We start from the raw sequence: 40,675 nt of genomic DNA, 5'->3' as shown, positions 1-40,675 counted from the left end.
CTCCACGAGCCGGCCGCGGTGCATGACGGCGACGCGGTCGGCGAGCTCGTCCACGACGGCCAGGTCGTGGCTGATGAACAGGCACGCGAACCGCAGCCGCTGCTGGATCGACCGGAACAGCTCCAGCACCGTGGCCTGCACGGAGACGTCCAGGGCCGAGGTCGGCTCGTCGGCGATGAGCAGCTCCGGGTCGAGCGAGACGGCGCGCGCGATGGACACCCGCTGCCGCTGGCCGCCGGACAGCTCGTGCGGGTACCGGGACGCCCAGGCGGCGGGCAGCTCGACGCTCTCGAGCAGCTCGGCGACGCGTGCGTCGAGGGCCGGCCCCCGCAGCCCCGCGTGCACGCGCAGCGGCTCCGCGACGGACTCCCCGACGGTGTACCGGGGGTTGAGCGACGCGGCCGGGTTCTGGAACACGACGCCGATGCGGGTGCGCGCGGCCCGCACGGCGCGCGGGGTGTCCGTCCCGAGGCGGGTGCCGACCACCTCGACCGTCCCGGAGGTGAGCGGCGCCAGGCCGAGCGCGCACCGGCCGAGCGTGGACTTGCCGGATCCGGACTCGCCGACCAGCGCCACCATCTCCCCGGGCTGCACCCGCAGCGTCACGTCGTCGACGGCCCGCACGACGCGCCCGCGGCGGTTGCGGTACTCCACGACGAGCCGCTCGACGTTGAGGGCCGGGCGCTCGCGGTCGTCGGCGGCGCTGTCCCGGGCGGGCGCGCCGATGCGCGGCACCGCGGCCAGCAGCGTGCGGGTGTACGCGGCGGCAGGTGCGGCGAACAGGGCGGCGACCTCGGCCGTCTCGACCACCTCGCCGTCGCGCATGACGACGACCCGGTCGGCCAGGTCGGCCACCACGCCCATGTCGTGCGTGATGAGGACGATCGCGGCGGACGTGCGCTCCCGCAGCCGGCGCAGCACGTCCAGCACCTCCTGCTGCACGGTGACGTCCAGCGCGGTGGTCGGCTCGTCGGCGACGAGGATCTCCGGGTCGCAGGCCAGGGCCATCGCGATCATCACGCGCTGCGCCTGCCCGCCCGAGAGCTGGTGCGGGTAGAACCGCAGCCGCTCCTCGGGGTCGGGCAGCTCGACCATGCGCAGCAGCTCGACCGCGCGGGCGGTGCGCTGCGCGCGCGTCAGGCCGGGGACGTGCCGGCGCAGCATCTCGCGGAGCTGGTAGCCGACCGTGAACACCGGGTCCAGCGCGTTGCCCGGGTCCTGGAAGATCATCGCGATCCGCCGGCCGCGCACCTCGGACAGCGCGCGGCGGTCGAGGCCCACGAGCTCCTGGTCGCCCAGGCGGGCGCTGCCGCTGACGCGGGCGGTGCCGGGCAGCAGGCCGAGCAGCGCGAGGGACGACACGGACTTGCCGGAGCCGGACTCGCCGACCACCGCGAGGACCTCGCCCGGCAGCAGGTCGTACGACACGCCGCGCACCGCGTGGACGTCCGGGGAGCGCCCGCCGTCGACGCGGAACGTCACGGTCAGGTCGCGCACCCGCAGCACGGGCTCGGTGGTGGCGCTCACGGTGCTCCTGGGGTCTCGGGAGGGGTGGGGGCGGGAGGGGCGGCGGCGGTGTCGGCGGCGGCCAGGGCGTCGCGGTGGGCCTCCCAGTCCGCGAGCATCTGGCGGTGGTAGCCGGCGAGCCACTCGAAGTAGTTGCGGGCGTTGAGCAGGCGCCGTCGCGGGCCGGGGTCGGTCTCCGAGACGGCCATCAGCCCGGAGTCGATGACCCGCTGGAGCCGCGGCAGGTACGTGCGCTCGCTCGCGAGCCACGAGCCCCAGATGTCGTCCTCGGCGCGGAAGTAGTGGTTCCGGTCGCCGGGGATGGAGTGCCGCAGGATGAAGCCGATCTCGACGAGGTGCCGCGTGGCGGTCGACACGGCGCCGGCCGACGCCTGCAGCAGCGTGGCGATCTGCTGGGACGACAGGTAGGGCCGGTCGATGATCATGAGCAGGCCGACGACGCGGCCCTCCATGCGCGAGCTGTTCGCGTTGTCCCACGTGGAGGCGAACTGCTCGATCCACTCGAGGGCGTCGTCGTCGAGGGTGGGCTCGGCGGGGTCCGGGGCGGTCGTCATGCGCTCACCGTAGGGGCGGGCAGGGCGCCGGCACGCCGGACCGTCATCGCGGTCCGGCGTGCCCGGAACTCGGCCAGCGGCCAGGACGTCATCGCGGCACGGACGCTGGTCACGGTGCCGTCGGCGTCGCGCTCGTAGGTGAGCCGCTCGCCGACGGTCCCGAACCCGGGGCCGCGGTGGATCTGCAGCGCGTCCGGCCCGGCGACGGTGAGCTCCTCGTAGGCGGCGACCGGGTCCGGGGCGGAGGGCCGCAGCAGCACCAGCCGGTCCCCGAGCTCGGCGACGTCCATGACGCCCCACAGGTTCGCGAACCGGCCGGTGTAGTCGGCGAGCGGGCGTGCGCCCGCCGCGGCCTCCCCACCCGGCCCGGGCGCCTCGGGCGCCTTCAGGGCCAGGTCGACCAGCTTGATCAGCCCGACGGCGATCGGGTCGGCGGGGCCGTCCACCGCGTTGGTGAGCACGCTGACGACGAGGCCGTCCTCCGGGTCGACGTAGGTGCGCGTGATGTGCCCGGGGTAGCCGCCGGAGTGCCCGACCACCTCCCGGTCGCCGATGGTGTGCCGGTCCATGCCGACGCCGTACCGGCCGACCTCGGTGCCGTAGGCGGTGACGATCGACTCGAGCCGCTGCATGAGGCGCTTGGACGCGTCGGTGAGCAGCCGCTCGTCGCCGAGCACGTGCGCGGAGCCGTAGGCGGACAGCTCGGCCGCGGTCGAGTAGAAGCCGGTCGCCGCCGCCATCGCGCGGGTGTCGACGTGCTCGATGCGCTCGCGGCGGTCGTCGGCGTCCAGCAGCCCGGTGTGCCCGGCGGCGTACTCGGACGCGCGCGCGGGGTCGTACTCGGCGCCGGTGCGCGTGAGCCCGAGCGGCTCGACGACGGCGCGGTGCAGGTGCTGCGCGTAGGGCAGCCCCGTGACCTCCTCGATGACGAGGCCGAGCAGCGAGTAGCCGACGTTCGAGTACTTGAAGTGCTCGTTCGGGCCGTACACCTCGCCGTGCGCGAGGACGTCGGCCAGCAGCGCCTCCCGGTCGGGGAACGGCCCGTCGAGCTGCCAGAAGTCCGCGCGGTCGCCGTCGCGGACCACCCCCGCCTGGTGCCCGAGCACCTCGCGGAGCGTCCGCGACGCCAGCGGCGAGGCGGCGAGCTCCGGGACGTACGTGCCGAGCGTGTCGTCCAGCCGCAGCCGGCCCTGCTCCACGAGCTGCATCACGGCCGTCGCGGTGAACGTCTTGGAGTGCGACGCGATCCGGAACAGGTGCCCGGTGGTGAGCGGCTCCCCGGTCGTCACGTCGGCCACGCCCCACGCCGCGTCCAGCAGCAGCTCGCCGTCCACCCGCACGGCCACCTGGACGCCGGTCGCGCGGCGGTACGCGGCCTGCTGCTCCACCCACGACCACAGGTAGGGGGCGGCGGATCGGACGGTCTGGGCGGTGCGGTCGGACATCGGGTGGTGCCTCTCGGTCGGCGGGCCCGCGGTCGGCGGGCCGGGTCGGTCGGGTCGGGTGGGCCCCGGTCGCGCGGTCAGCGCGACCTCGGGTCCAGGGTGTCGCGCAGCACGTCACCCAGGGTGATCATCGCGAGGACGGTCACGGTCAGGAACAGGCTCGGGAACACGAGCATGTGCGGGGAGGTCTGGAAGTACGCCTGCGCGCTGGAGAGCTGCAGGCCCCAGGAGATCGACGGCGCGCGCAGCCCGAGCCCGAGGAACGTCAGCGTGGACTCCGAGACGATGACGCCGCCGACCATCGTGGTCGCGACGGCCAGCACCGGCCCGATGGAGTTCGGCAGCACGTACCGCGCGATGATCCGCCGGTCCCGCAGGCCCATCGCCCGTGCCGCCTCCACGTAGGGGGCGTCCCGCACCGCGCGCACGGACGACCGCACGAGGCGCGCCATCGTCGGCCAGGAGAACAGCGCGAGCACCAGGGCGACCGTGACGGCGGAGCGGGTGCCGATGGACGTCAGCACCACGACGGCCCCGAGCAGGAACGGGAAGCCGAGGAACACGTCGGTGAGCCGGGCGATCAGCCGGTCCGCGAACCCGCCGTAGAACCCGGCGGCCGTCCCCAGGACGAGCGCGACGAGCAGCGCGATGACGGTGCACAGCACCCCGACCGTGAGGGAGGCGCGGGTGCCGTACACGACGTTCGCGAACACGTCGCAGCCCTGCACGTCGGTGCCGAACACGTGGTCGCCGCCGGGCGGGCGGGCGCTCGCGGACAGGTCGCACACGCGCGGGTCCGGCTGGCCGAACAGCCCGGCGAACGCCTGCGGGGCGACGGCGACGAGGGCGAGCAGCGCGAGGACGACGGCGCAGACCCAGAACAGGGGCCGGCGCCGCAGCGTGCGCCACACCCCGCGGGGCGTGGCCGGCCCGGCGGCGGGGGCGCCCTGCGCCGGGTCGAGCGCGGTCGCGGCGATCGTCTCACTCATGGCGGATCCTCGGGTCGAGCACGGACGACAGCAGGTCCACGACGAGGTTGGTCAGCAGGAACACGATGATCAGCGCCGTGGAGACGCCCACCACCGTCGGGCCCTCGTGGGTGCGGATCGCCTGGAACAGCAGGTTCCCGACGCCCGGCAGGTTGAACACGCCCTCGACGACGACGGTGCCGCCGAGCAGGTAGCCGAGGTCGATCGCCAGAAACGTCAGCACCGGGATGGCGGAGTTGCGCATCACGTGGACGCCGACCACCTCGCGGCGCCGCAGGCCCTTGGCCCACAGCGTCCGCACGAAGTCGGACTGCAGGGTGTCGACCACGCTGCCGCGCATGAGGCGCGTGACGGACGCGAGCCCGAACACCGCGATGACGAGGGCGGGCAGCAGGTACGAGGTCGGCCAGCCCGCCGTGGTGCCGGCGACCGGGAACCAGCCGAGCCGCACGCCGAACAGCAGCTGGGCGGACACCGCCACCACGAACACCGGGATGCTGGTCGCGAGGATCGTCCCGGCCAGCACCAGCCGGTCCGCGGTGCGCCCGCGCCGCAGGCCCGCGAACAGGCCGAGGAGCACGCCGAGCACCACCTCGATGCCCCACGCCGTGAGCGCGAGCGTGATGGTGACCGGCCAGCGCAGCGACATGCGCTCGCCGACCGACTGGCCCGTGAAGTTGGTCCCCAGGTCGCCCTGCACCAGGCCGCCGAGGTAGCGGGCGTACTGCTGGAGCACCGGCTCGTCCAGGTGGTAGCGGTCGCGCAGCTCCGCCACGACGTTCGGGGGCAGCGGCCGGTCGCCGCCGAGCGCCTGGATCGGGTCGCCCGGCAGGGCGAAGACCATGAGGTAGATGATGAGCGTGACGCCGAGGAACACCAGGACGAGCTCGGCGACGCGGCGGACGAGGTAGCGGCTCACCGGCCACCGCCCGCCCGGTCCGCCAGGCACCGCACGGTCGCCAGCGCCGCGCCGTACTGCACGCCGACGAGCTTCTCGACCGGCAGCACCTGCACGCCGGTCACGCCCTCGGCCTCCGCGACCCACTCCTCGTACAGCGCGCGCCCGCGGTCCAGCACCCGGCGGACGCGCGCGGTGGCGATGCCCGCGGCCACCTCGGCGTCGAGCGCGCGCAGCAGCATCCCGCCGAACCGCAGCCGGAAGCACCGCACCACGTCCTCGGTGCTGAACACCTCGGCTGCGGTGGCCGGGCGGGACGTCCCGGGCCGGGCGGCCCGCGCGATCTCCGTGCGGCCGGACACCGACATCATCGGGACGAACGCCTCGCTGGCCCGCAGGAACGGCGTGCGCACGGACAGGTCCGGCCGGGCCTCGTCGAGCAGGCCGGCGAGCGCGCCGCCCAGCTCGAGCAGCGCCTCGCCCTTCGCCCGCACGACGTCCGCGTAGTCCGCCGAGGTCGGCGTGTCGTCCTCGGCCAGCGGGTGCGACCAGTAGGGCAGCTCCGCGACCAGGCTGACCGTGCCGTACCGGGCGGCGTAGGCCGCGGAGGACTCGCCCCCGACCATCGACGCGGCGTCCAGGCCGAGGGAGTCGAGGTACTCGTACTCGTCGCGGGTCGACATCGCCCAGTACACGGCCGGGGCCATGCGCCGCAGCGAGGGCGACTCGGGCTCGCCGGTGTCGAGCGGCAGGCCCAGCGCCCGCGGCACCGCGTGCAGGGCGGGCACGACGCCGGGCACGTCCTCGCTCACGTAGTAGTAGACGCCGCCCATCTCGGCGTTGTGCAGCGACATCATCAGCTCGGGCCGCACGTCGTCGATGAGCCGCATCAGCGCCTGCGTCTCGGGGATCACCGCGTCGAACCAGGCGTCCCGGTGCGCGAACGGGAACGACCACTCCACCTGCTCGTCCGGGGCCGGGCGGTAGAACCGGCGCGCGTACGCGGTGCGGTCGGTCGGGTCCGCGAACCAGCCCTCGTTGAGGCGGGTGCCGTCCGGGTCGATGCACGGCACGAGGTGCCAGGTCGACGCGCTCGCCTCCCGCAGCTCCTCGTCGGCGACCAGCTCGGCGGCCAGGTGCTGCAGCGTGCGGAACCCGATCGGCTCGTTGGGGTGGACCCCGGCGAACAGGAGCTGGGGGCGCGGCCCGTGGCCGACGGCGTACGACCACAGCGGCTCGCCGAGCCGGGAGGTCCCGATGCGCCGGCGCCGCACCAGCCCGGGGTGGTCGCCGGCCAGGGCGTCGAACCAGGCGAGCAGCGCGTCGACGCCCGGGAAGTCGTGCAGGGGAGGCACGCGGCGGACCCGCTCGAGGACGTCCTCGAGCGAGCCCGCCGCGCCGGTGGTGCGCCGGCTCATGCGCCCTCGGCCAGCGTCACGGCGGCGTACGTCGGGTTGCCGACCGCCGAGGTCGGCAGGTCCGCGACGCGCTCCGACGTCACGTAGGAGTAGGTCTCGAAGAACAGCGGCGGCGCCGGGAAGTCCTCCATGATCCGCTCCTGCACCGCGGCGTAGGCGTCGGCCGCGTCCGCGGCGTCCACCTGGGCGTCGGCGGTGGCGATGAGCTCGGCGACCTCCGGCTCGTAGTACGGGATGCAGTTGGCGCAGCCGCCGCCGTCCACGTAGAACGCCCGCAGCGTGTTCTGCTGGCTGGGGTACAGCGCGCCCCAGCGGGAGAAGAACGGCCCGTCGACGTCCCCGTTCAGCCGGGTCTCGTAGAACTCGGCCCAGTCCGTGCTGGGGGTGGCGACCGACTCGACGCCGAGGTTCTGCCGGAGCTGGTTGGCGATGGCGGTGTAGAGCTCGTCCAGGCCGATGCCGCCGGGGTAGTAGATGTCGATGGTGCCGTCGAACCCGCCGGCCTCGTCGAGCAGGGCCTTGGCGGCGTCGGGGTCGTACTCGCACAGCTCGCCGCAGATGCCCTCGGGCGTGCCGGCCTCGACCGCCGGGGTGAGCGCGGTGGCGGGCGTGAAGGTGCCGCCGTAGATGACCTCGTCGATGGTCTCCCGGTCGATCGCCATGGAGATCGCCTGGCGCACCCGGACGTCGGAGTAGCGCTCGTCCCACAGCGGCAGGCCGAGGTAGGAGATGCCGGGCGCCTCGAAGGAGTACAGCCGGTCGCCGAAGTCCGCGGGCGCCTGCTGGAGGCGGGAGGCCGGGACGCCGACGACGTCGAGGTTGCCGGCCTGCACGTCGGTGTAGGCGGTCGTGGTGTCCGCGTACGGCACGAAGCTGATCCGGTCCACCGACGGCGCCGGGCCCTGGTAGTCCGCGTAGCGCTCGACCACCAGCGGCTCGTTCTCGACGTAGTCGTCCGTGAGCGCGAACGGGCCGTTGCCGACCGGGTGCCGGTTGTACGCGTCGAAGTCGTCGGCGGCGGTGGCGGGCATCGGGTACATCGCCGTCTGGCCCTGGCTGAGCTGGAGGGGGAACTGCCCGTCGGGGCCGGTCAGCTCGACGGTGAACGTCAGGTCGTCCACCACCGTCAGGCCGGACATCTCGGTGGTGGTGGGCTCGCCCTCGGCGGGGTTGAGGTCGGCGTAGCCCACGACGTTCGCGAGCTGGCCGGTGTTCTCGAACGCGTTCGGGCCGTACGCCACCGCGTTCCAGGAGTCGACGTAGTCCTGGGCGGTCACCGGGGTGCCGTCGTGGAACGTCCAGCCGTCCTTGAGCGTGATGGTCCAGGTCGTCGCGTCGTCGGACTCGACCGACTCGGCGGCCAGCATCGTCAGGTCGCCGGCGTCGTCCGCCCAGGTCAGCGAGGACCACACGGCCATGCTGAAGTCGTAGGCGACGGTCTGGCGGCCGGGGATGATCTGGGCCGGGTCGGTGACGCCCACGCTGATCGCGCCGCCGCCGGTCGCGGTGGAGGCGGCGTCGTCGGACCCGCCGCCGCCGCTGCACGCGGCGAGGGTCAGGGAGAGCGCGAGGGCTCCGGCCAGCAGCCGGGGTCGCGTCGAGTTCATGGGGAGCCTCCACATCCGGGGGTGCCTCGGGGGTGGCTCAGTCGACCGTGGGCAGCGACGACCCGTCAATAGGGTGAGTGCTGAAAGTTCAGTAGGAAATGAATCTTTAACGTGTCCGACACGCGCGGGTGCTGCCGCCCGGGCCCGTCGCGGTGGTTGCATGGGGCACGTGATCCACACCGAGGACTACGTGCTCACCGACGAGGCGCGCGTGCGGGACCTCGTGCGGGAGCACGGCTGGGCGACGCTCGTGTCGGCGACCGCCGACGGGCCGGTCGCGTCGCACGTGCCGATCCTGCTGGAGGAGGGGGCTCCGGGGGAAGACCCGGCCGCGCGGCCGGGCGCCGCGCCCGGACCGGACGGCCCCGCCGACCCGCTGCCCGCCGCCCCGCGCCGGCCCGGGCGGCACGCGCGCGCCCTGCCGGACCGGTTCACCGTCCCCGCGGCGCCCCTGAGCGTGCTGAGCCACCTCGGCCGGCCGGACGAGCTGCTGCACGACGTCGACGGCACCCGGGAGCACCTGCTCGTGGTCGAGGGGCCGTACGGCTACGTCTCGCCGGGCTGGTACGGCTACGCGCCCGCCGTGCCGACCTGGAACTACGTGGCCGTGCACCTGTACGGGACGCTCGAGCTGCTCGGCCCCGAGGAGTCGTACGCCGTCATGGGCGCGACCGTCGACCGGTACGAGGCCCCGATGCCCGACCCGGTCCGGATGCCCGACGTCGAGGGCTACGCCCGCCGCATCGCGCCCGGCGCCGTGGGGTTCCGGATGCGCGTCACGCGCTGGCAGGGCAAGGCCAAGCTCAGCCAGGACAAGCCCCGCGAGGTCGCCGAGCGCGTCGCCACCGCCCTCGAGGACGACCCGCACTACGCCAACCCGGGGCTCGCCGCGGCGATGCGTGCCGAGCTCGCCCGCCGACCCGACCAGGGTTGACGCCCCGCGGGCGCCCGCCCGCCGCACCGAACGGAGTCCCATGTCCCGACCGCTCGTCCTCACCCGCGCGCGCCTGCTGGGCGCCGCCCGCACCGTCGACGTGCTGCTGCGCGACGGGCGGGTGCACGCCGTGGGGCCGGACCTCGCCCGCACGGCCGGAGCCGGCGTCGAGCAGGTCGACCTGGACGGGCGCACCGTCGTCCCGGGGCTCTGGGACCAGCACACCCACCTGACGCAGTGGGCGCTCGCGCGCCAGCGGCTCGACGTCTCGGGCGCCACGTCGGCGGCGCACGCGGTCCGCCTGGTCACCGAGCGCCTCGCCGCGACCGTCATGCTGCCCGGCACCGCGCTGGTGGGCTACGGGTTCCGCGACGGGCTGTGGCCGGACGAGCCGACGTCCGCGCTGCTCGACGCCGCCGTGGGGGAGACGCCCGTCGTCCTGGTGTCGGGTGACCTGCACTGCGCGTGGTTCAGCACGGCCGGGCTGCGGTACGCGGGCGTGCCGGCGCACCCCACGGGCCTGCTGCGCGAGACGGAGTGGCTGCCGCTGACCGCCGTCGTCGACCAGGTGCCCGACGAGGTGGCGGACGCCTGGGTCGCGGACGCGGCGCGCGCGGCCGCCCGGCGGGGCGTGGTCGGGGTGGTCGACTACGAGATCACCGAGAACCTCGGCCCGTGGCGGCGGCGCACGGCGGCGGGGTTCGACTCCCTGCGCGTCCGCGCCGGCGTCTGGGAGCCGTTCCTCGACCGGGTGCTCGCCGAGGAGCTGCGCACGGGCGACGTCGTCGTCGGCACCGGCGGCCTGCTGCAGCAGGGGCCGCTCAAGGTCGTCACCGACGGCTCGCTCAACACCCGCACCGCCTACTGCCACGACCCGTACCCCGGCCTGAGCGGCCCGGACGCCCACGGCGTGCTGTCCGTGCCGCCCGAGCACCTCGTGCCGCTCATGACGCACGCCCACCGCAAGGGCCTCACGTGCGCGATCCACGCGATCGGGGACCACGCCAACACGCTCGCCCTCGACGCGTTCGAGGCGTCCGGCGCGCGCGGCTCGGTGGAGCACGCCCAGCTGCTCGTCGACGCGGACGTCGCCCGGTTCGCGGCGCTCGACGTCGTCGCCTCCGTGCAGCCCGAGCACGCCGTGGACGACCGGGACGTCGCCGACCGCCACTGGGCGGGCCGCACGCACCGCGCGTTCCCGTTCGCCACCCTGGCCGCCGCGGGGGTGCGGCTCGCGCTCGGCTCGGACGCGCCCGTCGCGCCGCTCGACCCGTGGATCGCCGTGGCGGCCGCGGTGGAGCGCACCCGCGACGGACGCGAGCCCTGGCACCCGGAGCAGCGGCTCGACCTGCTGACGGCCCTGCGCGCCTCCACCGACGGGCAGCCGCTGACGCTCGCCGTCGGGGCGCCCGCCGACCTGGCGGTGCTCGACGCCGACCCGCTGTCGGCGTCGACCGCGCTGCGGGAGCTGCCGGTCGCCGGGACGCTGCTCGCGGGGCGCTGGACGCACCGGGAGCTGTGAGGGCGGGTCAGGCCGCCGGGCGCTCCGCCGCCGCGAGCACGTCCGCCGTCGCGACCACGCGCGCGAACCCGCCGCCGTGCAGGTTCGTGACGGTCGCGCGGGCGAGGTCCTCGGCGCGGAGCACCGTCCCGTCCGGCCCCGCCAGGTCGAAGGTGTGCGTGGCGTCGACCGGCAGCACGACGTCGTACCCGAGGTTGCCGGCCATCCGCGCGGTCGTCTCGACGCACATGTTGGTCTGGATCCCGCAGAGCACGAGCTGCCGCACGCCCGCGGCACCCAGCCAGGCGTGCAGGTCGGGCGTGCCGTAGAACGCGGAGTTCACCGTCTTGCGCACCAGCAGCGCCGGCTCCACCCCCGCGACCACCGGCTTCAGCGCGTGCCCGGGCGCGTCCGCCGCCAGCGGCCTGCCCGGCGCCGACACGTGCTGCACGACCACGACCGGGCGACCCGTGCGCCGCCAGGCGGCGAGCAGCGCGCCGATGTTCCCCTCGGCGTCCGGGTTGTCGCGGCGGCCCCAGAACCCGGCGTCGTCGAAGCCCTGCTGCACGTCGATGACGAGGAGGGCGGCGTCCGTGGCGATGTCCATGCCGTCATCGTGGCGCGTCGACCCGGGCCCCCGGGAGGGCCTCCTCCGCCGTCGTGCGTCGATCTCCTGCCGACGGGTGGCAGCACCCAGACGGCCCGGTGCGCCGTCCGGGACCCCGACGTAGCGTCGAGGGCGATGCCTCCCCGCCACCCCGTCTGCCAGGCCCGCGGCGTCGCCGCGCGCACCGCCCTCGGGCTCCACCCGCGCGACGGCCGGCCGGTCGCGTGCTGGGTGGTGCACCCCGCCGACGATGACCCCGCCGCGCGCGCCCCGGTGACGCGGCTCGTCGCGGCGCTCGGCCTCGGCACCCCCGACGACCCGCGCCTGGCGGAGGTCGACGGGCACCGGGCGTCGCTCACCGCGGCCGGCGGCTGGGCCACCCTGTGGGTCGGGGACGGCGACGAGCTGGTGGCCGAGCACGACGACGCCTGGCGCGACGCGCTGCTCGACCGGGGCTGGGCCGTCGTGGTGGTCGGCTACTCGCCGGAGCTGGGCGACGGTCGCACCAGCACCGTCTGGGAGTACCTCACCGGCGGGGCCGAGGCGCACGTGGGCGTGGTGCGGGCGGCCTGACCGCCGGGCGCCGCCGCCGCGTGCGGGACGGACCGCGCCCGCCTGCCGACCGCGCGGACCGGAGCGCCCCCGGCGGTCGGTAGGCTGGGCCCCACCCCCACCGCCGCGAACCAGGGAGCTCACCCGTGGGACGAGTCGTCGTCGATGTGATGCCCAAGCCGGAGATCCTCGACCCGCAGGGCAAGGCCGTCGCCGGGGCGCTGCCGCGGCTCGGGTTCGGCCAGTTCACCTCCGTCCGGCAGGGCAAGCGCTTCGAGCTCGAGGTCGACGGCCCCGTCACCCCCGAGGTGCTCGCGGCCGCGGCCGCCGCCGCCGAGCAGGTGCTGTCCAACCCGGTGATCGAGGACGTCGTGCGGGTCGCCGACTCCGAGGCCGACGCCGCCGCGACCGTCGCCTCGGAGGGTCTGGCCTGATGACCCGCATCGGCGTCGTCACCTTCCCGGGGACGCTCGACGACCGGGACGCCGCGCGGGCCGTGCGGCTCGCGGGCGCCGAGCCGGTCGCGCTCTGGCACGCGGACGCCGACCTGCACGGCGTCGACGCCGTCGTGCTGCCCGGCGGGTTCTCCTACGGCGACTACCTGCGCGCCGGGGCGATCAGCCGCTTCGCGCCCGTCATGGGCGAGGTCGTCGAGGCCGCCGGCAAGGGCATGCCCGTGCTCGGCATCTGCAACGGGTTCCAGGTCCTCACCGAGGCGCACCTGCTGCCCGGCTCGATGATCAAGAACGACCACCTGCACTTCGTCTGCCGCGAGCAGGTGCTGTCGGTGCAGTCCACGGACACGGCCTGGACGCGCGAGTACCGCCAGGGCGAGCGCATCACGATCCCCCTGAAGAACCAGGACGGCCAGTACGTCGCCGACGAGCGCACGCTCGACGAGCTCGAGGGCGAGGGACGCGTGGTCTTCCGCTACGAGGACCACAACCCCAACGGGTCCCGCCGCGGCATCGCCGGCATCAGCAACGCCCGCGGCAACGTCGTCGGCCTCATGCCGCACCCCGAGCACGCGGTCGAGGCGGGCTTCGGGCCGGACGGCGCGCGCGGCCCCCGCAGCGGCACGGACGGGCTGCGGTTCTTCACCTCGGTGATGCGGGCGCTCGTCTCCTGACGGCCGCCGTTCACCGGTGCCCGCCATGTGGACGCGCCGTGGTCCCGCCCCGCGGGGCCGGGCTACGGTGCGTGCGTGTTCCTGAGCCGGGTGTGTTGTCGCTGAGCTGACGACCCCGCGCGCCCGCGGCCGGACGGCCCTCGTCGCGCACCCCGCCTCACCCTTCGAGGACACCCCCATGGCTCAGCACGTGCTGCACCGCGCGCCCGCGGTCGCCACCCGTCTTCCCGTCGCCGCCACCGCTCCCGGCCGCCACCACGTCGCCCTTCCCGCCGGGTTCCCGGCCCCGGGGCCCCGTCGCGTCGACGGGGCCGAGCCGGTCGCCGCCGTGCCGGCCGTGCCCGCACCCGCCGCCGCCGCGACCGTCCGGTCCGCAGCTCCGGCCGCCGCCGGCCCCGACATCCACGTCGGCAGCCCCGACTACGGCGTCCGCACCGTCGAGCTCCGCCCCGGCTCCGAGACCGCGATCGCGCTCGCCGCCGCCCGCGCCGACGTCATCCGCCTCGAGTTCTCCGTGGCCGTGCCGACGGTCGGGGCGCTCGCCCGGGTGGTCGCGCTCGTCGAGGAGGCCGTGGCCGACGCCGGCCGCGACCGCGCCGAGGTGCGGGTGGTGCTGGACCTCGAGGTCGTGCTCGCGTCGGACGAGCGCACCGCCCGCCGCAAGCGCTCGCACCTCGAGTACCTCGACGCCCTGTCCGGCCTGGGCTGGTCGCCCGCCGCGACCCGGGTCGTCACCACGCCGGCCCTGCTGGCCGCCGAGGTGCGCGAGCTCGCGCGCCGCGCCGGTGTCGACGGCGTGGTCCTGCTCCCGCTCGCGGGCGGCCCGGCGGCCGAGGACGAGCTCCGCGCCCTCGTCGCCTGACCCTGCCCCCACCCGCCCCGGCACCCGCGCCTCCCCGCCCCCTCGCCCCCTCGCCCCCTCCCTCTTCCGCCGTTCGGATCCGTTCGTGCGGACTCGCCGGGCGCGTCGGTGCGAACGGATCCGAACCGCGGGATGCGGGGACGGCTCCGTGCGGCGGGCGGGTCGGTGCGTGGCCCCGGGTGTCAGGCCGGGAGCGTGTCGAGGGCCTGGGCGAGGTCGTCGCGGAGGTCCTCGACGTCCTCGAGGCCCACGGACAGCCGCACCGTGGACTCCGCGATGCCGACCGCGGCGCGCCCGGCCGGACCGAGCTTGCGGTGCGTGGTCGTCGCCGGGTGCGTGACGAGGGACTTCGCGTCGCCCAGGTTGTTCGAGATGTCGATGACCCGCAGCGCGTCGAGCACGGCGAACGTCGCGCGCTTCGCCTCGTCCGGCCCCGCGTCCTCCGGCACCCGCAGCCCGAACGTCACGACCGTCCCGCCGCCGTCCTGCTGCGCCCGCGCGAGGGCGTGCTGCGGGTGGGACGGCAGGTACGGGTAGCGCACGCCGGACACGGCGGGGTGCTCCTCCAGCCAGCCGGCCAGCGCGAAGGCGGACGCGGTCTGGTGGCGGACCCGCAGCGACAGCGTCTCCAGGCCCTTGAGCAGCACCCACGCGTTGAACGCGGACAGCGACGGCCCGGTGTTGCGGATCAGCGTCTGCACCGGTCCGTGCACGTACGCGTCGGTGCCGAGGATCGCCCCGCCGAGCACCCGCCCCTGCCCGTCGATGTGCTTGGTCGCCGAGTAGACGACCACGTCCGCGCCGAGCTCCAGGGGCCGCGACAGCACCGGGGTGGCGAACACGTTGTCGACGACGACGACCGCCCCGGCGGCGTGCGCGAGCCGGCTCACGGCGGCGATGTCGACGAGGTCCTGCATCGGGTTCGACGGGGTCTCGAAGAACACCACGTCGGCGGGGGTCGCGAGCGCCGCCTCCCACTGCTCCGGGACGTGCCCGTCCACGTAGTCGGTGCGCACGCCCCAGCCCGCGAGGATCTCGTCGAAGATCACCACGGAGGACCCGAACAGCGCCCGGGCGGCGACGACGCGCGACCCGGAGCGGACCAGGGCGGCGAGCGCCGTGAACACCGCGGACATGCCCGACGCGGTGGCGTAGCAGGCCTCGGCGCCCTCGAGCAGCCGCAGCCGCTCCTCGAACGTCGACACCGTCGGGTTGCCGTAGCGGGAGTACAGGAACCGGTCGGCCTCACCCGCGAACGCCGCCTCGGCGTCGGCGGCACGCTCGTACACGTAGCCCTGCGTGAGGAACAGCGCCTCGGACGTCTCCTGGAACCCGGACCGGACGGTGCCGCCGCGCACGGCGAGCGTGTCGGGGCGCAGCGACTCCCGGGGGAGCCGCTCGTCGCGCCAGTCGCCGGGTCCGGGGGCGGGCCTCACGCGTCCCGCCACGGCAGGCCGGCGGCGCGCCAGCCGGTGTGCCCGCGGCGCCCGTCGGGGCCGACGTCGCCCTCGAAGCCGGTCAGCACGTTGTACGCCGGGCCGAGGCCCGCGGCGGTCGCCGTCGTCGCGGCGGCCACCGACCGGACGCCCGAACGGCACAGGAACACCACCGGGCGCGGCTCGCCCGCGACGATCCCCGCGGCCGCGAGCCCGTCGAGGAACGCCGGGTTGGGGCGGCCGGTCCCGTCGGTCCACTCGACGAACGCGGTCCGCTCGTCGCCGTCGGCGAGCTCCGCGGTGTCCGGGACGCCGATCGTCTGCCACTCGCCCTCGGTGCGGACGTCCACGAGGACGGCGCGCGGGTCGGACGCGAGCAGGTCCCAGGCCTCCTGCGGGGTGAGGTCACCCGCGTACGGGGCGGTCACAGCGGCCGGACCTCGGCGCGCGCCGCCTCGGGCAGCACCACCGCCTGGGCGACCACCACCCGCTGGCCGTCGAAGGTCGCGGCGGGGCTGCCGTGCAGCACGTAGCCCTCGTCGAGGGCGGCGCTCACCCGCTCGCAGAACGTGCGGTCGTCCGGCCCGGTCAGCAGCCGGTAGCGCAGGCGGTCGTCGGTCGTCGTCATGCTCTCCTCCATCGGACCTGGCGGAAGCACCCTCGGCCGGCCCGTGCTCGTGGGAGCCCCGGGCCGCGGGTTGCTGCGGCGTCGACGAGCCAGATCTCTCGGCCGCTCTGGATGGTGCGGCGATGCTACGCCATGCCCCGGGCCCCCGGGGCGGGTGAGGCCGCACTGTGGACGACGGTTGACACCCGCGCGGACCGCGCCGCATCCTCGAGCGTAGGTCATGAGCGCCAGCGCGAAGCCCCGGCTCGCTGGCCGGCAACCCTCCCACCGCGGCGGGGTGCCCCGGGTGACGACCTGGCCGTCCACCGACCGGTGGCCGGCAAGCGCGGGGTCGCCCGGTCGGTGACCGGGCCCCCACCGAGATCCACCGGGGGTCCTCCCATGTCCGTCAGCACCCTGTCCTGCGCCACCGCCCTGCTGCCCGTGGTCGGGGGTGACACGCCCGTCCCGCTGGTCGACGGCCGGTCGGTGCCGTACGCCAACCTCGACTACGCCGCGTCCGCGCCCGCTCTGGAGGCGGTGGCCACCCGCGTCGTCGAGGTGCTGCCGCTGTACGCGTCGGTGCACCGCGGCGCCGGGTACCTGTCCCAGGTGTCGACCGCCCTGTACGAGGCGTCCCGCGCGGCGGTCGCCCGGTTCGCCGGCGCCCGGCCCGACGACGTCGCCGTCATCACCCGCAACACCACCGACGCGCTGAACCTGCTGGCCGGCTGCGTCCCGGAGGGCGGGCGCGTGCTCGTGCTGGACGTCGAGCACCACGCGAACCTGCTGCCCTGGGTGCGGTCCGTGCGCGGGTCGGGCCGGGTCGCGACGATCCTGCCGGTGGCGGCGACCGTCGCGGAGACGCTCGCGTCGCTCCGCGCGGAGCTCGCCCGGCAGCCGTACGCGCTCGTCACCGTGACCGGGGCCTCCAACGTGACCGGCGAGTCGCTGCCGCTGGCGTCCGTCGTCGCGCTCGCGCAGGAGGGCGGGGCGCGGGTCGCGGTCGACGGGGCGCAGCTCCTGCCGCACCGGGCGTTCTCGCTGGCGGAGTCGGGGGTCGACTACGTGGCGTTCTCCGGGCACAAGACGTACGCGCCGTTCGGCGCCGGCGCGCTCGTCGGCCGGCGCGACTGGCTGGACGCCGGCACGCCGTACCTCGCGGGCGGCGGCGCCGTCCGGGACGTGCGCACCGACCGCACGCTGTGGCAGCCGGCGCCCGCCCGGCACGAGGGCGGCTCCCCGAACGTGCTGGGCGCGGTGGCGCTCGCGGAGGCGTGCGACGCCCTGTCCGCCCTGCCCGAGGGCGCGCTGGCGGCGCACGAGTCGGCGCTGCGCGACCGGCTGCTCGACGGCCTCGCGGCGGTCCCCGGCGTGCGGGTGCTGCGGCTGTGGCCGGACTCCGCGGACCCGGTCGGCGTCGTGTCGTTCACCGTGGGGGAGCACGACCCGGGCCTCGTCGCCGCGTACCTCTCGGCCGAGCACGGGGTGGGCGTCCGCGACGGCCGGTTCTGCGCGCACCCGCTGCTGGCGCGCGTCGGCGTGACGGGCGGTGCGGTCCGGGCGTCGGTCGGGGTCGGGACGACGGCCGAGGTCGTGGACCGGCTGCTCGACGGCCTGCGCGCCTTCGTCGAGCACGGCCCGCGCGCCCGCTACGAGGTCGTCGACGGCTGCTGGGCGGTGGCCGACGACCCGCGTCCGCGGCCGGCGGTCACGGGCATCGAGTCCATCGCGGCGACGGCGGCGGCCGCGTGCGGCCCGGCCGTGGAGGACTGAGCCCCGTCAGTCCACCGTCACGCCGAGGTGCGCGGCGAGCACCTCGGACAGGTCCACGAGCTGCTCGCGGCTGATCGTCGTGCCCCGCAGGCCCGCGATCCCGTCGACGCCGGCGAGCTCGGCGCCCCGCAGGTCGGTGTCGCGGAGCTGGGCGCGGGTGACGTCGAGCCGGCCGACGCGGCAGTCCGCGAGCGTCACGCGGGCGGCGCGCACGCCCGCGAGGTCCAGGTCCCCGATCGTGCAGCCGGTGAACCGCAGGTCCTGCACCCGGGAGTCGCGCAGGTTGAGGTAGTCGATCTTGCCGCCCTCGACCGTCACCCGGTCCCAGGTGCCGCCGAACGCCTCGACGGCGCCGAACCGGCACCCCCGCAGCGCGACGTCCCGCCACGAGCCCCCGCGCGCCCGCACGGCGCCCGCCCGGCAGTCCGCGAGCGTGGTGTCGACGAGGCGCGCGTGGTCGAGGGTCGCGCCCTCCAGGTCGCAGCCCCGCAGCAGGCACTCGACGAGCCGGGCGCCCTCGCCGTCGGCACCGGAGAGGTCGAGGCCGTCGAGCAGCAGGCGGTCGTAGTCGCCCTCCGGCTCCCAGGTCCCGGTCCAGGGCTCCAGCACGTCCTCGCGGGGGGTGGTCATGCGCCCACCCTCCCACCCGCCACCCACAGCCCCACGCGCCCGCCCGCCCGCCCACTCGCCCGCCCGCCCCCTCCCGCGCACCCCCTCACGCCGAGATGCCAGGACACGCCCGGGATCCGGGCCGCAGCGCCCGCGTGTCCTGGACTCTCGACGCAGCACTCGCGCCCGCGCACGGAGCGCCCGCGCGCTCACGCCCAAGCCCGCGCTCAGCCGCTCACGTTCAGGCCCGCGCTCAGCCGCTCACGTTCAGGCCCGCGCTCAGCCGCTCACGCTCTGGCCCGCGCTCAGCCGCTCTTGCTCTGGCCCTCACGCCGAGATGCCAGGACACGCCCGGGATCCGGGCGGCAGCGCCCGCGTGTCCTGGACTTTCGGCGCGGCGCCCGCGCACGCGAGGGAGCGCCCGCGCGCTCACGCCCAAGCCCGCGCGCAGCCGCTCTTGCTCTGGCCCTCACGCCGCGATGCCAGGACACGCCCGGGATTCGGGCGGCGACGCCCGCGTGTCCTGGACTTTCGGCGCGGCGCCCGCGCACGGGAGGGAGCGCCCGCGCGCCCAGGCCCGCGCGCTCATGCTCAGGCCCGTGCGCTCACGCTCAGGCCTGCGATCAACCCTCCCCCTCTCGCCCTCATGCCGAGACGCCAGGACACGCCCGGGATTCGGGCGGCGACGCCCCCGTGTCCGGGACTTTCGGCGCGGCGCCCGCGCACGCGAGGGAGCGCCCGCGCGCACGGGAGGGAGCGCCCGCGCGCCCAGGCCCGCGCGCTCATGCTCAGGCCCGTGCGCTCACGCTCAGGCCTGCGATCAACCCTCCCCCTCTGGCCCTCATGCCGAGACGCCAGGACACGCCCGGGATTCCAGACGCGGCGTCCGCGTGTCCTGGACTCTCGGCGCGGTGCTCGCGCACGCGGGGGTCGGCGCGGGGCACGCGCACGGGAGGCAGCACGCACGCGCGCGGCCTGGCGTGCGGTCCCGTCAGCGCAGGGGGCGGACGTGCGAGACGAGGTGCAGCTTGCCTCGCTTCGCGTCCCAGGCGGTGACCGTCCAGCCCTCATCGGTCGGGGCGGTCCGCACCGACGGGGACGACGGCAGCAGCACCGGCGCGGCGAACTCGACGTCCCACGCGTACGCCGGCCCCCGCCGCGCCCCGACCGCGGCGAGCGCCCGGGCGGCGGTGTCCATGCCGTGGGCGATCGCCCGGGGGAACCCGAGCGCCCGCGCGGTGAGCGGGGACAGGTGGATGGGGTTCGCGTCGCCGGACACGGCGGCGTAGCGGCGGCCGGTGTCCGCGGCGAGCGCCCACCGGCCCGTGGGGACGGGGGGCTCGAACGGCGGTCGCGGCTCCTCCTCCGGGGCCTCGCCGGCGGCCCGGGACCCGACGGCGAGGTAGGTGGACACGCCGCGCCACGCGGGCGGGTCGACGTCCGGCCCGCCCGCCGGCCGGACCTCGGTCACCAGGTCGACCTGCGCGCCGCGGCGGTGCGGCCGCAGGTCCTGCGCCCACGCCCGGATGTGGAGCGCGTCCCCGACGTGCAGCGGCGCGCGCTGCACGACGCGGTTCGCCAGGTGGACCATGCCGAGCGCGGGCAGCGGGAACTCCGGCCGCACGACGAGGGCGATGGCCACGGGGAACGCGAGCACGTGCGCGTACCCGGCGGGCAGCTCGTCCGTCGCGGGCTCGCCCACGTGGTGCTGGTACGCCGTCAGGTGGTCGACGTCCGGCCGGACGCCGCGCAGCAGGTGCTCGACGGCGGGCAGCGCGGCGACGCCCCCCGACGCGCCTCCGCCCCCCGACGCGCGCCCGCCCCCGGACGCGCCCCCGCCGAGCCGCCCCCGCACCGCCGACGCCCCGGCCCGGGCGTACAGCGCCCCCAGCCGGGGCACGGTGCCGAGCTCGACCGGGCGTCGCGCGCCGGCGGTGGTGGCCGCCGTCACCGGCCCACCATGCTCTGCCCGCACACCCGCAGCACCTGCCCGACGACGCCGCCGGCCGGCGGGGACGCGAGGAACGCGACCGCCTCGGCGACGTCGACCGGCAGCCCGCCCTGCTGCAGCGAGGACAGCCGCCGCGCGACCTGCCGGGTGAGGGCGGGCATCCGGGCGGTCATGTCGGTCTCGATGAACCCGGGCGCGACCGCGTTCGCCGTGCCGCCGAACGCCGCGAGCAGGGGCGCGGTGGCCTGGACCATGCCGATCACGCCGCCCTTGGACGCGGCGTAGTTGGTCTGGCCGCGGTTGCCGGCGATGCCGGAGGTGGACGCGAGCGACACGATCCGGGGGGCGTCGGCGAAGTCGCCGGAGGTCAGCAGCGCCTCGTTGATGCGGAGCTGGGCCGCGACGTTCACGGCGATGACGGACTCCCAGCGGTCGGGCGTCATGTTGGCGAGCAGCTTGTCCCGCGTGATCCCGGCGTTGTGCACGACGACGTCGAGCCGGCCGTGCCGGGCCAGCGCGTGCTCGAGGATCCGCGCCCCGGCGTCCTCGGCGGTGACGTCGAGCTGCAGCGCGGTCCCGCGCACGCGGTTGGCGACGGCCGCCAGCGCCTCGCCGGCGGCGGGGACGTCCACCGCCACGACGGTCGCGCCGTCCCGGGCGAGCGTCGTGGTGATGGCCTCGCCGATGCCGCGGGCGGCGCCGGTGACGACGGCGACGCGCCCGGCGAGCGGCTGGTCCCAGTCGGCGGGCAGCGTGCCGGCGTCGGAGTCGACCGCGAGGAGCTGGCCGTCGACGTACGCCGACCGCGCGGACAGCAGGAACCGCAGCGCGCCGAGGGCGGCCGGGGCGGTGACGGGCACACCGTCCGCGACGACCACGCCGTTGGCGGTCGCGCCGGCGCGCAGCTCCTTGGCCACGGAGCGCAGCGCACCGTCCACGCCCTGCCGGGCGGCGGCGACCGCCGGTGCCTGGTCGGGGGTGGCGGGCCGGGAGACCGTCACGACGCGGCCGTGCGGGGTGAGCGTCCGCAGCACGGGCGCGAGGGCGAGCAGCGGGCCGGCGAGCGCCTCGGGGTGCGTGACCTCGCTGAGCGCGAGCACGACCGCCGCGAACCGGGTGCCCTCGGTGGCGTGCCGCCGGACGTCGAGGTCCCAGCCCTTGTGGTCGGCCGACGTCCCGGCGAGCAGGCGGGCGAGCGCGTCGGCGTCCGGCCCCTCGCCGAGCACGAGCACCGGCCCGTCGACGAGCGGGGCCCCGGCGCGGTACCGGTGCAGGCGCGCGGGACGCGGCAGGCCGAGCTGCTTCGCGATCTTCGCGGTGAGCCCGTCGTTGACGAGGTCGAGGTAGCGGTCGGTCGTCATCACACCGCCTCCAGGATCGCGGCGACGCCGAGGCCGCCGGCGGCGCACACGGACACCAGGGCCCGCACCGGCCGGTCCTCGCCGGCGGCCAGCAGCTCGGCGCGACGGCGGTGGAGCTGCTGGGCGGTCGTCGCGACGATCCGCCCGCCGGTGGCGGCGAACGGGTGCCCGGCCGCGAGCGAGGACCCGTGCACGTTGAGCCGGTCGCGGTCGACGGAGCCCAGCGCGTCGTCCAGCCCGAGGCGCGTGAGGCAGAACTCCTTGTCCTCCCACGCGGCGAGGGTGCTGAGCACCGTGGCGGCGAAGGCCTCGTGGATCTCCACGTAGTCGAGGTCGGCGAGCGTCAGCCCCTGCCGGGCGAGCAGCCGCGGCACCGCGAACACCGGCGCCATGAGCAGCCCGTCCTCGCCGTGCACGAAGTCGACGGCGGCGGTCTCGGCGTCGACGACGGCGGCGAGCGGGGTCAGTCCGCGCTCGCGGGCCCAGTCCTCGGAGGCCAGCAGCACGGTGGACGCGCCGTCGGTGAGCGGCGTGGAGTTGCCGGCGGTCATCGTCGCCGGGGTGTCGAGCCGGGTGCCGAACACCGGCTTGAGCGAACCGAGCTTCTCGAGCGAGGTGTCGGGCCGCAGGTTCTGGTCGCGGACCAGCCCGCGGTACGGCGTCACGAGGTCGTCGAAGAACCCGGCGTCGTAGGCCGCCGCGAGCCGCTGGTGGCTGGCGAGCGCGAGCTCGTCCTGCGCGGCGCGGGTGATGCCCCACTGCGCCGTCGTGAGCGCCTGGTGCTCGCCCATCGACAGGCCGGTGCGCGGCTCGTCGGTGCGCGGGGTGACGGGCTTGAGGTCCCCGGGGCGCAGCGCGGCGGCGGCCTTGAGCCGCTGGGGGACGGACCGCGCCCGGGCGAGCGTCAGCAGCGTGCGGCGCAGCCCCTCGCTGACGGTGATCGGGACGTCGGACGCGGTGTCGACGCCGCCCGCGATGCCGGACTCGACCTGCCCGAGCCGGATCTTGTTCGCCACCGACACGACGGCCTCGAGGCCGGTCGCGCAGGCCTGCTGCAGGTCGTAGGCGGGCGTGCGCGCCGACAGCGGTGACCCGAGCACGGCCTCGCGGGTGAGGTTGAAGTCGCGGCTGTGCTTGAGGACGGCGCCGGCCACCACCTCCCCGAGCACCTCGTCCTGGAGGCCGTAGCGCGCGACGAGCCCGTCGAGCGCCGCGGTGAGCATGTCGAGGTTGCCGACCCGCGCGTACCGCCCGCCGGAGCGGGCGAACGGGATCCGGTTGCCGCCGACCACCACGGCGCGGCGCGTGGCCGGCGTCGGGGTCGTGCTGGGCGTGGCTGCCATGTGGGGGTCCTCCCGCATCGTCGTCGATGTCGTGCTGCCGGAAACGCCGTCGGATCGGGACTTCCGTCCCTTGCGTCGTGCCCGAAACCCACAGTACCTGATACCGTCGGTTCTGTGAGCCCCATCACACGGGACCCGTCGACGCCGACGGGCACGCGGCCCGCCGCCGACCGGTCCGGCACCGACGCCGGGCCCGCCCCCGCGCGCACCGACGACGGCCGCTCCACCCGCTGGGAGGACCACCGCGAGGCCCGGCGCGCCGAGCTCGTGCGGGTCGCCCGCCGGGTCGTCCACCACACCGGGCCGGACGTCTCGATGGAGGACATCGCGTCGGCTGCCGGGACGTCCAAGTCGATCGTGTACCGGTACTTCACCGACAAGGACGGCCTGCAGCTCGCCGTCGCCGCGGCCGTGGTCGCCGACATCCGCGCCGCCCTCGACGCCGTGGCCGCCGACGCGTCCACGCCCCGCGACGCCCTGCGGGGCATGGTCGACACCTACCTCGCGATGATCGAGGGCTCGCCGCACGTGTACGCGTTCGTCACCCGCGGCGGGTCGGTCGGGGCGTTCCTCGACTCGGTGACCGAGCTCGTGGCGGCCCCGTTCGTGCGGGCCCTCGGCGGCGACGACGGACCTGCCGCGCCCGACGCCGCGTGGGCCCGGCTGTGGGCGTCCGGGGCCGTCGGGTTCGTGCGGGGAGCGGGGGAGAGCTGGCTCGCGTCCCGCGGGGCCGCGGGTGCGGCCGACGCCGCGCCCGACGACCGCCAGGAGGTCGCCGCCCGCGTCGCCGCGTGGCTGTGGGCCGGCCCGGTCGGCGTCCTGACCCGCACCGCCCGCGCCGCCGGTGCCGCACCCGGCACCGCCGACCCGTCCCGCGTCGACGACGACGCACCGACACCAGGGGAGCACCGATGACCACCACCGCGCCCCGGCCCTCCGCCGGACCCGCGACCCGCCCCACCGCCACCGTGCGCCCGTCCGGCGCCGGCCACGCGCCGACCCCGGACGGCAGCGACGCGCACGTGGACGTCGCCGCGCTCACCGACGTGCTGCTCGGCCGCTACGCCGACCTGCGCCGCGGCGCCCGGGCGGTGGTCGCCGACCCGCGGTTCCAGCGGGTGGAGGGGCTGCCCGTCGCCGACCACCGCACCCGCGTGCTCGAGCAGCTCCGGCTGCTGGCCTCGGAGGGTGACGTGCTGCGGGCGTTCCCGACGGCGCTCGGGGGAGCGGACGACCACGGCGGCTCGCTCGCCCGGTTCGAGGAGCTCGTCGCGGCCGACCCGTCGCTGCAGATCAAGGCCGGCGTGCAGTGGGGGCTGTACGCGTCCGCGATCCTGCACCTCGGCACGCAGCGCCACCACGAGCGGCTGCTGCCCGGGGCCATGTCGGTCGACGTGCCCGGCGCGTTCGCGATGACGGAGACCGGCCACGGCTCGGACGTCGCGAGCATCGCCACGACCGCGACGTACGACCCGGCGGCGCAGGAGTTCGTCCTGCACACCCCGTACCGCGCGGCGTGGAAGGACTACCTCGGCAACGCGGGGCAGCACGGCACCGCGGCCGTCGTGTTCGCGCACCTCGTCTCCCAGGGCCCGGCGGACCCGCGCCCGGTCGACCACGGCGTGCACGCGTTCCACGTCCCCATCCGGGATGCCGCGACCGGGGAGTTCCTCCCGGGCGTCGGCGGGGAGGACGACGGGTTGAAGGGCGGCCTCAACGGCATCGACAACGGCCGCCTCTGGTTCGACCACGTGCGCGTGCCGCGCGAGGACCTGCTCGACCGGTACGGCGCGGTGGCGGAGGACGGCACCTACACCTCCCCGATCGCCAGCCCGGGCCGGCGGTTCTTCACGATGCTCGGGACGCTGGTGCAGGGCCGGGTGTCCCTGGACGGCGCGGCCGTCAACGCCGCGAAGCTCGGGCTGGTCGTCGCGGTGACCTACGGCAACCAGCGCCGGCAGTTCGCCGGTGCGTCGCCGACCGACGAGGTGGTGCTGCTCGACTACGCCGAGCACCGCCGCCGGCTGCTCCCGCTGCTCGCCGAGACGTACGCGGCGACCTTCGCGCACGAGCACCTGCTCGCCGCGTTCGACGACGTGTTCTCCGGCCGCGACGACACCCCGGACTCCCGCGAGGAGCTCGAGACGCTGGCGGCCGCCCTCAAGCCGACGTCGACGTGGCACGCGCTGCGGACCCTCCAGACCTGCCGCGAGGCGTGCGGCGGCGCGGGGTTCCTCACGGCGAACCGGCTCACGTCGCTGCGCGCCGACCTCGACGTGTACGTGACGTTCGAGGGCGACAACACCGTGCTCTACCAGCTCGTCGGCAAGCGGCTGCTCGCCCGGTACGGCCAGCAGGTCGGCGGCGACCCGGCCGTGCTCGCCCGCCTCGTCGCCGGCAAGGCGGCCGACGCGGCACTGCACCGGATGCCCCTGGCGCGCGCCGCGCAGACCCTCGTCGACGCCGGCGACGCGCGCCGCTCCGCGGGGCAGCTGCGGGACCCGCACACCCAGCGGTCCCTGCTCGCCGACCGGGTCGCCACGATGGTCGCGGAGCTCGCGCAGGCGCTGCGCCCCGCCCGGCGGGCGGCCCCCGAGGTCGCCGCGCAGCTGTTCGACGCCCACCAGCACGAGCTCGTCGAGGCGGCGCGCGCCCACGCGGAGCTGCTCCAGTGGGAGGCGTTCACCCGCGCGCTCGACACCGTGCCGGACGCCGGCACCCGCCAGGTGCTCACGTGGCTGCGCGACCTGTTCGGCCTGACGGTGATCGAGCGGAACCTCGCCTGGTACCTCGTGAACGGCCGGCTGTCCGCCGGACGCGCCCGCACGGTCACGTCCTACATCGAGCGTCTCCTGCTCCGGCTGCGGCCCCACGCGCAGGACCTGGTCGACGCGTTCGGGTACGGCCCCGAGCACGTCCGGGCCGAGATCGCGTCCGGCGCCGAGGCGGTGCGGCAGGCCGAGGCCCGCGAGGCCCAGCGCGCGGCGCGGGCGGCCGGGACGGAGCCGGTGCCGGAGCCCAAGCCGGCGCGCTGAGGCGCGGGCCCCCGGCCGAGGACGTCGAGCGGCCACGACCCGGGGTCGGGGTGAGCGGGCGGGCCCGCGGTGGCAGCCTGCTCAGGCACGACGTCGCGGTCGTGGCCTCGGCGCGCACTGGCCGTCGGGTGCTGCGGCGCCCCGGGCGGCGTCGGCGCCGGTCAGAGAGGATCGTCGTGCGGCCGGCCCTGTGCCGCCGGGACGCCGCTCTGTGGCGGACGACCGGGCTGGCGGTGGTCGTCGGGCTCGTCGCTGGGGCGTTTGTCGTACCGCAGCCGCAGCCGCAGCCGCAGCCGCAGCCGCAGCCGCAGCCGCAGCCGCGGCACGGAGCGGGGCCACCTCGTGTCCGTCGGCGCGTCCGCGGGGCTCGCCGCGGCGTTCAACGGGCCGCTGTCGGGGGCGGCCTTCGCGCTCGAGGAGCTGCAACGAGGTGTTCGTGCTGCGGCCCGTGCTGGACCTCGGGGCCCCGGGCGTGCTCCCGCTCACGCAGTGCCCGTGGTTGCTGCTGCTCGGTCCGGTGACGGGGGTGTTCATGCCTTTGCTCGCGATCGGCGCGCTGACGGGCGCCCTCGTCGGGCCTGCTGACCGGCCGCACCTGGGCAGTGCGACCGCTTGAGTTGCACCAGTCCCCAATCGCTGAGCGAAACGCCCACGTGGAAGTGCAGAGCGTTGTAGCGTTGCAAAAAGCGGAGGGATACGCCCGCCGCTGACCACGATGTTTGTCGCCAGGGGGCCATTCATGAATCGCGTCACCACTCGTCTCCGTTCCAGCATCGCTGCACTCGTCCTCGCCGCCGCGACAGTGTTCGTCGCCGCCTCGCCGGCTTCGGCCGCGCTGCCGTCCGGCTGTGCGCTCTACCCTTCGGCGCCCTACACGAGCGGCACGCGGATCTACTTCTCGGCGACCGCCACTTGCGGCGCGTCGAACCCGGTGATCTCCAGGGTTGAGGCTGCGCTTCAGCGCAGCGGCACCACTGTCGCCAACGTGATCCAGACAAGCAGCGGTACCACCACCCTCCGCGCCTCGGGGTCCTCCGGGTGCCCTGCCGGCACGTACCGGACATATGCCTGGGCGAATGACAAGAACACGAACGCCACTGAAGGGGGCTCCGCGTACAAGTCTCTGTCCTGCTGATGCCGACCTCGCGCGCGCCCCGGGGTCGCGCTCCACGGACCACCGGGTGGGGCCTCGCGGTCGCCCTCGTCCTGCTCGCCGGCTGCTCAGGCACCGCAGCTCCGGACGGTCCTGCTCCTGGCCCGTCCTACTCCGCGGGTCCCATCACGGAGGCGCAGTACGTCGCGATCGTCCGTGCGGTCCACGCCTGCATGGTGGACAAGGGCTACGACGTCGAGGATGTGAGCCGGCGGACGGACGGCGTGACCTACGGGTTCCAGTTCTCGGGGTCCGGCACGGGGAGCGGGTCGCTCTCCGGGCAGCAGGACCTGGTGGAGTGCGAGGAGCGCTACGGCCTCATGGCGGCGGAGATCGCGTTCCAGGACCAGGTGGCGTTGTCGGGCGCGGAGCGGGAAGCCGTCTACGGGCAGCTCATCGCCTGCCTCGACGCCGCGGGTGTCACCGGGATCACGTCGGCCTCGACGGCGCTCGACGTGGGCGCGGCGATCGAGTCGCTCGAGCGGTCCGGTGCCGACGTCTCCGCCGCGACCACCTGCTGGACCCAGTACTCGACCCAGCTCTTCGGGTCCCTGGGGTGAGGCGGGCCCGCGCCTACGAGGTCGCCGTCGTCGTGCTCGTGGCAGCGGCCGTCCTCGCTGTGTGGCTGCTGACCCGCGGGGCCTCGCAGGCGCTCGCCGAGCTCGACCCCGACCCGGTACCGGTGGCCGCCCCGGTGACGTCCGCGGATCTCGACTTCGCCGCGGACGGCACGCTCACCGCGACGCTCGGTCCCGGCCCGGACGTCCTCGCCTCGGCGCTCGCGGGGACGGTGACGTCGGTGTCCGCGGCGCCGGGGTCCGAGCTGGCGGCGGGCGCTCCCGTGTACGCGGTCGACGGTGTGCCGGTCGTCGGCTACGCGGGAGAGACCGTGCTGTACCGAGCCCTGCGGATCGGTGACGAGGGTGACGACGTGCGGGTCGCGCAGGGTCTGCTCGCGTCGCTGACCGGACGGGAGATGGGACAGGACGGCCGGTTCGGTGCGAGCACCGCCGCGGCGGTCCGGGCGTACGAGCGCTCGCTCGGGGTCGCCGAACCCACCGGGGAGCTGCGGCCGGAGTGGTTCACGCGCCTGCCTGTCGTCCCCTTCGTGGTCGACGCCGTCGCGGTGCAGCCCGGCCAACCCGCCCCCGCCGCCGGCGAGCCCGTCGCGACGGCGGCCGCCACCGCGACCGCGTACGAGGTCGACTCAGGGGCCTCGGGGCCGCCAGGTGACTACGTCTTCGTCACCCCGACCGGTGAGGTCCCGGTGATCCGGGCGGAGGACGGGAGCTGGTCGGTCGCGGACGACGCGGCCGCCTTGCGCCTGGTGCTGGCGAGCCCCGCCGCCGACGGCGCCGTGACCGTCAGCGGCCGGGTCCGCCTCACGACGGCGGAGCCGGGGCAGTCCGTGCCGGGGGCGGCTGTCGTCACCGACGCGTCGGGCGCCACGTGCGTGGTCGACGCGACGGCGGAGGCGGCCGTGCCCGTGGTGGTCGTCGGCGCGGGGGTCGACGGGACCGCGCGCATCCGGCCCACGCTCGACGCCGACGCCACGGTGCTGGTGAACCCGTCGGTGGTCGTGGGGGACGTCACGTGTCCCTCCGGCTGACGCGGATCGGCGTGACCTACCCGGGGACCAGCCGCCCCGTCCTCGTCGATCTCGACCTCGACGTCCCGACCGGCACCTCGCTCGCGCTCATGGGGCCCTCGGGGACGGGCAAGTCCACCGCGCTCGCGGTCGCGGGTCTGCTGCTCGCGCCGAGCACGGGCGAGGTGCGGATCAACGGACGGACGCGCACCGTCCGGGACGCGCCGGAGGTCCTGCGCCGCGAGGTCGCGTGGGTGCTCCAGACGGTGAACCTGCTGCCGCGCCGCACTGCGGTCGACAACGTCGTGCTGCCCGCTCTCGCCGCCGGTCGCCGCCGGGCCGACGCCTACGGCGAGGCGGTCGCCCTGCTGCACCGCGTCGGCGTCGAGGACCCGGGCCAGGTGGCCCGGACGCTGTCCGGGGGGCAGGCGCAGCGGGTCGGGGTCGCTCGCGCGCTCGCGGCCCGGCCGAGCGTGATCGTCGCCGACGAGCCGACGGCCAACCTCGACGCCGCGACGGGGCGGGACGTCGCCCGGGCGTTGCTGGACGCCGCCGCGGGCACGACGGTGCTGCTCGCCACGCACGACCGGGCCGTCGCCGCGATGGCGGACGCCGTCGTCGAGCTCGAGCCGCCCGAGGAGGCCCGGCGTGTGGCGTCCTGACGAGCTGGCGGTCGAGGCGCGACGCAACCTCGGGCCGACGCACGCCGTGCTCGGCGTGCTCAGCACCCTCGTGACGGGGGCGGTGGTCGCGCTGCTGCTGATCCAGGGCAGCGCGGCCCTCGACCAGGAGTCGGCGCGCCGGGCGGCGGGTGCGTCGGTGTGGACCGCGACAGCTGCGGACCCGGCGACCCCACTCGACGGTGCCGCGTGCACCCGGCTCTCGGGCCTGGCCGGCGTCGCGGTGTCGGGCGGTGTGGCCGCCGAGCCGCCGACGGACCTGCGGGCGTTCCCCGGGGGGTCGCCGCTCCCGGTGACCGGTCTCACGGGCGGTGCGGCGCAGGTCTTCGTCCCGTCCGCCCCGTGGGCGGAGTCGACCGTCGGCGACGAGCTGGCCGCGCTCGGCGAGGTCGGCCCGGGCAGCTGGTTGGTCGACGCCTCGGGGGAGCGGGTGGTGCAGGTGACGGCTGTGCTCGGTGACGCCCCGGCCAGCTCGCTGTCCTCCGGGCTGACGGTGCCGGTGGCCTCGGACGCCCCGTTGGCCGCGTGCTGGGTGCGGATGGTGCCCGGGGCGGCGGGTCTGGGGGACGACGTCCTGACCGGGGCGTACCCCGGTGGCGTCGCCGCCGTCGCGCCGTACCTCCGTGAGCAGCCCGGCGTCCTGACGCCGGTCGAACGGTGGCGCTCGACCGTCGGCACGCAGCCCTGGGCGGTCGGCGGGGCGGTCATCGCGGTGACGGCGCTGCTCGCGCTGTGGGCCCGGCGCGCGGAGCTCGCCGTGTACCGGGCGTTCGGCACGCCGCGCGGTGTGGTCGTGGCGCTCGCCGCTGCCGAGCTCGTGCTCGTCCTGGTGCCGGCGACAGCGGCGGGCGTGGTGCTCGGTGCCCTGGCGCAGGCGGTGGTCGCCGGGACCGGGGCGTCGTGGGAGCTCGCGGGGACTGCCGTCGCCCAGGCGTGCGCCGCGGCGCTCGCGGGGCTCGTGCTCACGGTGCTGCTCGCGCCGCTGACCGTGCGGCAGGGACTGACGGACACGCTGCGGGACCGGTGACGCGACCGTCCGGGGCGGGGGCGGCCCGGGCGGTCGACCCGGGCGGATCGCCCCGGGCGGGAGCAGGGTGGACGCTCGTCGCCCACGAGACGGCGGCCGTCGACGCGGTCGGCGCCCGGGTCGGTGCGACACGGGCGTCCGCCATGTGGGTCGGGGGTGCGACCGGGCGCTCCGCGGGGTGACCATCGCCGGGTGACCTCACCGCGTGTCGTCGTGCTGCACGGCTACCAGGCCGACCCGGGCGCCCACTGGTTCGGCTGGCTCGCCGCGGACCTCGCCCCGGACGGCGTCGAGGTGAGCGTGCCCGCGCTCCCCGACCCGCACGCGCCCGACCCGGACGCCTGGGTCGCCGCCGCGCGCACCGCGATCGGCACGCCGGACGAGCGGACCGTCGTCGTCGGGCACAGCCTCGGGTGCATCACGGCCCTGCAGGCCCTGTCCGCGACACCGGGCGCGTGGCGGCTGGGCGGGCTGGTGCTCGCCTCGGGGTTCGACGCGCCGCCGCCCGCCGTGCCGGAGGTCGCGGCGTTCACGGCGACGGTCCCGGACCACGCCCGGGTCGTGGCGTCGACGGCCGCGCGGCACGTGGTCGGGTCCGACGACGACGCGATCGTCGACCCGGCGCTCACCCGGGCGCTCGCGGAGCGGCTGGACGCCACGTACGACGTCGTCCCGGGTGGCGGGCACCTGCTGGCGCGCGAGGGGTTCACGACCCTGCCGGTGGTGCGCGACCGGGTCCGGGCCGCGCTGGGTCTGCCCGCGCGCTGACCCGGGTCGCGCTCGGTCCCGACGCGCACGCCGCCTGCGCGCGCCCCTGCGCTCGCTCCGCCGCGAGAGGTCGGCAACCGGGGGTCCGGGCGCCCGGGGACGACCGTCTCCTGGCCTCTCGACCTGCGCTCGCGGGGTCCCGGACGTGCGGGCGGGGTCGCGGACGCGCGCTCGCGGGGTCGCGGACGTGCGCTCGCGCGCTCGTGTCAGGCGGGGAGCTGCGGCACCGCGGCGAGCAGCCGCCGCGTGTACGCCTCCCGCGGCTCCGCGAGCACGGACGCCGTCGCGCCCTCCTCCACGACCCGGCCGTGGTGCAGCACGACGGTCTGCTCGCACAGCCGCCCGACGACCGCGATGTCGTGCGACACCAGCACCAGCGTCAGCCCCTGCTCGGCGGCGAGCCGCTGCAGCAGCTCGACGACCTGCCCGCGCACCGACACGTCGAGCGCCGACACCGGCTCGTCCGCGACCAGCACCGACGGCGACGGGGCGAGCGCACGGGCGATCGCGATCCGCTGCCGCTGCCCGCCGGAGAACTGCGCCGGGTACCGGGAGACCACGTCCGGGTCGAGGCCCACCGCCGCCAGGACCTCCGCGACGCGCGCGCGGTGGTCGCCGGGGACGCGCAGCGAGCGCAGCGGCTCGGCGACGACGGCCCCGATCCGCATCCGCGGGTCGAGCGAGGAGCGGGGGTCCTGGAACACCGGCTGCACGTCGGCACGCAGCCGGCGCAGCAGCGCCCGGTCGCGGCGGTCGAGGGTCTCGCCGCGGTAGCGCACGACGCCGGACGTCGGGGAGTCCAGGCCGAGCAGCTGCCGCAGCAGCGTCGACTTGCCGGAGCCGGACTCGCCGACGATGCCGATGCTGCGGCCCGCCTCGACGCGCACGGACACGCCGTCCAGCGCGCGGGTGGTCCCGCCGAACACGCGGGTGACGTCGGCGGCCTCGAGCAGCGGGGCGGTCACGGGGTGCTCCTGTCGGGGCCGGCGGTGCCGGCAGGGCCGGCGGTGACGGTGTCGTCGGCGGACTCGGTGGGCCCGGCGGACTCGGCGGACTCGGCGGCCTCGGCGCGCGCGGCCGCGCCCGACCCCGGCAGCCCCGTCACCGCCCGGGCGGCGGCCACCAGCTCCCGCGTGTACGCGGCCTCCCCGCCGGCGAGCGCCGCGGCGACCGACGTGTGCTCGACCACCCGGCCCTCGCGCATGACGACGAGGTCCCGGGCGACGCGGGCGACCACGGGCAGGTCGTGCGAGACGAGCACCAGCGCCACGCCGGTGCGGTCCACGAGGTCGTCCAGCAGGTCGAGCACCTCGGCCTGCACGGTGACGTCGAGCGCGGTGGTCGGCTCGTCGGCCAGCAGCACGCGCGGCTCGCAGGCCAGGGCCGTCGCCAGCGCGACGCGCTGCCGCTGCCCGCCGGACAGCTGCCACGGGTAGGAGCCGAGGATGCGCTCGGTGTCGTCGAGGTGCACGAGCCGGGCGAGCCGGGCGGCCTCCTCGCGCGCCGCCGCCCCACGCAGCCCGCGGTGCAGCCGCAGCGGCCCGGTGATCTGGCGGCCGACGGTCATCAGGGGGTCGAGCGCGGTCAGCGGCTCCTGGAACACCATCGCCACCTGGGCGCCCCGCACCCGCGCGAGCCGCCGCGGCGGCAGCGCGAGCAGGTCCTCGCCGTCCAGCAGCACGCGGCCCGTGGCGCGCATGCCGTCGGGCAGCAGGCCGAGCACCGCCAGGGCGGTCAGCGACTTGCCCGAGCCGGACTCGCCGACCACGCCGAGCCGGCCGCCGGCGGGCAGCGACCAGGTCACGCCGTCGAGCAGGCGGCGGCCCGTCGACGTGGTGACGGTGAGGTCCTCGACGGAGAGCAGGGGCGCGGCGGTCCGTGCGGGGGCGGTCGCGGCGTGGGGCGCGGTCACCGGTCACCTCGCAGGCTCGGGTCGGTGCGTTCCCGGATGCCGTCGCCCAGCAGGTTCAGGCCGAGCACGGTCACGACGATCGCGAGGCCGGGCAGGATCGCGCCCCACGGCTGCACCAGCATCGTGGACTGCGCCTCGTGCAGCAGCCGGCCCCAGGACGCGTTGGGCGGCGGGGCGCCGAGCCCGAGGTAGGACAGGGATGCCTCCGCGAGCACCGCGCCGCCGCCGAGCAGCATGAGCTGGACGAGCAGCGTCGGCCAGACGTTCGGCACGACGTGCCGGCCCACGGTGCCCCACCAGCCGGTGCCGGCGGCGTGCGCGGCGGTGACGTAGTCCTCGCGCAGCACGCGCGCGACGTTGACCCGCGTGACCCGGGCGATGACGGCGGACCCGGAGATGCCGATCGCCCAGATCGCCGACGACAGGGACGCGCCCCGCACGGTGACGATGAGCATCGCGAGCAGCAGGGTCGGGAAGGCGATGAGCAGGTCGACGCCGGCCAGCAGGGTGACGTCGACCCAGCGCCGGGTCGCACCGGCGAGGACTCCGACGGTCACGCCGAGCACCCCGGCGACCAGCATCGACGCGGCGGCGACGACCAGGGCGTTGCCGGCGCCGGTCATGAGCTGGCTCAGCAGGTCGCGGCCCAGGCGGTCGGTGCCGCCCCAGTGCGCGGCGCTCGGGCCGGCGAGGCGCGCGCCGGTGCCGGTGTCGTCCAGCGCGTACGGGGTCCAGACCAGCGAGACGAGGCCGACGAGGGCGACGACGCCGACCAGGACGGCGCCGGCCACGAGGGACGGCGGGAGCCGGCGGGCGCGGCGGGCGGCCGGATCGGCGGCGACGCCGGGCAGGGCCGCGCCGGCCGCCGTCGTCGGGGTGGCGAGCTCGGTCACGCCGCGACCTCCTTCGTCAGCCGCAGCCGCGGGTCGATCGCCCGCTGCCCCAGGTCGACGAGGGTGTTCGTCACCAGCACCACCGCGGTGAGCAGCAGCACCAGCGCCTGCACCACCGGCAGGTCGCGCGAGGTCACGGAGTCGAGCAGCAGCGTGCCGAGCCCGGGCAGCGCGAACACGTTCTCGATGACGACCGCCCCGAGCAGGGACGTCGCGAGCTCGATGCCGAGGATCGCCACGACGGGCACCGCGGCGTTCCGCAGGCCGTGCCGGGCGAGCGCGTGCCACCGCCCGTACCCGAGCGCGCGGGCGGTGCGCAGGTAGTCCTGGTCGAGGACGTCGAGCGTGGCCGAGCGCACGTACCGGACCATGACGGCCGACATCGCGATCGCCACGGTCACGACCGGCAGCACGAGCGCCCGCACCGCGGCCGCCGGGTCCTCCCAGCCGGTCCGCGGGAAGCCCCCGGCCGGCAGCACGCCGAGCCGCAGGGCGAACACCAGCACCAGCAGCACGCCGACCCAGAACACGGGCACGGCCACGCCGAGCTGGGACACCGCCGACACCGCGACCCCGACGGGCCCGTGCCGGTGCACCGCGGCGATCACGCCGAGGGGCACCGACACGAGCACCGCGAGGACGAACGCCGCGACGCTGAGCGGCACGGTGATGGGCAGCTTCTGCGTGATCAGGTCGGCCACGGGGAGCCTCGACACGAAGGACGTGCCGAGGTCCCCGCGGACCACCTGTCCGAGCCACTGCACGTACTGCGTCACCACCGGCTGGTCCGTCCCGAGCTCCGAGCGGAGCTGGTCGAGCTGGTCCGTGGTGGTGCCCACGCCCAGGGTGGCGCCCGCGGCGTCGCCCGGCAGCAGCCGGAGCACGACGAACACGACGACGCTCGCTCCGGCGAGGGAGATCAGCAGCGAGCCGATCCGCAGCAGTGCGAGGCGCACGGTCTCAGGACTCCCGGACGATGTCGGCGACGTAGAACGACTCGGTCACCTGGTCGACGGGGAAGCCCGTGACGTCGGCCCGGGCGACGCGGATCTGCGGGTCCAGGTACAGCCAGGCGGACGCCGCCTCCTCGCCGATGGTCTCGTTGACCTGCGTCAGCAGGTCGACCTGCTCGGCCTCGGTGGCCGCCTCGTCGGCCTGGGTGACCCACTCCTGCACCTGCGGGTTGTCGTAGCCCCAGTAGAAGTCGGGGTTCGCGTACCAGAGCACGTCGCGCGGGTTCACGTGGCCCATGAGGGTCGTCTGGAAGTCGTGGTCCGTGTAGACCTTCTGGTACCAGGTGGCGTCGTCGATGGGGTTCGGCGTCAGGGTGACGCCCACGGCGGCGAGGTTCTTGGTGAGCAGCGCGAGGATCGCCTCGGTGGTGTCGTCCGGGATGTAGTCCACGGAGATCTCCAGGTCGCTCACGCCCGCCTCGGCCAGCAGCGCCTCGGCGGCGTCCGGGTCGTACGCGTGCACGTCGGCCTGGTCGACGAACCACGGGTCGGTCGGCGGGACCATCGACCCGATGACCTGGCCGTAGCCGTCCCACACCGCCGACAGGATCGCCTCACGGTCGATGGCCTTGTAGAGCGCCTGGCGGACGCGGACGTCGCTGAACGGCGCCTCGCGGTCGTTGAACGCCCACAGCTGCTTGGTGGTCGAGGTGCCCTCGGTGATCGTGAAGTCCGGGTTGTCCTGGAACTGCACGAGCTGGTCCGGGGAGTCCTCCGCGATGACGAGGTCCAGGTCGCCGGTGAGCAGCGCGTTGTTCAGCGCGGTGGTGTCCTGGAAGAACCGGAACGTCACGCCGGCGTTCTTCGCGGGCTCGCCCCAGTAGCCGTCGTACCTCTCGATGGTGAGGTGGTCGCCCTGCACCCACTCGACGAACCGGTAGGGGCCGGTGCCGTTGTCGCTGGTCAGCTCGGTGTCGCCGTCCTTCACGATCGTGACGGAGGCCAGGTAGAACGTCAGCCCCTGCGACGGGCGGGACAGGTCGAGCTCGACGGTGGAGTCGTCGACCGCGGTGGCCTGCTGGATGACGAGCAGGTCGCTCTTGCGGGCGGACTTCGACTCCGGGCCGATCGCCTCGGAGATGCTCCACACCACGTCGTCCGCGGTCAGCGGGGTGCCGTCGTGGAACGTGACGTCCGGCTGCAGGTGGAACGTGTACGTCAGGCCGTCGTCGGACACGTCCCAGGACTCGGCGAGCGTCGGGACGACCTGGCCGTCGACGTCCACCGAGGTGAGGCCCTCGAAGACGTTCCGGGTCATGGTCTGGGAGACGCCCGACGAGCCGCCGACGTTGCGGACCAGGCCGGTGGGCTCGTTGGTCGATCCGATGACGATCTCGGCGGACGCGTCCGGGGTGCCGGCGTCGGCGGTCGAGCCGCCCGAGCCGGAGCCGGAGCCGCAGGCGGCCAGCGCCAGGGCGGCGACGACGGCCAGGGCGGCGCCGAGCGGGGCGCGGCGGGATCGGCGGGTGCTCACGGTGGTGGTCCTTCCGGGAGGGGCGCGGCGGGGTGCCGGGCACGGGGGTGGTGCGGGGTGGTGCGTTGCCGGCGCCCGTCGGAGCCCTGCTCACGGGCGTGCGGGGCGTGTCCGGACGAGGGGATCCGAGGTGCCGGGTGCGGCGACCGGGGGCCCGTGCCGCCCGGCCGGCGCGTGACGACGGGCGCCGGGGGAGCCGGGGACGGGGCGGCGCGTGGTCCGGTCGCGCCGGTCGAGGGCCGGAGCGGCGTCCGGCTCAGGTGCGGCTCGCGGGGTCGGCGGCGGTGCGCGGACCCGGGGAGCTCAGCGGGAGCGGCTCAGCGACGACAGCAGCACGCGGCGGCCGAGGAGGCTCGACAGGCGCGGGTGCGTGCGGGGGAGGTCGTCTGGCGCATGATGTTGAAGACTGTAGCAACAACGGTGTCGTGCGGCGACGAGGCGTCCGTCACGCAGGACCGTGCGACGTGCTCACTCCGGGTTGCACCGCGCGGCGAGGGTGGCGAGCAGGCCGACGTCCGGACGCCACGGCTCGAGGTTCCACGACTCCTTGTCCGGCGCGCCGATCGTGTGGCAGGTGAGCTGGTCCCGCACGCCGGTGGTGTCCGCCTCGGGCGCCTGCGCGACGAGCTGCGCCCACAGCGCCTCCTCCGCCGCGAGCCCGCCGGTGCGCGCCCACGCCGCGGGGACGACGGCGAGGCTCAGTCCCCCCTCGTCGTCGCGGTCCGCCCAGGTGGCGCTGCGCAGCGCGGACGCCGCCACCACGGCGGTCACCGTGCCGGCGGGCGACGGGTCCGCGTCGACCGTGCCGTCGGTCAGCACGGGCCGGACCACGGACCAGTCGAGGGTGCCGTCGTCCCGGGCGTCGACCTGCAGGTGCAGCCCGGCACCCGCGGCCTCCCCGCCGAGCACCGGGGACCCGAGCGCCGCGAGCACGCCGCCGTCGGCGCCGCGGACCAGGGCCGAGTCGTCCCCGAGCAGGTCCAGCGTCGCGCCGGGCGGCGGCACGAGCGTCGCGACGGGCAGCATCGACGCGGAGGCGTCCTCGACCTGCGGCAGCGGCACGGTCAGCGTCACGGCGCCGTCCTCGTCCGCCGGGCCGACGACGGCGACCGGCGGCCACGCCGTCAGCGTCACGTCGCCCGAGGTCACGGCGGTCCCGGCGGCGCGCAGGGAGTCCGGGTCGGTGGGCGTGGCCACCGCGGAGGACGTCGGGGACGCAGTCCCGTCGGGCGTCCCGGTGCCGGTACCGGTGCCGGTCCCGGTGCCGGTGCACCCGGCCAGGACGGCGACCGCGAGGAGCGCCACCGCCGACCGGGCGGCGCCACGCGAGGAGATCACGGCCCCAGTCTGTCAGGGCGTCCGCGTGGCACGGCGTGCCGGGTGCCGGCGGAGTGTCCGGGGCCGCCGCGGGCGCCGGTAGCCTGTGCGGTGTCTGCCGACGCCCGCCCGGCCGGGCGCGTCACGGCCGTCCACCCCGGACGCCGCTGCGCTCCGCCGGCCCACCAGCCCGAGGGATTCGATGACCAGCGCGCCCACCTCGCAGCAGCCCACCGAGCCCGCGGAGCAGCCCGCCGGCCCCACGCCGGGCCACGTGTCCGACACCGTGGAGCACGCCGCGGCCACCCCGGACCTCGAGCAGCCGTTCGCGGAGCTCGGCCTCAAGCCGGACGAGTACCAGCGGATCCGCGACATCCTCGGGCGCCGCCCCACGGCCGCCGAGCTCGCCATGTACTCCGTCATGTGGTCCGAGCACTGCTCCTACAAGTCGAGCAAGACGCACCTGCGGAAGTTCGGCGAGCGCGTCACGCCCGAGATGACCGAGCACCTGCTGGTCGGCATCGGCGAGAACGCGGGCGTCGTCGACATCGGCGACGGCTGGGCCGTGACGTTCAAGGTCGAGTCCCACAACCACCCGTCGTACGTCGAGCCGTACCAGGGCGCCGCGACCGGCGTCGGCGGCATCGTCCGCGACATCATCTCGATGGGCGCCCGCCCGGTCGCCGTGATGGACCAGCTGCGGTTCGGCGCGGTCGACCACCCGGACACCGCGCGCGTGGTGCACGGCGTCGTCTCCGGCGTCGGCGGCTACGGCAACTCGCTCGGCCTGCCGAACATCGGCGGCGAGCTCGTGTTCGACGCCTCGTACCAGGGCAACCCGCTGGTCAACGCGCTGTGCCTCGGCGTGCTGCGCCACGAGGACATCCACCTGGCCAACGCCTCCGGCGTCGGCAACAAGGTCGTCCTGTTCGGTGCGCGCACCGGCGGCGACGGCATCGGCGGCGCCTCGATCCTGGCCTCGGAGACCTTCGACGACACCAAGCCGTCGAAGCGCCCGAGCGTCCAGGTCGGCGACCCGTTCATGGAGAAGGTGCTCATCGAGTGCTGCCTGGAGCTGTACGCGGCCCGCGTGGTCGAGGGCATCCAGGACCTCGGCGCGGCCGGCATCTCCTGCGCGACGTCCGAGCTCGCGTCCAACGGCGACGGCGGCATGCACGTCGACCTCGAGAACGTGCTGCTGCGCGACCCCACCCTGACGGCCGGCGAGATCCTCATGTCGGAGTCGCAGGAGCGGATGATGGCGGTCGTCACGCCCGAGAAGCTCGACGAGTTCCTGGCGATCACCGGGAAGTGGGACGTCGAGACCGCCGTCATCGGCGAGGTCACCGGCACCGGCCGCCTCACCATCGACCACCACGGGCAGCGGATCGTCGACGTCGACCCGAAGACGGTCGCGCACGAGGGCCCCGTCTACGACCGGCCGTACTCCCGCCCGGAGTGGCAGGACGGCCTGGTCGCCGACTCGGTCAGCACCCCCGAGGGCGTCCAGCGGTACGCGCGGCCGTCGACCCCGGCGGAGCTGCGGGCCACCGTGCTCGACCTGCTCGGCTCGCCGAACCTCGCGTCGAAGTCCTGGGTGACCGACCAGTACGACCGGTTCGTGCAGGGCAACACCGCGCTCGCGCAGCCCGACGACGCCGGCGTGGTCCGCGTCGACGAGACGACCGGCCTCGGCGTCGCGCTCGCGACCGACGCGAACGGCCGCTACGCCAAGCTCGACCCGTACACCGGCGCGCAGCTCGCGCTCGCGGAGGCCTACCGCAACGTCGCCGCGTCCGGCGCCCGCCCGATGGCCGTCACGGACTGCCTCAACTTCGGCAGCCCCGAGGACCCGGCGTCGATGTGGCAGCTCGTCCAGGCGATCGAGGGCCTCGCCGACGCGTGCGCGGTGCTCGGCACCCCGGTGACCGGCGGCAACGTGTCGCTGTACAACGGCACCGGCGAGCCCGGGAAGATCGACTCCGCCATCCACCCGACGCCCGTCGTCGGCGTGCTGGGCGTCATCGACGACGTCGCCGAGGCCACGCCGTCCGGCTGGACCACGGCGGGGGAGACCGTCTACCTGCTGGGCACCACGCGGCCCGAGCTCGACGGCTCCGCGTGGGCCGACGTCGCGCACGGGCACCTCGGCGGGGTGCCGCCGCGGGTCGACCTGGACGCGGAGCGCCGGCTCGCGACCGTGCTGGTCCGTGCGTCGCGGGACGGCCTGGCCGACGCCGCGCACGACCTGTCCGAGGGCGGTCTGGCGCAGGCGCTCGTCGAGTCGTCGCTGCGGTACGGCGTGGGCGTGCAGGTGGACCTCGCCGGGCTGTGCGAGCGCGACGGCGTGACCCCCTTCGAGGCGCTGTTCAGCGAGTCCACCGCGCGGGCCCTCGTGGCCGTGCCGCGCTCGGAGGCCGTGCGGTTCGAGGACCTGTGCACCGCGCAGGGCGTCCCCGCGCTGCGGCTCGGCGTCACGGCGGAGACGTGCAGCCCCGGTGCGGGCGCGCCGACCGCCGACCTGCCCGAGGACCACGTCCACACCCCGGCCGTCGAGGTGAAGGGGCTGTTCACGCTCCCGCTGCCCGAGGCCCGCGAGGTCGCCGAGGCGACGCTCCCGCGCTACTTCGGCTGACCTGCGCGGCCGCGGGACCCGCCCGCGGCTGACCTGCCGCGTGCCGCCAGCGTGCCGCGCGCGCCCGCCCTGCG

38 protein-coding genes, 1 pseudogene and 1 riboswitch are annotated in these 40,675 nt (G+C 76.0%); of the genes and pseudogenes, 18 read left to right on the top strand and 21 right to left on the bottom strand.

The features are described from left to right. The 7 genes from AAHH18_RS15990 to AAHH18_RS15960 all read right to left on the bottom strand — a co-directional run. On the bottom strand, positions 1–1,527 hold a 1,527-nt coding region (locus AAHH18_RS15990; protein WP_343302298.1), incomplete at its 3' end, for an ABC transporter ATP-binding protein. After that, positions 1,524–2,081 (bottom strand): GbsR/MarR family transcriptional regulator, encoded by a 558-nt coding sequence (locus AAHH18_RS15985; protein ID WP_283319303.1) that lies wholly within the window; start codon positions 2,079–2,081, stop codon positions 1,524–1,526. The genes AAHH18_RS15990 and AAHH18_RS15985, both read right to left, overlap by 4 nt. Then, positions 2,078–3,526: a serine hydrolase gene (locus tag AAHH18_RS15980; RefSeq protein ID WP_343302297.1), complete on the bottom strand. Its 1,449-nt coding sequence runs from the start codon at positions 3,524–3,526 to the stop codon at positions 2,078–2,080. Before AAHH18_RS15980 ends, AAHH18_RS15985 begins: the two co-directional genes overlap by 4 nt. 77 nt (positions 3,527–3,603) lie before the next feature. Beyond that, on the bottom strand, positions 3,604–4,515 hold the full coding sequence (locus AAHH18_RS15975) for an ABC transporter permease (RefSeq protein WP_343302296.1): 912 nt from the start codon (positions 4,513–4,515) through the stop codon (positions 3,604–3,606). Continuing rightward, positions 4,508–5,434 carry an ABC transporter permease gene (locus AAHH18_RS15970; protein ID WP_343302295.1) on the bottom strand — a complete coding sequence of 309 codons (927 nt, stop codon included), beginning with the start codon at positions 5,432–5,434 and terminating at the stop codon, positions 4,508–4,510. The genes AAHH18_RS15975 and AAHH18_RS15970 overlap by 8 nt, the downstream gene beginning before the upstream one ends. Continuing rightward, complete coding sequence (locus AAHH18_RS15965; RefSeq protein ID WP_343302294.1) at positions 5,431–6,831, bottom strand: M14 family zinc carboxypeptidase; 1,401 nt, start codon at positions 6,829–6,831, stop codon at positions 5,431–5,433. The genes AAHH18_RS15970 and AAHH18_RS15965 overlap by 4 nt, the downstream gene beginning before the upstream one ends. After that, positions 6,828–8,438, bottom strand: a complete 1,611-nt coding sequence (locus AAHH18_RS15960; protein ID WP_343302293.1) for a peptide ABC transporter substrate-binding protein — start codon at positions 8,436–8,438, stop codon at positions 6,828–6,830. Before AAHH18_RS15960 ends, AAHH18_RS15965 begins: the two co-directional genes overlap by 4 nt. A gap of 160 nt (positions 8,439–8,598) precedes the next feature. Between AAHH18_RS15960 and AAHH18_RS15955 the strand changes: the two genes are divergently transcribed. Together AAHH18_RS15955 and AAHH18_RS15950 are read left to right on the top strand one after the other, a co-directional pair. Next, entirely contained in the window at positions 8,599–9,372 is a 774-nt protein-coding gene (locus tag AAHH18_RS15955; protein WP_343302292.1) for an FMN-binding negative transcriptional regulator, read from the top strand. Positions 9,373–9,412: 40 nt separating this feature from the next. After that, positions 9,413–10,894 (top strand): amidohydrolase, encoded by a 1,482-nt coding sequence (locus tag AAHH18_RS15950; protein ID WP_343302291.1) that lies wholly within the window; start codon positions 9,413–9,415, stop codon positions 10,892–10,894. 7 nt (positions 10,895–10,901) lie between these two features. On the opposite strand, the gene AAHH18_RS15945 is transcribed toward AAHH18_RS15950, so the two are convergent. After that, entirely contained in the window at positions 10,902–11,480 is a 579-nt protein-coding gene (locus AAHH18_RS15945; protein ID WP_343302290.1) for a cysteine hydrolase family protein, read from the bottom strand. A 135-nt stretch (positions 11,481–11,615) separates the two neighbouring features. On the opposite strand from AAHH18_RS15945, the gene AAHH18_RS15940 reads away from it, so the two are divergent. From AAHH18_RS15940 to AAHH18_RS15925, 4 genes are all read left to right on the top strand, one after another. Next, on the top strand, positions 11,616–12,053 hold the full coding sequence (locus AAHH18_RS15940; protein ID WP_343302289.1) for a hypothetical protein: 438 nt from the start codon (positions 11,616–11,618) through the stop codon (positions 12,051–12,053). A 125-nt stretch (positions 12,054–12,178) separates the two neighbouring features. Next, positions 12,179–12,466: a phosphoribosylformylglycinamidine synthase subunit PurS gene (gene purS, locus AAHH18_RS15935; RefSeq protein ID WP_222170431.1), complete on the top strand. Its 288-nt coding sequence runs from the start codon at positions 12,179–12,181 to the stop codon at positions 12,464–12,466. Beyond that, positions 12,466–13,161 (top strand): phosphoribosylformylglycinamidine synthase subunit PurQ, encoded by a 696-nt coding sequence (purQ, locus tag AAHH18_RS15930; RefSeq protein WP_283319313.1) that lies wholly within the window; start codon positions 12,466–12,468, stop codon positions 13,159–13,161. The genes purS and purQ overlap by 1 nt, the downstream gene beginning before the upstream one ends. 178 nt (positions 13,162–13,339) lie before the next feature. Then, complete coding sequence (locus tag AAHH18_RS15925) at positions 13,340–14,023, top strand: hypothetical protein (RefSeq protein ID WP_343302288.1); 684 nt, start codon at positions 13,340–13,342, stop codon at positions 14,021–14,023. Between the two features lie 182 nt (positions 14,024–14,205). On the opposite strand, the gene AAHH18_RS15920 is transcribed toward AAHH18_RS15925, so the two are convergent. The 3 genes from AAHH18_RS15920 to AAHH18_RS15910 are packed head-to-tail and all read right to left on the bottom strand — an operon-like array spanning position 14,206 to position 16,087. After that, the gene (locus AAHH18_RS15920) at positions 14,206–15,459 is read right to left on the bottom strand and encodes an O-succinylhomoserine sulfhydrylase (protein WP_343302287.1); all 1,254 of its coding nucleotides are present in this window, start codon (positions 15,457–15,459) and stop codon (positions 14,206–14,208) included. Then, on the bottom strand, positions 15,456–15,887 hold the full coding sequence (locus tag AAHH18_RS15915; RefSeq protein WP_459349156.1) for a rhodanese-like domain-containing protein: 432 nt from the start codon (positions 15,885–15,887) through the stop codon (positions 15,456–15,458). Before AAHH18_RS15915 ends, AAHH18_RS15920 begins: the two co-directional genes overlap by 4 nt. After that, complete coding sequence (locus AAHH18_RS15910; RefSeq protein WP_343302286.1) at positions 15,884–16,087, bottom strand: DUF1737 domain-containing protein; 204 nt, start codon at positions 16,085–16,087, stop codon at positions 15,884–15,886. The genes AAHH18_RS15915 and AAHH18_RS15910 overlap by 4 nt, the downstream gene beginning before the upstream one ends. Positions 16,088–16,303: 216 nt before the next feature. Next, positions 16,304–16,419, top strand: a riboswitch (SAM riboswitch). Between the two features lie 49 nt (positions 16,420–16,468). Between AAHH18_RS15910 and AAHH18_RS15905 the strand changes: the two genes are divergently transcribed. Continuing rightward, positions 16,469–17,842, top strand: a complete 1,374-nt coding sequence (locus AAHH18_RS15905; RefSeq protein WP_343302285.1) for an aminotransferase class V-fold PLP-dependent enzyme — start codon at positions 16,469–16,471, stop codon at positions 17,840–17,842. A gap of 6 nt (positions 17,843–17,848) precedes the next feature. Here AAHH18_RS15905 and AAHH18_RS15900 read toward each other — a convergent pair whose 3' ends face one another. The 4 genes from AAHH18_RS15900 to AAHH18_RS15885 form a co-directional block, all read right to left on the bottom strand. Further along, on the bottom strand, positions 17,849–18,472 hold the full coding sequence (locus AAHH18_RS15900; protein ID WP_343302284.1) for a pentapeptide repeat-containing protein: 624 nt from the start codon (positions 18,470–18,472) through the stop codon (positions 17,849–17,851). A 970-nt stretch (positions 18,473–19,442) separates the two neighbouring features. Continuing rightward, positions 19,443–20,402, bottom strand: a complete 960-nt coding sequence (locus tag AAHH18_RS15895) for a MaoC/PaaZ C-terminal domain-containing protein (protein WP_343302283.1) — start codon at positions 20,400–20,402, stop codon at positions 19,443–19,445. Further along, positions 20,399–21,763, bottom strand: a complete 1,365-nt coding sequence (locus AAHH18_RS15890; RefSeq protein ID WP_343302282.1) for a 3-oxoacyl-ACP reductase — start codon at positions 21,761–21,763, stop codon at positions 20,399–20,401. The genes AAHH18_RS15895 and AAHH18_RS15890 overlap by 4 nt, the downstream gene beginning before the upstream one ends. Then, positions 21,763–23,106, bottom strand: a complete 1,344-nt coding sequence (locus AAHH18_RS15885) for an acetyl-CoA C-acetyltransferase (protein ID WP_343302281.1) — start codon at positions 23,104–23,106, stop codon at positions 21,763–21,765. Before AAHH18_RS15885 ends, AAHH18_RS15890 begins: the two co-directional genes overlap by 1 nt. A 114-nt stretch (positions 23,107–23,220) precedes the next feature. On the opposite strand from AAHH18_RS15885, the gene AAHH18_RS15880 reads away from it, so the two are divergent. From AAHH18_RS15880 to AAHH18_RS15835, 10 genes and pseudogenes are all read left to right on the top strand, one after another. After that, positions 23,221–24,021 (top strand): TetR/AcrR family transcriptional regulator, encoded by an 801-nt coding sequence (locus tag AAHH18_RS15880; protein WP_343302280.1) that lies wholly within the window; start codon positions 23,221–23,223, stop codon positions 24,019–24,021. Continuing rightward, positions 24,018–26,141, top strand: coding sequence for an acyl-CoA dehydrogenase family protein (locus tag AAHH18_RS15875; RefSeq protein ID WP_343302279.1), 2,124 nt, complete (start codon positions 24,018–24,020; stop codon positions 26,139–26,141). Before AAHH18_RS15880 ends, AAHH18_RS15875 begins: the two co-directional genes overlap by 4 nt. A 69-nt stretch (positions 26,142–26,210) precedes the next feature. Next, positions 26,211–26,519: pseudogene (locus tag AAHH18_RS18310) on the top strand (hypothetical protein); the annotation flags it as partial. A 58-nt stretch (positions 26,520–26,577) separates the two neighbouring features. Beyond that, positions 26,578–26,757: a hypothetical protein gene (locus tag AAHH18_RS15865; RefSeq protein WP_343302277.1), complete on the top strand. Its 180-nt coding sequence runs from the start codon at positions 26,578–26,580 to the stop codon at positions 26,755–26,757. Positions 26,758–26,880: 123 nt separating this feature from the next. After that, positions 26,881–27,276 (top strand): hypothetical protein, encoded by a 396-nt coding sequence (locus tag AAHH18_RS15860; RefSeq protein ID WP_343302276.1) that lies wholly within the window; start codon positions 26,881–26,883, stop codon positions 27,274–27,276. Continuing rightward, a complete protein-coding gene (locus tag AAHH18_RS15855) occupies positions 27,276–27,854 on the top strand; it encodes a hypothetical protein (protein WP_343302275.1) in 579 nt (192 codons plus the stop codon). Before AAHH18_RS15860 ends, AAHH18_RS15855 begins: the two co-directional genes overlap by 1 nt. Next, positions 27,851–28,903: a peptidoglycan-binding domain-containing protein gene (locus tag AAHH18_RS15850; RefSeq protein WP_343302274.1), complete on the top strand. Its 1,053-nt coding sequence runs from the start codon at positions 27,851–27,853 to the stop codon at positions 28,901–28,903. Before AAHH18_RS15855 ends, AAHH18_RS15850 begins: the two co-directional genes overlap by 4 nt. Further along, positions 28,888–29,544 (top strand): ABC transporter ATP-binding protein, encoded by a 657-nt coding sequence (locus AAHH18_RS15845; protein WP_255595764.1) that lies wholly within the window; start codon positions 28,888–28,890, stop codon positions 29,542–29,544. Before AAHH18_RS15850 ends, AAHH18_RS15845 begins: the two co-directional genes overlap by 16 nt. After that, entirely contained in the window at positions 29,531–30,589 is a 1,059-nt protein-coding gene (locus AAHH18_RS15840) for an FtsX-like permease family protein (protein WP_343302273.1), read from the top strand. Before AAHH18_RS15845 ends, AAHH18_RS15840 begins: the two co-directional genes overlap by 14 nt. 192 nt (positions 30,590–30,781) lie before the next feature. After that, positions 30,782–31,357: an RBBP9/YdeN family alpha/beta hydrolase gene (locus tag AAHH18_RS15835; protein ID WP_343302272.1), complete on the top strand. Its 576-nt coding sequence runs from the start codon at positions 30,782–30,784 to the stop codon at positions 31,355–31,357. A gap of 206 nt (positions 31,358–31,563) precedes the next feature. Here the strand turns inward: AAHH18_RS15835 and AAHH18_RS15830 are convergent, their stop codons facing one another. The 6 genes from AAHH18_RS15830 to AAHH18_RS15805 all read right to left on the bottom strand — a co-directional run bounded on the left by AAHH18_RS15830 (position 31,564) and on the right by AAHH18_RS15805 (position 37,987). After that, the gene (locus tag AAHH18_RS15830) at positions 31,564–32,322 is read right to left on the bottom strand and encodes an ABC transporter ATP-binding protein (RefSeq protein ID WP_343302271.1); all 759 of its coding nucleotides are present in this window, start codon (positions 32,320–32,322) and stop codon (positions 31,564–31,566) included. Continuing rightward, positions 32,319–33,269, bottom strand: a complete 951-nt coding sequence (locus tag AAHH18_RS15825; RefSeq protein ID WP_343302270.1) for an ABC transporter ATP-binding protein — start codon at positions 33,267–33,269, stop codon at positions 32,319–32,321. Before AAHH18_RS15825 ends, AAHH18_RS15830 begins: the two co-directional genes overlap by 4 nt. Next, the gene (locus AAHH18_RS15820; protein ID WP_343302269.1) at positions 33,266–34,162 is read right to left on the bottom strand and encodes an ABC transporter permease; all 897 of its coding nucleotides are present in this window, start codon (positions 34,160–34,162) and stop codon (positions 33,266–33,268) included. Before AAHH18_RS15820 ends, AAHH18_RS15825 begins: the two co-directional genes overlap by 4 nt. Continuing rightward, positions 34,159–35,118 (bottom strand): ABC transporter permease, encoded by a 960-nt coding sequence (locus AAHH18_RS15815; RefSeq protein WP_343302268.1) that lies wholly within the window; start codon positions 35,116–35,118, stop codon positions 34,159–34,161. Before AAHH18_RS15815 ends, AAHH18_RS15820 begins: the two co-directional genes overlap by 4 nt. A 4-nt stretch (positions 35,119–35,122) precedes the next feature. Next, positions 35,123–36,649: an ABC transporter substrate-binding protein gene (locus AAHH18_RS15810; RefSeq protein ID WP_283319328.1), complete on the bottom strand. Its 1,527-nt coding sequence runs from the start codon at positions 36,647–36,649 to the stop codon at positions 35,123–35,125. A 468-nt stretch (positions 36,650–37,117) separates the two neighbouring features. After that, on the bottom strand, positions 37,118–37,987 hold the full coding sequence (locus AAHH18_RS15805; RefSeq protein ID WP_343302267.1) for a DUF2599 domain-containing protein: 870 nt from the start codon (positions 37,985–37,987) through the stop codon (positions 37,118–37,120). 181 nt (positions 37,988–38,168) lie between these two features. Between AAHH18_RS15805 and purL the strand changes: the two genes are divergently transcribed. Beyond that, positions 38,169–40,601 carry a phosphoribosylformylglycinamidine synthase subunit PurL gene (purL, locus tag AAHH18_RS15800; RefSeq protein WP_343302266.1) on the top strand — a complete coding sequence of 811 codons (2,433 nt, stop codon included), beginning with the start codon at positions 38,169–38,171 and terminating at the stop codon, positions 40,599–40,601. Positions 40,602–40,675: the final 74 nt, after the last annotated feature.

The sequence above is a fragment of the Cellulomonas olei genome, assembly GCF_039548315.1.
GTDB lineage: Bacteria > Actinomycetota > Actinomycetes > Actinomycetales > Cellulomonadaceae > Cellulomonas.
This window is presented reverse-complemented; position numbering and strand designations above follow the sequence as displayed.

Excerpts from the sequence above, each read along its gene's own strand:
- AAHH18_RS15960 (WP_343302293.1), bottom strand. The coding sequence starts at position 8,438 with ATGAACTCGACGCGACCCCGGCTGCTGGCCGGAGCCCTCGCGCTCTCC.
- AAHH18_RS15955 (WP_343302292.1), top strand. The coding sequence starts at position 8,599 with ATGGGGCACGTGATCCACACCGAGGACTACGTGCTCACCGACGAGGCG.
- AAHH18_RS15985 (WP_283319303.1), bottom strand. The coding sequence starts at position 2,081 with ATGACGACCGCCCCGGACCCCGCCGAGCCCACCCTCGACGACGACGCC.
- AAHH18_RS15965 (WP_343302294.1), bottom strand. The coding sequence starts at position 6,831 with ATGAGCCGGCGCACCACCGGCGCGGCGGGCTCGCTCGAGGACGTCCTC.
- AAHH18_RS15860 (WP_343302276.1), top strand. The coding sequence starts at position 26,881 with ATGAATCGCGTCACCACTCGTCTCCGTTCCAGCATCGCTGCACTCGTC.
- AAHH18_RS15940 (WP_343302289.1), top strand. The coding sequence starts at position 11,616 with ATGCCTCCCCGCCACCCCGTCTGCCAGGCCCGCGGCGTCGCCGCGCGC.
- AAHH18_RS15910 (WP_343302286.1), bottom strand. The coding sequence starts at position 16,087 with ATGACGACGACCGACGACCGCCTGCGCTACCGGCTGCTGACCGGGCCG.
- purQ (WP_283319313.1), top strand. The coding sequence starts at position 12,466 with ATGACCCGCATCGGCGTCGTCACCTTCCCGGGGACGCTCGACGACCGG.
- AAHH18_RS15890 (WP_343302282.1), bottom strand. The coding sequence starts at position 21,763 with ATGACGACCGACCGCTACCTCGACCTCGTCAACGACGGGCTCACCGCG.
- purL (WP_343302266.1), top strand. The coding sequence starts at position 38,169 with ATGACCAGCGCGCCCACCTCGCAGCAGCCCACCGAGCCCGCGGAGCAG.
- AAHH18_RS15975 (WP_343302296.1), bottom strand. The coding sequence starts at position 4,515 with ATGAGTGAGACGATCGCCGCGACCGCGCTCGACCCGGCGCAGGGCGCC.
- AAHH18_RS15950 (WP_343302291.1), top strand. The coding sequence starts at position 9,413 with ATGTCCCGACCGCTCGTCCTCACCCGCGCGCGCCTGCTGGGCGCCGCC.
- AAHH18_RS15925 (WP_343302288.1), top strand. The coding sequence starts at position 13,340 with ATGGCTCAGCACGTGCTGCACCGCGCGCCCGCGGTCGCCACCCGTCTT.
- AAHH18_RS15900 (WP_343302284.1), bottom strand. The coding sequence starts at position 18,472 with ATGACCACCCCCCGCGAGGACGTGCTGGAGCCCTGGACCGGGACCTGG.
- AAHH18_RS15885 (WP_343302281.1), bottom strand. The coding sequence starts at position 23,106 with ATGGCAGCCACGCCCAGCACGACCCCGACGCCGGCCACGCGCCGCGCC.
- AAHH18_RS15945 (WP_343302290.1), bottom strand. The coding sequence starts at position 11,480 with ATGGACATCGCCACGGACGCCGCCCTCCTCGTCATCGACGTGCAGCAG.
- AAHH18_RS15980 (WP_343302297.1), bottom strand. The coding sequence starts at position 3,526 with ATGTCCGACCGCACCGCCCAGACCGTCCGATCCGCCGCCCCCTACCTG.
- AAHH18_RS15855 (WP_343302275.1), top strand. The coding sequence starts at position 27,276 with ATGCCGACCTCGCGCGCGCCCCGGGGTCGCGCTCCACGGACCACCGGG.
- AAHH18_RS15875 (WP_343302279.1), top strand. The coding sequence starts at position 24,018 with ATGACCACCACCGCGCCCCGGCCCTCCGCCGGACCCGCGACCCGCCCC.
- AAHH18_RS15905 (WP_343302285.1), top strand. The coding sequence starts at position 16,469 with ATGTCCGTCAGCACCCTGTCCTGCGCCACCGCCCTGCTGCCCGTGGTC.